We start from the raw sequence: 56027 nt of genomic DNA on the forward strand, positions 1-56027 counted from the left end.
CGGTGCCGCCGCAGCTGCTCGACCTCCTGGAAGGAACCCGGGTCCAGGAGCAGCTCGATCCGCTCCCGCGCCGTCAGCTTGCCCTTGGCGTGCTGCGCCTCGGTCGCCTTCTCGCTGGGGCCCGCCAGCGCCTGCGCACGGATGCCGTGCAGCTCTGCCACCCGGCCGCGGATGTCGGCCGGCCCGGTGTCGACCGGAGCGGAGGCAATCGTCGTTGACATGTGGTCAGGTTCCTTCCTGGAGCACCAAGATCCGTCACTGCCAGCTGCGCGGGGCCCGGTAGGAGTGCGGCCTCCTCCACCACCGGGAGCCGTTGACCGGACGCCCCGCCTCGCTCTCCTGCGCCTCCGCGCACAGCGCGAGCAGTACGACGGTGAGCGCGGCCAGTTCCTCGTCGCTCGCCTGTCCGCGCTCGATGCGCAGCGAAAGTTGTGCTTGGCCCGAATCGCTCATGTCCCCTCCTCCAGCTTTTCGGACACCGTCGAACGAGCCGCTCGAGAACCGCTCCTCCCCGACTTGAGAACCGGCGCAAAAAGGCGTTTATGCCTTATTTCAGGCATGAATTCGGTCCCCGTCACATGTCCTTGGCGCGCACGGACCGCAGCCCGCGGGCAAGAGCCTGGGCGCTCGCGATGGCACCGCCGACCCCCGTCATCACCACGGCCACGGCCGTGGCGTGCTCGGCCGCCCCGCGCCGGGCGATCTCGTAGGCGGCGCTGCCGCCCGGCCCGCAACCACCGAGGACGAGCCGGCGGTCCGGGGCGAGCATCTCGTGCAGCACGGACACCGACACCTCCGCCGGTCCCTCCATGCGCAGGGCCACGATCCGTTCGGGCCCCTGGTGGTCACGGGCGAGGACCTCGTAGGCACCGGTCGGCACACCCGGCACCCCGATCAGGCAGATGACGTCCGACAGCGGTTCCCCGGGGCGCAGCACGGCCAGGGCGAGGCCGCGCGGCGCGGGCGACCGCGGGGCCACCCGGGGCACGTCGGAGCTGCGCAGCGGCTCCAGCACATGGGCGACGGTGCACTGCAGGTCCCGGTGGTCGGGCAGGGAGCGCAGCAGTTGCACGCACTGCGACAGCGTCGCGGACGCGTCCCCGTCCGCCAGGCTCGCGCGGTCGTACAGACCGGTCAGCAGCAGCCCGCCCTCGGGGCTGTGCTGGGCGACGAGGGTGAACGGCAGGCTCGTGTCACCACTGACGCTCTGCGGGACGTCCACCTGGACGCCCTGCTCCCGCAGTTCGGCGAGCAGCGCCTCCGGCAGCTCGGGCCGGCTGTCGAAGACGACGACCGTGTCGGTCAGGTCGGCGTCCTCGCCCCGGCCGCTCCAGGCTCGGACCCGGTCGGCGGACACCCAGGCGTGCGCGATCAGGTCGAACGCGGTGTCGCGCACCTGGTGCAGCAGCTCCACCAAGGGGGCCGCCGGGTCGACGGTGACGGTCATCGGCAGCGGGTTGCCGAGCAGCCCGGGGATGCCCGCGGCGCCCTGCATCGGCACGTCCCGCCCGGACAGATGCACACCGAAGCTGACCGGCACCGGCCCCTCGGCGCCCGACGCCCGGTACAGCAGCAGGGCCCACACCACATGCAGCGCGCTGCTCTCGCCGACACCCCGCATCGCCGCCCAGGACCGCAGCCGCGCGGTCTGCGGGGGCCTGAGGCGCCGTTGCAGCCGGCCGGGGCCGGTGTGCCCGGTGGGGCCGCCGGGGCGGCCGGACCGGACGGCCACGCCGGGGGCCGGCGCGGCCGCGGACCAGAACGCGCGTGCGGTGGTGGCGTCCTGACGGGCCAGCCAGCGGGCGTGGTCGCGGACGTCGGGCCGCCGCTCGCCGCCGGGCAGGGTGCCGCCGCTGACGTAGGCCCGGAGGAACTCGCGCAGCAGGAGATGGACGCCGCGCTCGTCCAGCAGGGCACGGTGGTAGGTCAGCAGCACCCGCACCGGCGCCCGCTCCGGCGGCAGACGGTCCTGCGGCGACCAGTTCTGGGCGAACCAGTCCTGCACCGCCGGCCCCGGCGTCCCCTCCAGCAGGGTCACCCGCAGCAGGCCCGGCCGGTGCAGGTCGAAGCCCCGGGCCCGGTCCCGCTTGACCAGGTCGCCCCAGGTGACGGTGGAGTGCGCATGGTGGACGACCTCGATCTGGGCCCGGTCGTGCAGGACCAGACGCGGTGCGGCCGTCCAGTCGAACGACGCCCGCAGCACGGCCTCGCGCTCGACGAGCGACTGCCAGGCCGTGGCGAAGCGGGACGGGTCCAGCGGCCCGGACCAGTTCCAGAAGAGCTGCTCGACATGGCGGTCCGGCGATCCGGCCGCGGCCGCGAGGATCAGCTCGCGCTGGTGCCCCGTGGCCGGGACGATGCCCTCCACGCCGGGCAGCAGGGCCAGTACGTCGGCCAGCAGCTCGGCGGTGAGCGGCTCGTGTCCGCCGTCGCCCGGCTCGGCCGGGAGGAAGCTGAGGCTGTGCCGTTCGCCGTCGTCGTCGACGGTGACGGAGTACGCGCGGTGCCGTTCGGCGAGCCGGGCCGCCACGTTCTCGGCCCCCGCGGTGCCCAGCGGCCCGCACAGTTCCAGCACGACGGGGGACCGCGGCGCGGTGCCACCCGGCTCGTGGACCACGGCGAGGACGGTGTCCTCGGAAAGGTGATGGCTGCTCATCCGCTGTCCCGGGCACCGAAACCCGCCGCCACGGCGAAGAGGACCGGCTCCCTGCCCCCCTTTTCTGCTCGTTCCCGCTCCTGTTCGGATCGTTTCTGCGCGAGATACGCCGACTGCTGCGGCACACTCGGCACATACGGCCCCGCCGGACCGCGCGCCCCGCACGGCCTCGGCGGCACCCGCTCCCCGTACGGCACCGACGCCCTCGTCGGCCCCGCGGGAAGGCGTCCACGCACCCCCGCCCCGGCCGCCCGCGGGGCGCGCCCGGGCTCGGTGCCCGCGTTCCTCCTCATCGGTCGCCGGGTCTCTGCCACCCCGGAAAGCCCGGTACGCCCGCGGCCGGCGGCCCGGCCTCGGCGAACACGGCGGCGTCGTACGACGGCACCTGCCGGGCGGCCCGCGCCGGCCGGTGGGCGGCGCTCACGAGGTAGCGCCCCTGGACGAGATGGGCGGCGAACGCCCATGCGCGGGCGCCCTCCGAGTCCTCCGCCAGGGTGATGCGCCCCTCGCCGTCGCGACGGAACCCGAACGCGGCGAAGCGGCGCCGCATGCCCTGTCCGAGGGCCTTGGTGTACGCCTCCTTCAGCGTCCACAGCTGCAGCAGCCGCAGGGTGCGCTCGGCCTCGGGCAGCACGGCGAGCGCGGCCGCCTCCTCGGGCGTGCACACATACTCGCCCAGCAGCTCCAAGGGCGCCTGCCGGCCGACGGGTTCGGCGTCCACCCCGATGGGGCCCGTGCCGCTGACACCGACCACGATCAGCTCGTCGGTGTGCGCCAGACTCAGCTCGAGCTCCTCGCCGAGCCCGCGCAGATGGGGCCGCCCGCCGGGCTTGTAGGCGAGGTCGAGGGCGTCGGGAGGCACCTGCAGCACCGCCCCGGCCGTGTACTTCATGACCGCGCGGGAGACGGCGAAGCGCAGCCGCCCGGCGCTGGCACGGGTCTGGCGGTAACGCGGCCAGTCGTGCCCGAGCAGCGCACGCAGCCGCGGGTCGAGCAGAGTGACGGTGAGCCACTCGCCCCAGGTCGTGTGCACCACGGCGACCCCGGTGGACTCGACCGCGTCGGACACCGGCTCCCAGGGCCCCTCGGGACCGGCGAGGTGCAGCGGCGACGGCAGCGGCGGTGCGAGGTCCACCGGGCCGCTCACGGCCCGGTGCCCTTGTCCGTCGCGGTCCTCGGGCCCGTTCACCACAGCGACTTCGTGGCGTACACGTCGCAGTCGACGTCGCGTCGGCCGCGCTCGGCCAGCTCCGCCCAGACGTCCTCGCGCGGATCGGCCGGCACGGGCGGCCGCGGGACGCCGAGCCGTTCGGTGAGGCGGACGAGCGCGAGCAGGGCCCAGTCCGGGCTGCTGAGGAAGGTGGTGTGGTCGGCCGCCCGGCGGACGCCGAGCACGGCGGCGGCCAGCAGCACATGGGCCTGACGGTCCGCCAGCGCCCGGGCGGCGGGGTCCTCCGGCGAGGCGTCGGCGGCCTGCAGACAGGGCAGGCGCAGGGTGCGCCGCTCGGTGCGCAGCCGCCGGGCGGCGCGGGCGAGCGTGCCGTCCTCCCCCTCGGCCGGCCTGGCCGCCGCCGCGGTGGCCAGGGTGTCGGCCAGCACATGGTGGCAGCCGGTGCCCTCGGGCAGGAGGCCGGCCGGCACGGCCGGGTCGCCGATCCTGAACAGCGCGGTGGCGTCCGCCGCGGGCTCCCCGTTCCCGGCGAGCTCGGGCAGGGCGGCGACGAGCCGGGCCCGGCAGGCGGCCGGGTCGGGCCACTGCCCGCCGGCGGCGAGGTCGGCCCTCAGCTTGGCGAGCGAGCGCTGCTCGAGGCTGCCGGGCGCGAACCCGGTCTCGTTCAGGACGAGTTCGAGGTCGTTGTGGACGTCGGCCACCAGCTGCGGGACGACATATCCGACCACGGCGGTGAGCAGGGCGGTGGCCTCGGCGGGCAGGACCAGGGAGCGCAGCGCGACGGTCGTCAGGCTCTCGCAGGCCAGCAGGTCGGCGAAGTCACCGGCGAGCGTGCCGTGCCACTGCCGGGCGGCGGGTTCGTGACGGCCGAGTTCGTCGACGACGCGGGCGGCGGTGCGCAGCACGGTGCCCGTCGCCGCGATCAGCGCCGTCGGCCCGAGCAGGGCGGCCAGTTCGGCCGGCCGGCCGGGCGCCGGGCGGGTGCCGTCGGCCGCGGCGAGCAGCGGGCGGGTGCCCCAGGCGTGGCCGAGGGCCAGGTCCCGGCGGAAGAGCGGGCGCAGCACCCGTACCAGCTGGTCGGCACCGGTGTAGTGGCCGCCGGCGGCGCGGGGCAGGAACTCGGCGCGCAGGTCGGCCGGGGACGGCGGGCCCTCGGTGCCCTCCACGGCGCTCAGCGCGGGAAGGCCGTAGCGGTTGGCGGGATCGGCGGGATCGCCGAGCTGTGCCTCGAGCCGTACGGCGCGCAGCGCCACCTCCACCGGCGGCGGCAGTTCGGCGTAGGACGCCCTGCGCCGCTCGCGGGCCGGTCGTGGCTCCGCGCCGGCGGTGTCGGTGTTCTCCCCGGTCGGAGCCGGTCGGGTGAGGGCCATCGCGGGCCTCCTCATCGCAGACGGCGGACGGCGCTCTCCGCGTGCCACTTGGCCAGGCCCAGCGCTTCGGTGCTCGCGCGGCCCAGCCACTCGCGCACATACCGGCGGGCGTCCGCAAGGGTGGCTTCCTCGCCCAGGACCGGGGCCACGGCCTCTTCCCTGAGCAGAACGTGGTGGGTGCAGCCGACCCGCACCCCGGACTCTTCGGGCAGCAGGTACCACTCACCGGCGTGCGCCGCGATCAGTTCGGGCGTGACCGTCTCCTTGAAGACGATCCGCCCGGCGTGCGGGAAGCACAGGCGGACGGCCTCGACGGTGACGGTCTCGCCGGTCTCCTCGGCACAGGTGTCCATGGCGGCGAGCTGCACGCCCGGCTGGTCCTCGGTGACGCTGGTCCACTCGACGTGCGGGACGGTCTCGGCCCAGTTCTCGATCCGGTAGAGGAAGTCGTAGACGAGCTCGAAGGGACCGTCCACCAGCACGCTGTCCTCGAAGGACAGCAGCAGTTCGTCGAGTTTCTCCCAGTGCTCGGCCATCTCCCGGACCCCGTCCAGCTGGGCCCGGAGTTCGGCCTCGGGATCGTGCGCGGTGGACCGGTAGGGTCCGGCCGGCGGCAGGTCGTGCCTCAGGGTGACCAGGGAGCTCTCGTCGTCCTGGGCCTGCACGGTCCAGGCGCCGGTGGTGGGCGCGTCCGGCCAGAAGGTGTCCTGCTGCTCGAACTCGATGGACCGCGACTGCGGTTTGAGCACCCGTCGGGTGCGTGAGGAACGGACGTGGTCGGCCGTCACGTCCCACATGCGCAGATGCTCGGTGACCCCGTCGAAGTCCATCCGCTCGACGTGGACGTGGGAGGAGAGGAACACCGGCCAGCGCACGGCGTCGGCGAGCATGCCGTAGACGACACCGGCGGGGGCGGCGACGGAGATGGTGTGCTGGGCCGAGTGCCCTCGTTCGGACGGCATGCCGATCCCCCCTCCTCCGTGTGTCCTCAAAACTGCGTCGTGCGCCTAGAGCGGTGCTCGAACAAAGACGGAGGTGGCGCTCAGGTCGCACTCGGCCGGCCGGGCCCGGTGACGCCGGGTCAGCCGATGGCCGTGAGCCGTCCGGACCCGGAGGCGGGCGGTACGACGCCCTCCGGCCCGGCCATGAGGATGGAGCGCTGCAGCTTGCCCAGTGCGGGCGACGGCTCGAGACCCAGGGTGCGCACCAGGGTGGCGCGCAGCCGCTGGTAGGCGTCCAGCGCCTCGCCGCGGCGCCCGGAGCGGTACAGGGCCAGCATGTACTGGCCGCACAGGCTCTCGTGGGTGGGGTACCGGCTGACGAGCACGGTCAGTTCGGCCAGCAGCTCACGGTGCCGGCCGAGCCGCAGGTCGGCCTCGATGCGCTGGTCCAGCGCGCACAGCCGGCTCTCCTCAAGCCGTTTGGTCTGCGTCTCCAGATGCGTTCCGGCGTGCACGTCGGCGAGGGCGGGGCCGGTCCACAGCGCGAGCGCCTCGCGCAGCCGCTGGGCGGCGCCGGGGTAGTCCTCGGCGTCCATGGCCCGGTATCCCATGCCGGCCAGCCGCTCGAACTCCCGGACGTCGCTGGTGCCTCCGCCGCTCTTGAGCAGATAGCCGCCGGGCACGGTCAGCAGGACGTCCTTGGCCGAACGGCTCTCTTCCGCGTCCCCGCTCTCCAGGGCTACGGTGATCAGCTCGCGCAACTGCAGGATGTAGGTCTGCAGCGTGGGGCGGGCACTGCGGGGCGGCTTGGCGCCCCAGAGCTCCTCGCTCAGTGTGTCCACGTGCACGACCTGGTCGGCGCCGAGTGCGAGCAGAGCTAACACCTGGCGCGGTTTGGGTGCCGTCGGGGTGATCGAGACGCCCTTCTCGCGTACGGCGAGTGTGCCGAGTATGTCGATGTCCACGCCGTCTCCCCGTCGCTGCTGGCTGCCTTAGAGCGGTTCCCTAGCAACCCGAGTAAAAAACAGCACGGGCGGTATGTCAATACCGTACCGGCCTCCCTGCTTACCCTCTATCCGTACGCGAGACCCGCTCAAGACGGTAGGGATCTTCCCTGCTTACTTGGACAAATAGGGCACAAAAACCGAACAAGTAGGTCATTTACGCCTGAGTTTGACTGGACCATTACCGAACTATGTGCGCGGTTTTTGTTAAGGCCCCTGTTCACTCGGAGTCGGCCTCACCCATTGGCTTGACCAAAATCTTCTGGGGCGAGGCCGCCAGACGCGGCAGGATGAACGACCAGAACCGGGCCACCCGCTCCCTGGACAGCCACTCGCCGTCCACTTCACCGAGCGCCTCGAAGCCCACGGTCGCCGCGACCACGGCCGCCGCCGCGTCCTCGGGCGCGACGTCGGCCGCCAGCTCCCCCGCGTCCTGCGCCTGGACGACGAGATCGTGGACCCAGGCGCACCACCACTGGGGCACCCCCGCCCCGCTGTTGCGCGACGGGTCGGTGCCCAGCTTGAAGCCCGCCCTGACGACGGGGTCGGTGGCCACGGCGGCGAGCAGCCGGCAGGTGGCGTTCACGAGCGACTGCAAGAGGGTGTCGGCCGAGGACAGGCAGCGTTCGGCCATCTTCTCGATGGAGTCCGCCGCGGCTCCCTCCACCTCCCTGGCCAGCGCGTCCTTACTGGGGAAGTGGAAGTGCAGGGCCCCGGTGCTCACTCCCGCGCGTTTGCTGATCACGGGCAGGGTGGCCAGCGCGTACCCCTCGTCGGCGAAGACCTCGGCCGCTGCGAGGATGAGGGCCTGGCGCGTACGAGCCGCGCGCACCTGCTTGACCATCGGTGTCCTCCTGGGGCTGGAGCGGAACACGGAGTGCATCAGTCCGCTTCCCTCAGGGGCGTGCGGCGTTCCGTTTCAGGACATTAGCAAACCGCATGATTGGTAGGTTTGCTAGGGTGGGAGTTGTACAACACTTGCGCGGGCTTGGTAGTCACACACCGTCAGACACCCTGCTCGTGCGGTGTGGAGCCGTCGGTGATGTTGCGTGCGAGCGGACCAAGGTCCGCCTCACAGCCGACTCACAAAAGAGCACGTACGGTTTGCTACCCCGTCCGGATGGGCCTCATGGCGCGATCCGCACGCCCGGGTCGATCCGTCGAACGGATTCCGCATCGCCAGCGGGAACCTTCACGCTCGGCACAGCAAACCAGACGTCAGGTTTGTTGATGGGCCGAAACCCCCCGCAGACGCGCCGGGTGCCGCGGTCTGCGGGCGCGGCAGCCGACGCTGCGTCAGGCCTCGGAAGCCGCGAGCGCGGCCTGTCGGACACGCTCGGCTTCCTTAATGACCCGGGCGCCTCGGTCGGGCGCGGTGTCCAGCCGGATCAGTGCCGCGGGTGTGGCGATGGCCGGCAGCATGTGGTTGTACAGGACAGAGACCCGATCGCTGAGGTCCGCCCAGTTGGAGTTCGCCTCGGAGAACATCTGGGTCCCCAGCCATGACCCGAGGAAGCATTCAGCCGTCTCCTGGGGGACGACGTGGGGCAGTACTTCGCCCCGCTCCTTGGCATCGGTCAGCAGCTTGGTCGACAGTTCGATCCAGGCCGGCCATGCACTGCCGAACAGGGTGCGGCCCTGCATGTCGCCAGAGAGGCGTATGCCCGCCAGCAGGATGACGTCCTTGGGGATCTGATGGGCCAGCGTCATGCCGATGTCCACCCACTCCTGGAGCTTCAGCTCGCGCGGCACCCAGTAGTCGTTGTCGATCTGGGCTCCGATCACACCGCGCGCCAGAGCATCCTTGGAGTCGAAGTGGAAGTACAGGGCGCCCTTCGTCACTCCGGCCCGTTCGAGGATCTCCGCGATGGTCGCCGCCGCGTACCCGCGTTCGGCGAAGACCGCGGCTGCGGCCTCGATAACAGCACGACGGGTCCGTACTGCACGTTCTTGCTGTGCCACGCGACCCTCCTCCATTGAAAACAAAACCGAACATGACGTACGTTACCCCACTTCGACCGCGCTTACCCGGGGGTGGACGGGAAGGAATCCCATGATGGCCGGGAGTCGTTGGGCGACGCATGTGACGGGCGGGGCCTGTGGGGCCGGGCAGCCGCCGCCCGTCACTTTCCTCCCAGTGTTCACCAGGCGGTGCGGCCTCCATCCACGGGAAGTGTCGCGCCGGTGACGAAGCTCGCCTTGTCACTGCACAGCCACGCGGCGGTCTCCGCCACTTCCTCCGGCTCCGCGGCCCGCCCCTGCGGCGCGGACCGATAGGCCTTCTCGGCCGCCGCGGGCGACACGGCGAACCACTCGTCGATCATCTCCGAGCGGGTCAGGCCGGGGGCGATGGTGTTCACCCGTATCCCGTGCGCCGCGTACTCCACGGCTGCGGCCTTGGTGAGCCCGATCACCGCGTGCTTGGAGGCGATGTAGGGGGCGGCTGTCGACGAGGCGACCAGCCCGCCCACGCTGCTGGTGTTCACGATCGCCCCTCCCCCGCCCTCCACCATGACCGTGATCTCGTGGCGCATGCAGTTCCACACGCCGCGCACGTTCGTCTCCATGACCAGTTCGTACGCCTCGTCCTCGAGGAGGTGCAGGGGCACCTTCTCCACCCCGACACCGGCGTTGTTGAACGCGGCGTCCAGGCGGCCGTAGTGCTCGACCGTGTGCTGCACGGCGCGCCGGACCTCGTCGCCGCGGCGCACGTCCATGGCGTGAAAGCTCGCCTCGGCACCCGTGCGGCGCAGTTGGGCCACGACGTCCTTCAGCCGGTCCTCGCGCCGGGCCGTCAGGACGACGACGGCTCCCTGCCGCGCGAACACGCGTGCCGCAGCGGCTCCGATGCCACTGCTGGCGCCGGTGATGAGGACGACCTTGCCCGCCAGTGGTGCAGTCTCCGCCCCGGTCACGACCGCACCTGGGCCGCTCTGGCAGCGAGGTGCGCCGGGGTCCGGTCGCCGTGCCGCCACACGGTGCGCTCGGCGGCCTCGGCATCGAGGGCGCAGAGCATCGTCTCGTCGATCTCGGACAACTCCTGCACCAGGTACCGGACGCCGGCCCGCTGCATGAGCTCCCGCTGGAATCCGTGTACGAAGGGGCTGGGGTGTCCGATGAAGGGCACGTCCAGTTCCCTGGCCCGCTCGGCCACGGAGGCCGCGTCGTCGATGAAGAGCGCCTGGTGGGGGGCGAGCGAGAAGAAGTCCCGGGTGATCTCGCGGATGCCGGGCCGAAAGGCGTTGGTGCAGATGTAGCGGGGCTCGCTGAAGTACGTGGCCCACGGCCCGAGGTGACGCTCGAAGTGGCTCTCGTCCAATCCGCCGTAGCACACGAGGTCCAGGCCAAGCGGACGCAGCCGCTCCAGGAGGGCGACCGCTCCGTCGAGCAGCCGTACCGGCTGGTCACGAAGGTAGCGCTCGCGTTCCGCGAAGTAGGCGCCGAGCACCTCCTGTGGAGGGGCGGTGATGCCGGTGACCTTCACGAACACCTCGGCGGCGGCAAGTTGTGGCTGGGAGAGCAGGGCCCGCTCGAGTTCAGGCGTGTACTCGACTCCGTGGCGGGCGACGAGCCGGTGGATGACCGGGCTGAAGGTGTCGTTGAGCAGGACGCCGTCGATGTTGACGGCGGCCAGGCGGAGCGTGCTCAGTGCGGGGTGTGACACGGGGAGACCTCCCTGTGGTCGCGGGACGGGCAGCGCTCATGAACGGGGTGTCAGCAGCACCGGAAGTTCCGTGTGGCCGCTGGAGATGAAGGACTCGAACAGCCCCAGCTCGCGGGGATCGGCGGCCAGTTCGAGGTGCGGGAACCGCTCGAAGAGGGCGGGCAGTGCGATCGTCGCCTCGCTCATGGCCAGGGGGCGGCCAAGGCAGTGGTGGACGCCGTGGCCGAAGGACAGGTGCTCGTGGCGCGTGGGGCGGGTGGCGTCGAAGGTGTCAGCGTCGGGACCGTGCGCGCCGGGGTCGCCGCCGGCGGCAACGAGCGACAGAAGGATCGGCTCCCCCGCGGGGATCACGGTGCCGTCGAGGTCGAGGTCCTCGACGGCGAACCGGAGCGGGATGTTGGCCACCGGCGCCTGGGACCGCAGCGTCTCGTGGACCACCGCCTCCCAGGTGACGATCCCTTCCCGCACCAGCCGGAGCTGCTCGGGATGGCTGAGCAGGGCGCAGATGGCGTGGTCGAGGAGGTTGACGGTCGTCTCGTGTCCCGCCCCGATGATCAGCAGAAGGGTGTCTATGAGTTCCTTCTCCGTCAGTCCGTCCCCATCCTCGTCGCGCATGGCGATCAGGGCGCTGGTGAGGTCGGTGCCCGGGTGGACGCGCTTGCGCCCGACGAGGTCGTTCATCAGTCCGTACAACTCGGTCTGATTCTTCTGGGCCGTCTCCGGAGTCGTGGTGGTGGTGAACAGCACGTCCGTGACCCGGTGGAGGTCGTCGCGCTCACGGTCGTCCAGGCCGAGCATCTCCGAGATCACGCGGATGGGCAACTCGTAGGCGAACTCCTTGCGGATGTCGACAGGTTGGGCGGGGGGCAGGCCTTCCAGCCGGGTCAGCAGCTCGGCGGTGATCTCGACAATGCGCGGTCTGAGGTCCACCGTGCGCCGGGCGGTGAAGGCGCCGGCGACCAGCTTGCGCAGCCTGGTGTGCTCCTCGCCATAGGCGGTGAGCATGCTGCGCACCGACACCCACATGGCCAGCGGCCACGAGTCGTCGACCTCGTCGTTGATCCACGCGGGCCAGTGGCGGTAGGCGTCCTTGGACACCCGCGGGTCGGCCAGCACCTGCTTGATCAGGTCGCCCCGGTTCACCGACCAGGCCAGCACGCCGCCCGGCAGGGCGACTTGGACGACGGCGCCGAGTTGCCTCAGCCGGGCCGCCTCGCCGTGCAGGTCCTGGCCGGAGGGGTCGAGCACAACGGGAACGGACGGATTCTGCACTTGCTGCCTCCAAAGTGGCGATCAAGCGTGGAGATAAAGAAAACCGCTGAACAGGTTTTTTACTGGCCGCTCTAGTCGATCGCGCAGCGGCCGGACGTACCGATTTGTTCTTCAATACACTGAACGTCGCTTAGATCAGGCTCGGTTGATACAGGATCAAACCGCCCGAAACGGAATCCTCGATTCAAGCGCTCTTCGGACACTTGACCAATCCTTTACCTGGCTGGCAATATAAGAAAACCGGTAGGTCCGTATCTTATTAGCTGTCGTCGAACGAAGTTTCAAGACGGGGGGTCTCCGATGGGTCTGCCCACCAGCCAGAGCACAGTCGAACTGCCCGTACTGCCCCGACTGACCACGACGGTCCCCAGGGAGTACGTTCACCGCGCAAGCCTCGCGGAGGTCTTCCTCACGGGCTGCACAACCCACGACGACCTGCGGTTCTCCCTCACCGGTCAGTGGCCCCGGGCGCACACGCTCTTCACGAGCCCCGACGGGAGCAGTCACGATCCCCTGCTCACCGCAGAGACGTTTCGGCAGGCCGGCATGTTCCTCGCCCACGCGGAGCTCGGCGTACCGCTCCACCACCGCTTCATACTGGGGAACCTCAACTACACGACGGCCCTGCAGAACCTGCGGATCGCGCTCAGCCCAACGGACTTCGACCTCGAGGCCAGGTGCACGGAGGTCGCCTGGCGCAGGAGCACGGCCAGTTGGCTCCAGCTGGAGCTGTCCGTCCGGCGGCAGGGCAACGTGGTGGCGCACGGCTCGGGAAGCTTCTACGTGATCCAGCAGGGCGTCTACAAGCGGCTGCGCGCAGCCCGTCGGCCGTGGTCGGGCCCCGCCTTCGACATCCGGGTGGACCGCGACCCGCTCCCGCCGGCGACCGTGGGCCGCACCTCCACGGCCGATGTGGTGCTGTCGGCCACCGACTCGCCCACCAGCTGGCTGCTCACGCCGAGGCTCGACCACCCGATCCTCTTCGACCACGCCGACGACCACCTGCCCGGCATGGTCCTGCTGGAGGGCGCACGGCAGGCGGCCTCCGCCCTGGTGACGCCCCGGACGATGACCCCGGCGAGCGCGTCCACCTCGTTCCGTCGCTACGTCGAACTCGACCGGCCCTGCTGGATCGACATCACGCGGGTGTCCCCCGAGAGCGGCGGGGTGATGACTGTGGAGGTCACCGGCCGTCAGGACGACGAGACGGTGTTCACCTCGACGATCAGCGGGCCGGTCGGATGAGGGTGACAGCCACGGCATCGTCACGCCCACTCCCCCGCCTGCGAGACCCCGGAGACCGCCGCGCCGCGCGCGAACCCGGCCCTTCCGTGCACGAGAAACTCATGGGCGGGCCTCCCCCTGCGTGGCCTGCGTTTGAGTGACGTGCAGCGGACTGCAAGTCCGCTGCACGTGCACATTAGCGTGCAGCGGTCCCATCCAATAGAGGATTAATACCGGAAGGTCTGTTGTTAACGTGGGTGTCGCCAGGCGAGTTGCGCCAAACGCAACCGGCCGGCCGGGATCGACCGCACCCCCGCGCAGACCGGAGCCGGCGGGTACGAGGGCGTGGCCCGGCTCCCCGCAGGGGCCGGCGGCCGCCGTACCTGATGCGCCGTGACAGCGGCCGCCGTGCGGACCACGCCCCTGCCGCGGCCGACCACGACGCCTATTACGGCGTAATGGCCCCGCCCGGGACGGCTCTGTCGGCACACCCGCCCTACAGCGGCAGCGTCAGCCCTCGCTCCCGCACCTCCGGTGAGGTCGGTCCGCCCTCCGAACGCTCCGTCTTGCGCCCCTTCTTGCCCGGTGCCAGCGTGCGCGGGTCCACGGCCTCGGCCGGCGCCCCGGTCGCGTACAGCCCGTCGGGGACGGCGTCCCTGTCGTGCGGCAGCAGCCAGAACACCCGGCGGCGGAAAGTGCCCGAGGACCGTGACGGCTTGGCGCTGGGACCGAGCAGGGCGTAGCCGACCATACGTCCGTCGCGGTGGTAGGCGGGCCTGCCCTTGCGGGTGGGCAACCGGTCCAGGCTCTGGCGTACGTAGTCCAGTTCGGTGACGTCCTCGAGCCAGACGAAGTCGACCTCGTGGATGATCTCGTCCTCTCCTATGAGGGCGCTCATGCTGTCTCCTCGTCGGCGACCAGTCCGATGCCCGGGTAGTACTTGCGCTGGTTGGACAGGATCATCTCCTTCGGAGACGCCAGTCCCACCACCTCTCGGACCCGCGCCGCGAAGGCCCGGGACGATATCGCCGGAGCCCCCTCATTTTGACACCACGTCTTGTAGGCCGCGTAGAGCTGAGCCTGCTCCGCCCTCAGATCCGGCCCCAGACAGCACTCCTCCGACAGGAACCGCCCGGTGTGGTCCTCGGTCTCCGCGTACGCCGTGGTGGCGATGCGCACCCGCTCCGGGCCGGTGAGGTCCTTCTCGCCCCGCAGATAGCGGCGGGCGCCCAGGATCAGCCAGTTGAGGATGCCCGGCCCCTCCTCGGTGACCAGGACGTCCGCCAGGTTGTCGATCTTGCGGTCGTCGGACACGACCCGCTCGAACGGGATCAGCCGCATCCGGCGCCAGAACGCGAAACCGCCGGTGCCCACCTCGGGCCGGTGGTTGCCGAGCAGCCAGAGCTTGTGGGTGGGCTGGAAGCTGAAGAAGTCCTGCCGCATCCGGCGTGCCTTGATCCGGTCGCCGCCGGTCAGCAGCTTCACCCGCGCCTCGTCAAACCGGTCCCCGGGCTTGACCTCGCTGCACACGATGACCCGCCGCCCGTGCAGCTCGGCCAGGTCGGTCGGATGCCCCTCGTACGGCCGGGCCATCAGGAACCCGGGCGGCGCGGCGTCCGCGTAGTCGCCGACGAGCTTCATCAGCACGTCCAGGAGCACCGACTTGCCGTTCTTGCCGGAGCCGAACAGGAACGGCATCACCTGGCCGCCGACGTCCCCGGTGATGGAGTAGCCCAGCAGCAGATGCAGGAAGTCGATCATTTCCGCGCCCTCGGGCCCGTCGCCGAAGGTGTCGGTGAGGAACCGGTCCCAGCGCGGGGTCGGCATCGCCTGCGGGCCCGCGGTGGTGGAGCGGGAGTGGAAGTCCTTGTCCGGGTCGGGCGTACGGATCAGACCGGTGCGCAGGTCGACGACGCCGGCCGGGGTGCACAGCGCGTAGGGGTCGGCGTCCAGCCGGGCGGCGTTGAGCACCATGCCCGGCGCGGACTTGGCCTGGGTGAGCATCGCGTTCATGCCGCTGGTGCTCAGCGCGCGCCTGCGGTGCTGCTGCAGCGCGGAGGCACTGTAGGCGCCGCGCGGGTCGTCGGTCGCCAAGGACTCGGCCAGGTCTCCCGCAGCCCACATCACCGTGTCGTCCTCGTCGATCTGCCAGCGGGTGCTGTCCCAGCGGTACCAGCCGAGCCCGGGCACGTGCCGGTAGTCGTTGGAGTACAGCTTGACGAACAGTTTGGCATTGCCGCGGTCGCTGAGGGTGTCCGGCAGCAGCCCGTCGGCGGTGGCCTCCCCGTTCCCGCCCCCGCCCGCGCCAGGCCGCTGCTCGACGGCCTGCCTGGGCACCTGCGTGGCGGGCTGGGCGAGGATCTGCGCGGCGACCGCCTGGGCGTCGAAGAGCGCGTTGTCGTCGGCGGTCACGCGCGGCCTCCCGGCGACAGCGGCCGCTGCCGACCCGCGCTCAGACCGGAACGGATGATGGCGCGGTAGCGCCGCTGCTGCCCCGGCCGGGCATGTTCTGCGGCCTGGTCCAGCACCCGCTCGGCCTCCTCCTCGGTCAAGTGCCCGGCGGCGACCAGTCCCCCGGCGGTGTAGGCGGCCCGGTTGAGCTTCTCGGAGAAGCCCGCGCCTTCGGACACGGCGGCACAGGCGGCCACTTCGGCCAGTACGGCGGTCAGGGCCCGGCCCGCGGCCGTGTGCCCTCCCCCGGCCGCCAGCACGGCCTGCCGGGCCCGCGGCGGCACCGGGCGCGGCACGGGCACGTGCGCGGGCGGCAGATGCCCGGTGCGCTCCAGCTCGCGGGCCAGCCAGCCGGGCAGCGGCGCGGGCTCCCGCACCGGTCCGACGGGCTCGTACACGCCCGCAGCGGTCACGGTGCCCGGGGCGACGATGTACCCGCCGTGCGCCCGTACGTCGACCTGCCAGGCCAGCGAACGGCCCCCGCCCGAACCGGTGGAGCACTGCCAGCGCTGCCCGCCCTGGGCCCGGTACCAGACGTGCAGGCCCCCGGAGGGCGTGCGCACGCGCAGGGTGTTCTCGTCGTCCGCGGGGCTGCGCTCACCGCGCAGGGCGGCCAGTACGCCGATGGTGTGGAAGCCGTTGGCGAGCCCGGTCAGATCGACGCTGGCGGAGATCTCGATGCCCGGCAGCAGCCGGTCCCGCCCGGGCAGCTCCTGGGCGTGCGCGTCGATGTCCACGACGACCAGACTCGCGGGCCCGCACGCGATTCCCACGCCGAAACGCGGGTTGGCTCCCCACCACTGCTCGACCCTCGCGTAGTCGAGGGTGGCGGCGTGGAACCCGTGGCACCAGCGACCGGCGGCCGGGCAGCCGCAGTCCCGGTGGGTGTGCCCGGGCTCGCGGCAGGCCTCGCAGTTGCCCGCGGGGGTCTTGCGCCCCGGCGCCAGCGGGTGGACGGGCCAGCCCCGGCCGACGCACCACCGCGCCGTCGCGAGCGATCTGGCGGCATCGTGCGGCTCGGGCGACGGCTGCCTTGAGTCGCTGCGCGGAACCCGCAGCTCAGCAGGCATCCACATCCCCCATCAGCGACTGAAGCGACTCAACGACTGAGACAGATTAGCGAACCACGAAGACAGAAGGGGACACAGGGAAAACAAAAATCCCTGCGTGTGTCGCCCGGTCGCTCCAGCGACTGAACGCAAATCCTCCAGCGACTCAAGCCACTTCGGTCGCTGTCTCAGTAGCTCAACGAAGCCGCAGGTCAAAGGGTACGCACACCCCAAAACAGCGACTGAAGCGACTCAAGGTCCCTATATATGACGCCCACACGCGCACACGCGCACGCGCGAATGTCTTCATATACCCGGACCTTCGGTCGCTTCAGTCGCTGTTTTACCTCCGACACCCCGTCTGACCAGGCCTTTTATCTCAGCGACTGAAGGCGACTCAAGGGATCCTCAGTCGCTCCCCTTCAGTCGCTGCCCACGCCCCCACCATCCGAGAGCTCCATTCCGGCAGCGACTGAACGCGCGAAGCGACTCAAGCGACCCTGCAGCGAACCTGGACCCGCCACCCCTCCCCCACCGCTCGGACTCCGGGACCCAACCCCGTCCCACAGTCGCTTCGGTCGCTTCGGTAGCTGCTGCTGCCGCCCGGGCTCTGGTCATTGAACGCCCGGCCCGAGCCCGACCCAGAGGTCGTCGCTCTCGTGGATGACGTAGAGCGGATCGGTCCTGGCCTTCCAGTCGACGGGAACGACGTAGTAGTGGCCGCTGCGTTGGATCAGGAGCCGCAGTCCCGTATAGCGGTAGGGCATCCGCAGGTCCTTGCGCGCAAACTTCTCCTCCTGGACCCCGGGCGGGGGCAGGCTCAGCGGCTCGGTGCTGAGGAGCATCACGCTGGGCCAGCTCCGCACATGACTGGCGTGGACCCTGGCGTCCTTCTCACCGAGCTGCAACGCGGTCTCGGTGAGCGCCCAGAACAGGCATACCGCGGCGGCGAAGAAGAGCAGGCCTCGACGGCCCGTTCCCCCTGGCCGGCTGCCCTCGGCGTGGGCGGCCAGGCCCAGCAGGAATCCGACCGCGAGCGTGAGCGGAGCGGCCCATTCGTACGGCTGGATCCGTGACCAGAAGACCAGCAGGACCAGTCCGGCCGCCAGGACCACCGGGTAGAGCCGTGCCACCGGATCCAGGGCCGCGAGAGCCCGTCGAGCAGGCTGCCCGGACAGTGGACGCCGCATCACGTACCAGGGAGCGGTCGCCGCGATCAGCACGAGGACGGCAGCCACGAGAACCGGAGACCGCAGCAGCTTCAGGCTCTGGAGCACCAGCGGAGCGAAGCCGAAGTCGAGGGAGTAGATGGAGAGATGGAAGTAGCCGTAGTACTGACTGCTGTACATCGCTCCCAGATAGAACATCAGCGCGGCGATGACGGATGCCTGCGCAATCACGGTCTTGAGAAGCGCCGTCGGGCTGGCTGGCCGACTCCTGACGCCTGTCCGCCCGAGCTGGGGAGGCAGGTCCTCCGTGGGCTCATTCATGTGCCATCAGAGGGGGGAACCTCGGGAACGACCGGAGGAGAAGGTGGAGGCGAAGGTGGAAGCGAGGGCGTGGCGGACGGGGCGAGGCTGGGACCGTCGTCCTGGTCGCAGTCGGTGCATGTAGGTGGAGGCGGCGGTGACGGGATGACGGTGCCGGCTGCGGACGATGACGCCGGCCTCGGCGAGGGGACGGGGGCGGTGCCGGACAAGGACGGCGATGTCGTCGAAGGCGAAGGCGACGACGACGAAAACGCCGGGGTGCTGGCGGAGGGACTGTTGTCCGGCTTGTGATCGGAGGAACGGCAGCCGACGGCCACGAAAACCCCCGACAGGGCGAGCATGCAGACGACGACCATTCGTCCAGCCTTGCCCGACATGCGCCCTCCTTCGTTGCGTGCGAGAGTAACGCCGTCCAGGCAGCCGAACGGGACACCCGCACAAGGAGCCGTGCCGCGTCATCCGAGCGGCGGACACTGCAGTCGCGGCTCCTATTACGCCGTAATAGGAGCCGCGATGATCATTCCGAGCCCGAACAGCCAGTTGGTCAGGCGTTTGGGATCAAGGTCCCGGCGTGACAGCGCGGCCGCCACGCCGGCCGTCAGGACGATCACCGCACCGGCCCGAGCAGGGCCCAGGCGGCCCGGTCGAGATGGGTCCTACGTGCACATTGGGTGGCAACGGCTGAGCGATCAGCATGCACACCGCCCCCGGTCAAGACGGCCGCCCGCCGAACTCCCAGTCGTGCACCTCGATATCGGCGTACCGCTCCGCGGTCAGGATGGCGCGTGCCGTCACCGGGTCCGGCGCCCGGACCAATGCCGCCGTGCCCAGCCAGGTGGCGCCGTCGTCGGACAGCAGCGGCCCGTAGGCGATCAGCTCGTCCTGACCGGGCGGCACCGCGAGGTCGGCGGCCTGCCCCGTGCCGAGTCCGAGCACCAGGTACTGGTTGCCGCCGGTCCGGCCGCCGGGGAAGTCCCACATGGTGCGCCCCAGCATGTTGCGCCACCGCCGCAGCAGCACATCGCGATAGACGCCTGCCTGATAGTTCGGCTCGTCGAAGGCGAAAGCGCGAGCGGCGGCGGTATCGGGCAGATCGAGAATGTGCACGCTTCCGGTGACGGTGTCGTCGTCGGCGGTGAAGGTCGGCCCCCGGGCGATCATCTCCTTCGCGTACCGGTCCATGTAGGACCAGTGCTCTTCGAGCAGTTCGTCGCGCAACGGCAGGGAGCCGGGCCTGTCGCGGTGATAGCAGAGGAACTCCATGCCCACAGCCTCGCCGCAAGGAGGCGACCGGGTCGAGCGGGTTTCACTGCACCGGCCACCCGACAGCCTCAGGGCTATTACGACGTAATAGCCCCGCCCCCTCCGCTCTCCCCTCCCCCACCCCGCTCCACACCTGAGCGCCCATCCACGCGGACTCAAGTCCCCCCGGCCAGGCTGCTCGCGGAAACGCGGCACACCCGCCCGGCAGCCGGAAGGAAGCCCGCCGATGGCCTCAGCACCGTGGAACTCGACGTTCGAGACCGTCCTTCAGCGCGGCCTGCCCGGTCTGGGCAAGGACAAGGCGCCCGCGGCCGATGAGCCTCTGGAGACGTACGGCCTGGACTCCCTGGCCCTCATCGGTATCGTCAGCGCACTGGAGTCCGCGTTCGGCATCAGTCTCGCCGGCCAGGTCGTCGTCCCCGTCCGCACCCTGACCGCCGGTCAGCTGTGGGGCATCGTCTCCGCGGCGCTCCAGCCCGCCTGGGACACCTCGCGCCCCGCCTCCCGCCGCGCCCCCCAGGGCCCGAGCCCGTGGGCCATCGCCTGACGGTCCCCCACTCCCCCAGCGCTCCACCCCATTACGGCGTAATAGCCGGGGCGTCCTGTTGATCCCGCCCCGGCTATTACGCCGTAATACGTCTCGGTACGACGCCTCATGCACCCTCCGCCCCCCACTGGGTCTGGCCAACTTTCCCTAACTAACGTGTCGGACGCGATTTCGATCATGCGCGTTAGTAAGGTAGGCACCATGAGTTCTCCAGCCACCTCCAGTGACCGCGAGAAGGTCGTTTCCAAGCTGCCGGGTCGGCTCCGGCAGGACCTCAAAGTCAGGGCCGCTCAGCACGGCCTCGAAATCCAGAGCGCCGTAGAGCGGGGCATCACCGCCTGGTGCGGTCTCGCCTCCGCCCTGGAACCCGTCGACACCTCGGGTGCCGACTCCTTCTCCACCTTCCTCCCCCAGGGCCAGTGGGACGAGTTCAAGCGGACGACCACCGACCGCGGGGTGTCCCTCATCCAGGGCCTGGCCCAGTCCGTCAGGCTCTGGCTCGACACCAACCCCGCCCCCGATGTCGTACGCCCGGCCGTCACCCGCCGCATCGTCGTCTGCAACCAGAAGGGCGGTGTCGGCAAGACCGCCATCACCGCCGGTACCGGCGAGGCGATGGCCGAGGACCCCAACAAGCTCCACCCGGTCCGTGTGGCCAAGCAGTTGGTCGCCGCCCTCCGCGCCGTCGAGAACGACGAGCCCGAAGCCATGACCGACGACCCGATGGACGTCGAGAACCTCCCCGGCCTCGGCATGCGCGTCCTCCTGGTCGACTTCGACCCCCAGTGCCACCTCACCAACCAGCTCGGCGCCGCCCCCGTGCCGATGAACGGCGACAGCCTCACCAACCACATGGCGGGCGACCCCAAGGGAGACATCCGCGACCTCGTCGTCTCCATCGACGACGACAACTTCGACGGCCGCCTGCACCTCCTCCCCGGCTGCAACGACGCCTTCCTCCTCGACGTGCGCCTCTCCGCCGTAAGAGCCCGAGAAGCCGCTCTCGAACGGGCCCTGGCCCCCCTGGAAGCCGACTACGACGTCATCCTCATCGACTGCCCGCCCAGCCTCGGCCTCAGCATGGACGCCGCCGCCTACTACGGCCGCCGTCGAGACAACGAGAAGCCGGGTCAGTCCGGTGCCCTCGTCGTCGTCCAGGCCGAGGACAGCTCCGCCGACGCCTACGAACTCCTCACCACTCAGATCGAGGATCTGCGCGCCGACCTCTCCCTCGAAATCGACTACCTGGGCATCGTCGTCAACCTCTACGACGGCCGCCGCGGCTACATCGCCACCTCCTCCCTCCAGGGCTGGGTGGACATAAAGGATCCGCGCGTGGTGGGCCTCGTCGGTGACCTGAAGGAACAAAAAGAAGCAGTCCGCATGAAGCAGCCGTTGTTGTCCTACGCACCCAAGTCCCAGCAGGCCGTCAGCATGCGCGCCCTGGCCCGGGAGATCTCATGACGAAGAAGGCCGAGCAGCTGGGTGCCGGCCGGTTCGGAGCCTCGGCACGACCGGTCAGCGCCCGCCGCGCAGCCGTGGCCGCGGCCACCGGAGTCCCCACGGACGGAGTCGCCCCGCCCACCGAACTCCCTACCCACCGCATCAGCCCGAACCCCGACAACCCCCGCTCGACCCTCGGCGATCTGACCGAGCTCGCGGGCAGCCTGAGCACCCACGGCCAGAAGCAGGCGATCACGGTCATGAACCGCGACACCTACATCAAGGCCAACCCCGAGCGCGAGGCCGACCTCGAGGCCGACACCTATTACGTCGTAATCGACGGCAGCAGCCGTCTGGCCGCGGCCCGCGAAGCAGGCCTGGCCACCGTCAAGGTCATGGTCAGCGACGACCAGGGGAGTACCTCCGAGGAACTCCTCGAGTCGGCCCTGGTCGCCAACATCCACCGCCAGGACCTCGACGAGCTCGACGAGGCGAAGGCCCTCAACCGCCTCCTGGCCATCCACGGCAGCCAGACGGCCCTCGCCAAGCGCCTCCACCGCTCCCAGGGTTGGGTCTCCCAGCGCCTGGCCCTCCTGAGCCTCACCCCCGAACTCCAGTCCCGCATCGGCCACGACCCCATCGACCTCCTGCGCGCGGTCGGCAACAAGCCGGCCGACCAGCAGGAGACGGCCCTGGAGGAACTGAAGGCGGAACGAGCCCGCAAGGAAGCCGAGCGCCCTGCGCAGAAGCCAGGCAAACGCCCGGCAGCCACCCCTCCGGAGTCCAAGCCCGAGGCATCCACTCATTACGACGTAATAGAAGACCCGGCGCCCGAGCCACAACCCGACCTTGAACCCAACCCCAACCCCAGCCCCAGCCCCGAACCCAGTCCCGAACCGGAAACTGCGCCCACAGCCTCCGCCACCACACCCACCGTCGACACGGACCTACTGGTCCCCGAACCCCGCTCCGACTCCTCGATCCCCCCGAAACTCCCCTACGACGACGGCGCCTTCCTCGCCATGCACCTCATCCGCAAGATGACGGACACGGAGTTCGACAAGATGCTCGGCATCCTCAACGAACACCAGCAACAGCGCGCAGCCGCCGACAACTGAACATCACAACGGGGGCCCCTGCCGAACGAAGGCCGGGGCCCCTCGGTCTGCCTATTACGTGGTAATGGCTCACGGGAAGCATGGGGGAGTGGCTGCCCTGATCCGGCGGCCTCGCGTATGGCCGGAATCCGGTGTTGATCACCGGCCCGCATTGTCCCAGGCTGAGGGTCTTGCACAGTCGAGGAACGGGGGTTCCGGTGAAGGTCCTCATCTCCGGCGCGAGCGTTGCCGGTCCGGCGCTGGCCTTTTTCCTGCATCGGGACGGGCATGAGGTGACGGTGGTCGAGCGGGCCCGGTCGCTGCGCGACAGCGGCTACGCGGTCGACTTCCGCGGGGCGGCGTTCGAGGTGCTGGAGGAGATGGGCATCCTCGAGGAGGTCCGCGCGCACGCGACCGGAATGCGCGGCACCGATCTGGTGGACGCGGATGGCAAGCGCACGGGCGAGCTGCCGGCCGAGACGTTCGCCGGGGAGCTGGAGGTGCCCAAGCGGGAGCTGACCCGCATCTTGCACGCACACACGGCGGACGCGGCGCGCTATGTCTTCGACGACTCGATCAACCACATGGAACAGGACGCGCGCGGCGTCCGGGTCGGCTTCGAGCGCGGCGAGCCGGACACGTTCGACCTGGTGATCGGCGCCGACGGCATCTATTCCGTGGTGCGCCGCCTGGTCTTCGGTCCGCACTCCGCGGTGACACGGCACCTTGGACTGTCGGGCGTCGGGTTCAGCACGGCGAACCATCTCGGCCTGGACCATCGAGGCGTGCTCCAGCAGCTGCCCGGCCGGGCCGTGTACCTGTTCAGCTCCGCGGACTCTCACCGGATGTCCGTCAGCCTGTCCTTTGCCAGCGACTCGGCGGAACTGGATCTGCTGGGGCGTGTGGAGCAGGAGCGGATCGTGCGTGATCGGATGGCCGACGCTGGATGGCTGGTACCGCGGCTGCTTGAGGATATGGCTGCCGCTTCGGACTTCTACTTCTCCTCGGCCTGCCAGATAGAGCTGGACCGCTGGTCTGAGGGCCGCGTCGCCCTTGTCGGTGATGCCGGCTACTGCGCTGCACCAACTTCCGGCATGGGCACCTCCCAGGCTCTGATCGGCGCCCGCACCCTCGCCCGCCGCCTCGCGGAAGCGGACGGCGACCACACCAAGGCCTTTGCCGCCTACGAGCAGGAACTGCGCCCGTACGTCACACGGAACCAGGAGATCGGCCGCGAGGGAGCCCTCCGCTTCGGCGCCTAACCGCATGACGCGATTGATGCACCGCTTAAAGGTGTTGCACTGAGAGGTTCTGCCGAACGAAGGCTGGGCCCCTCGCGCCACCTATTACGCCGTAATAGGTGGCACCCCTGGTGTGGACCCTTCACCGGCACGAGCGTCACGTGGCGCGATCCTGGCCGCCATTACGTCGTAATGGATCACCGGCAACATGGGGGAGTAGCAGCTCTCCGCCTGCGTCTCCCTTCCTCTGCCCTCCCGTCGCCAGCCCACCCGGCTCTCCCCCCGGGTCACCCGCGGCCCGTCCCACCCTCCGCGCCGACACGACGCAAACGTGGCTGAGCTGGGGGAGTGGTTGCTGGAGGCACACGCGCGCCTGCCCGTTCGACGCGCCCGCCGTTGTGGCTGACTTTCGCTGGCTGAGGTCCAGAAGGGGTGGCGTAGGTAACGCGACAAGGCAAAGCGGGTATTGCTGCTGTGGGAGGCCCTGGCAGGCTCCCATGAGCCTGCCGCTCAGTGCGCTCCCCTCCCGAACTGCCCGCGTTCCGGAGGAACCTGACGCACTGCCAACAGCGGGCTGCGCAACCGAAGACGGCCTCAGCTCCAAGTAAGAGAGCGTCAGTCGCCCAAACCCACGCTGACCTGCGAGAACGCCACCTCCGACCCAGTTCCTGGGAACTGCCAGGCAGTTCCTGGAACAGCACACACGGTCTGAGGGATCGTGGGCCAACGATCCTGGGAACTGGGTACCACGTTCCTAGGATCGTGGCAGATTGACTTGACGTTCATGAAGGCGGCCCAGAAAACCCCCTTCTACGCCGTTCGGGCGGCACTCGAGATCCGGTCGAGAAGTCCAGCGACACGTCCCTCTGGGCAGGGCTGATCGACTTCTTGCTCATGTACGTTAAGTTCATCAGGTCGGCCTGAAAGCCGCCCTCGTGAACTCTTCAGCAACCAGCCTCGGAGGCCCTGTTGGGAACAGCGCGCAGACTGCTGGACGCTGACACCGGAGAGATCGTCCCCTATGCGCCGTACGCCTTCTCCGGCCGGCACACCCAGGTCGACAAGGCACGGGTGGAGGCGATCACCGAAAGCAGGGCCTTCACTCCCAGCCAGAAGTTCCTCGTCCTGTGGTGGATCGGAGTGTCACCGGAAGGCATGGAGCCCCTCAAGGCCACCGGCGCGGACATCGGCCAGCGGGTCGGCATGTCCACCGATGCCGTGGGGAAGATCAACCGGAAGTTGGCCAAGCACCGCATCCTGATCGTCCGCGGCCGCATCGGAAACTACAACTTCTACCGGATCAGCCCGTACATTGCCTTTCACGGGACTGGGATCGAACAGCGCGAAGCCATCAAGACCTGCAACCCGCCGGACATCCCCGGATTCGACGAGACAACCCCCGCACGGTGGGAGGCAAAGTGAGTAACACCAAGGACATGACCCTCCGCCTGCTGGAACACACCGCCGGCCTGCCCGCCAACCAGCGCCTGATCCTGATGCTCTACGCCGCGCACCCCACGGACCGCGCCGGCACGGTCAGCAAGACGGCCGCCGAGCTGGCCGACGTCCTTGGCATGTCGCCCACCGTCTTCTCCCGCACCCGCCGCCAGATCGTCGAGTCCGGCTGGCTGGAGGAGTCCGAGCGCCTGGGTCACATCCGCTACTACCGCCTGAGCCCCAAGGCCACCGGCGAAGAGGTCGTCGTACCACTGCGCCGCGCAACCTGATGTGCCCCCGTCCTGGTGGACTTACCTGATTGACCTGAAGTTCATCAGCTAAGTCCACCAGGACGCCTCGCATGCACTGCAGTCAATGACAAGCACACATACGAGACCGCCCGGGCCACACCCGGGCCGGGCGCGACTGGAACCAATGGGCCACCCCCGTCCCGCGTTTCCCCGGGTGGCAGGTCTTGGAAGCCGGCCCAAATCCTCCAACCATCACCGCCCCTGGACGCGGGGGAGTGGGCCGGTGGTGCGCCGACGTCAGCCGCCGCCCTCGGTGCGCAGCTGCTCCCCGGCCGCCTGGTAGGCGACGGCGGCGCGGGTGAAGTAGTCGAAGAGGACGTCGAGTTGCTCGGGGGAGTAGCTGCCGAGGATCTCGCCGATCCTCTGCCGGGCGGGGGCCATGACACGATCAAGGTCGGCGGGCTTGCCCGCCGGTTCGACGATGACCTTGCGCCGGTCGTCGGGGGAGGGGACGCGGCGTACGTAGTCGGCTTGCTCCAGGCGGTCGATGAGGCGGGTGGTCGGTCCGGTGGTGAGGCCGGTGCGGGTGCCCAGCTCACCGGGGGTCATGGGGCCGGTCAAATGAAGGATGTTCAGCGCGTACAGGTCGGTGGCGCCGAGCTCGCAGGCTCTGGCGCTGGCGTGGCCGTGGAGCATCACGGCGCTGAGGTAACGGCGGTAGATCTGGCTGGCGTCGGGGCGCCTGGCAGGCGTTGACACGGGCTTCCTCACTCCATAATCTCTTCTTTAAGGAAGAGAAGTCTTCAAAGAAGTATCTTCTTCGAAGAAGATATCACCGGCGCACCGGAGGACCACCATGGCCGCGCACCTGAACCCCGCCACCCCCCTCGACCCGGCCCGCACCGCGGACACCGCGGCCGTCCATGCCCTGCTCGAGCGCAGCTGCGCGGCCTGGGCGAACGGCGACGGCGCCGCGTACGGCGACCAGTTCACGGCGGACGCCACCGATGTCACCTACGTCGGCACCGCGTATCACGGCGGTACGGAGATCGGCCGCGCCCACCAGGCCCTGTTCGGCAGCTTCCTCAAGGGCACCCGGCTGATCGTCGAGATCACCGACCTGCGCTTCTACGGCACCGACACCGCCGTGGTCATCACGCGCGGCGATGTGCGCAAGGGCGACCCGAAAGCCGACGACGACCTGGCCAAGCTCGGCAAGCTCGCCACGTACACGGTCGTCCGCGAGGCCGACGGAGCGTGGCGCATCGCCGCCGTCCAGAAAACGCAGCGCAAGCCGCTGATGGAGGCGGTCTCCTTCCGCTTCCAGCCCGCCACCCGCCCCACCGCGCGCTGAACCCCGAGCTGACCGCCCTGCGCGTCGCCTAGCAGATGGACGCCTAGGCTTTCACCCGGCACCGGCACAACCCAAGGAGCGCGAACGTGTACGACCCCGCACCGGAGCACCCGTACCCCGACGCCCACCGGCCGGACGACGCGCCCGCACCGCACGCTCTGCTCGAGCCCGTACTCGGCTTTCTGGGCACATGGCACGGCCGGGGCCAAGGGGAATACCCCACACTCGAGGGGGACTTCACGTACGCACAGCAGGTCACCTTCAGCCACGACGGCCGCCCTTTCCTCCGTTACGAGGCCCGGGCCTGGCTGCTCGACGCCGACGGCGCACCCCTGCGCCCGGCGGCTCGGGAGAGCGGATGGTGGCGGCTCCAGCCCGACGGCCGGGTGGAGGCGCTGATCACCCAGCCCACCGGCATCGCCGAGATCGCGGTCGGCCGAGCGGCACAGGACACGGTCGATCTCGCCACCCACGAGGTGGCCCTCACACCCACTGCCAAGGAAGTCAACGCCACCCGCCGCCGCTACACCCTGACCGACAACGACACACTCACGTTCGTCCACGACCTCGCGGCGGTCGGCCAACCGCTGCAGCACCATCTCTCGGCAACCCTGCGACGCACGCGGTAGGCCGTACCGTGCCGGCACCTCCTCGCCGAGGGCTGGGCGAGATGTACGCACCCTGTGACATCTTCCGGGCTGCGAGAGTCGGCAGCTCCTGCCTCGTCTCGTCCTGCGCAGCGTTCAGGCGGAGTGTGGGCGGCGGCGGGCCCGGGCCCGTAGGAGAAGCGCCGTACCGGCTGCTGAGGCGAGGAGCAGGCCGCCTCCGGTCCAGGCCACCATCGCGGTGCGGGATGTGCCGGAGGAGTGCGCCGCCGCCTGTGTGGAGCAGGCGCCCGCGCGTGCTGCGGGGGAGATGCGCAGCCGGGCCCACGGTTTGTCAGGGCCGTCCTGGTCGACGTCGTGCCGGTAGACGACGTAGAGGCCGGGCGCGGCGTCGCACTTGAGGGTGGTGGTGGCGGTCAGGACGGCTTTGGCGCCACGCAGGGTGGGCCGGTCGGTGAAGACACGCGAAGTGAGGGTGATGTATCCGTCCTTGCCCTCGTCGTCGTTGTCGGTGATCGTGATGCGGCTGCCGGCCCGGAAGGTCCGTACGTCCCACGGCGACTGGGGCCACGTGTCGGTTGCCGCCCAGCGTTCTTCGCGGTCCGGCGGGGGCATGTTCTTGACCTTGTCGCGGCAGGCGCGGCGTGCGTCCTCGTCAGTCGGCTCGACGTGCACCCGCGCCCATGGGGCCGGACGACCCACCGGGCCCTCGGCGTTGGCTCCGGCCCGGGTAACCGGATAGGTGCCAGGCCGGGTGTCGCAGGCAATGGTGACGGTGGCCGTCAGCAGTGGTGCCACCATGCGCAGCTTCCCGGCCGCGACGAACGCGGGTGAGTCGACGGTGTCGCCGTACGCGGCCTGTCCGTCCGCTGCCTTGACCGCCAGACTGTCGCCGGGATGAACGGACCGGACACTGTGCAGTGGCAGCGTCGGTGTCGGCGGGGAAGCCGAGGCCGGCCCTGCTGTCAGGAGGGGCAGCAGGAGCGGGAGCGCCGCCCATGCGGCTGTACGGAGTCGATCCATCGCCTTGCCCGTCTTGATATTTGACGTTATGTCATGGACTGCTCAGTAGTATGCTGCCGATCTTTGCATCGAACGAATGTGTGATTCTGGAAAGTTCGGGACCGCTTGCCGTTCGGCCTCCTCCAAGATGGAAAGAGACCTCATTGCGTTCCAGACACAGATGGATTCCGGCCCTCGCGCTCGGACTGTGCGCCGGCGTACTCTGCGCCGCTCCGGTTTCGGCCGCGACCGCCGCCCTGCTGCCGCAGGCTTCCGCAGCGCCGACGCCCCCCGCCACCAAGGCCCAGGCGCCGTCGCAGCCACCGGCACCCTCGTCGTCGGCGACCACGGGGGCCGCCGAACCGACCACCTCACCCTCACCCTCGCACGCACCGAACCTCGGTGAGGAGGAGAAGTACTGGACGGCGGACCGCATGGACAACGCCGTCCCGGTCGACTCCATTACGGCTCCGGCCGCCGCCGCACGGCACGGCCTGACCGGTGCGGCCGCCGCGCACCGGCCACCGCCGTCCGGCACGCCCGATCCCGAGCATTTCGGCGGCCACCCGATGGTGGGCACGTTCTTCTTCGACGGCACGCCGCTGGGCGGCAAGAGCACGTACTGCACGGGCAGCGTCGTGCACACGGCCGCCAAGGACATCGTCCTGACCGCCGGACACTGCGGAGTCGGCCTGAACGGCGCCAAGCACCGCATCTTCGTGCCCCAGTACCGCAACGGCGAGTCCGCCGCCGATCAGCCGCACGGCGTCTTCCCGGTCACCCAGGTGTACTTGGACCCGCGCTACAAGAAGAACACCAAAGCGCCCACCTCCGACCTCGACCTGGCCTTCGTATGGGCCGGCGCCAACAGCCGGGGCGAAGTGGAGGACGTCACCGGGGCTCTGACGTTCACGCCCACCACCAGCTACACCCACAAGGTGACTGTCATCGGCTATCCCAGCACTGACAGCGTCAACCCCAAGCATGAGCCGGTCCGTTGCCCCGTCACCACTGCGCAGCTCCCCGGCTTCCGACAGATGCGCATGACCTGCAAGGGCTTCTACGGAGGCGTCTCCGGCGGCCCGTGGATTGAGGACTACGACCCAACCACCGGCACCGGCAAGGTCATCGGCAACACCGGGGGGTACAACGGCGGCGGCAACGACGCCAACGACGACTGGGTGACGTACTCGCCGATCTACGGCGAGGACGCCCAGGATCTGTTCAACGACGCGGCCGCGCACCGACTGGTGGACAGCAAGCCTCCGTACCAGCCGTCGACGGACCCATGGCTGCCCGGCACGGCGCCCACCTGGCAGCACGCCAAGCTGCTGGCCTCCGGCGACTTCCGCCACACCGGCCACAGCGACATGATCGTGGTCTGGACCGACGGCGAGGTCACGCTCTACCCCGGCAACGGACGCGGTGGCTACGACACCGAACGGCAGCTGCTCGCCGCCAACAGCACATGGACCCACGCGGCCACCATCACGGCCGGCGACTTCACCGGCTCCAACCAGTTCGACCTGCTGGTGCGCTGGTCCGACGGCGAGGTCACCCTCTACGGCGACGTCGGCTCCAAGGGCCTGAACCGGGCCGGCACCCAGATGATCAAACCCAACGACACCTGGAAGAACGCCACCCAGATCGCGGCGGGCCGCTTCAACGCCTCCCAGTACGTCACCGATCTGATCGTGCGCTGGGTCGACGGCGAACTGACCCTCTACACCAACGTCAGCGCCGGCACCTTCGGCCAGGAGCACAAGCTCAAGTCCCCCCACGACACCTGGAAGGACGCCACACTTCTCACCAGCGGCGAGTTCTCCGGCAACCAGACGTGGGACCTCATGGTGCGCTGGTCCGACGGCGAGCTCGACAACTACGTCGGCACCACCACGTCGGGTCTCGGCACCGAGCAGCGCATCCTGAACCCCAACAAGCTGTGGACGCACGACGCGGCCATGACGACCGGCGACTACACCGGGAACGGTCGTACCGACGACCTTCTCATCCGCTGGTCCGACGGTGAGACCACCATGTACACCGACACACTCGCCAACCGCCTGGGAACCGAGCACACGCTCGTCGCCCCGACCTCCTGAACCCACCGAACCCACCCGGCCGGCCACGGAACAACCCGTGCGCCGGCCGACGCCGGCCGATGTCCTCGAGGACGCTCCGCCGTCGACCCGGCAACATGGCGAGCGCCTGGACCGAGTGATCGCTGCTGAAGCAACCGGCACCGCCACATGACGCTCCTTCATGGTGACGTGGGGCTGGGTGACCGGCACATGCAAGGCGCGGAACACCTGTCAAAACAGGCATGAAAGCCATGTACCTCAGATCTTGCTCATATGGGTAGGTCTGGTGATCATCGGACTTCTATGATCGAACTGGCCGGCCGCGGGCCCGAGTTGCTTCGCAGGCCGGACCCCTATGCACAAGACCGAAGGATTTCGAGTGTTCAGAACCGGCTCCCGGGCCTCATACCACCGCCACACGCTCCCGTTGCTCGCGGCACTGACCACCGGGGCACTCCTGGCCATGGCCGGTCCAGCGAGTGCCGCGACGGACGAGACGGCAGGTGCGCCACCGTCAGGAGCCCGTGTGGGCATACCTGATTCGGGTTCCGGGCGCGTCGTCGTGGCCGACTCCTCGGGTGCCCGGCTCGGTGTCGGGCTGCCCGGCTCGCCGCAGGCGCAGTCCGAGACGTACCCGGACGGCACAGTGATGTACGCCGAGCCGGCGGCCCCCACGGACGTGGCCGTCCGCGTCTCGGACAGCGGCGCGGTCAGCGCGCTGGTCGTCCTCAAGAATGCCGACGCGCCCAGCGAGTACCGTTTCCCGCTCAACCTCCCCGAAGGCAGCAGCGCGGCAGTCAACGCCAACGGCGGGGTGACCGTCGCCGACAAGGCCGGCCGCCCGGTCGGAGCGTTCGCCGCCCCCTGGGCCTTCGACGCGAACGGTGCGCCGGTCCAGACGAGTTACCGCCTGGAAGGCGGTGAACTCGTCCAGACGATCCAGGCCGACGAGAACACGGCCTTCCCGGTCGTCGCCGACCCTTCCTGGTGGGACAAGGCCAAGGAGATAGGCGAGGGCATGGTCACCGACACCTGGAACTCCATGAAATGCGGAGCCGCGCTCGGGGCCGCCTTCATCCCTGGAGCCAAGGCCTACAAGGTGATCAAGGAAGCCGGGGGGATCAAGAAGATCCTCACGGTCCTGGCCAGCGTGGACACCAAGAAGGGGGCCCTGTCCGCCCTCGGCTCGGGCGGATCCAGCCTGTTCGGCATCAAAGCCATCAAAAAGGCATGCTTCGACGACCTGAAGTAGTCCGTCCGGCAACTCGCTCTTCTACCTGCCGCTGGTCTACTTCCTCGACCGGACGGTCAGCGTGGCCCGGCCGGCAGGCCCCGTCTTCGGCATCGCCACCCTGACGTTCACCGCCGACTGGAAGGGCATCGGAGACAGGCCCTGGTTCGTGCGGGCGATGACACTCGCCATCCTCGCCGTCGCCCTCACGGCGCACTGCTGTCGTAACACCGGACAACCGGTCGCTGCCCGCACTGCCCGGGCAGCGACCGGCTGTGCGGCCGGCAGACGCCGCAGGCGCCCCGGGTTGAGGCTGGAGATTCCAGGGCCTGCCCCTTTGTCCTGCAGCGGTGAGCGGAGCCGTTTCAGCTGTGAAACGGGGCGCGTCCTGGCAGTGATCGCGGCAGGATGCGATCATGGTTCAGCCGTTGGAGGTTCCGCGCTTGGCTGCGGGTGACAGGTTCCTGCTCCGTCCTTGGGAGCTCGGCGATCTGCCTCTCGTGCGGGAGGCATCGAGCGATGACTACATCCCGTTGATCACGACCGTTCCCGCGACGTTCTCGCAGGAGGCGGGCGAAGCCTTCGTCCGACGGCAGTGGGAGCGCGCCTGTGCCGGCAGCGGGTATCCATTTGTCATCGTGCGGATCGAGGACGGGTGCCCGCTCGGAATGGTCGGACTCTGGCTGAAGGACCGGGGCGACGGACGAGCATCGCTGGGGTACTGGCTGGCCGGGTCGGCCCGTGGCCAAGGGATTGCGGCGGAAGCCCTCTCCGCGGTTGCGCGCTGGGCCTTCGATGACCTGCAGATTCCCCGTCTTCAGCTGTATGTCGAGCCGTGGAATGCCGCCTCGGTGCGAACGGCTGAGCGCGTCGGTTTCCGGCGTGAGGGTCTGCTCCGCAGTTGGCAGCAGGTGGGCGAGGAGCGCCGGGACATGTTCATGTATTCCATGCTGGGCACTGACCTGTCCTGACCGGCCGCCGGCTGACCTCGGCTGCGTAGGCGGCGCAGTCTCCGGCGGCGGCTCGCTGCCATGTGACGGCGACGGTGACGCCGGTGCCCGGGGCGCGGGCGAGGACTGCGGCGGGCAGTTCGGTGGCGAGCTGGAACAGGGTGGTCGGGCGTGTCTGTGCGAGCGGGACGCCGAGTTTGCGGAGCCGTTCGCCCACGGCCCAGGCACGGATCGGGCGGCCGGGGCAGTCTGCTGCCTGTGGCCGGCGTCCTACGGCCGGCCCACCGCCATGTAGGTGAAGCCCAGGGTCCGCATATGTCGCGGCTCGAGCAGGTTCCGGCCGTCGAACACCACCGGCCGCCGCATCGTCGTGGCCACGCGTACCCATGGCCGCAGCGTCACAGCCTGAGCCCAGGGAATACCGCACAAGGAACAAGTGGTCTCCGCCAGTACGGAGCAGCGCCAGGCGCTGCCGGCTGCGCAGGGCGACCTTGGACATGGCCATGCGCCTCGAACCTGAGCGGGGTCAGTTCTGGGCGGTGGGCCGGACGACGATCTCGTTGACGTCGACGGTTGCAGGCTGCTCGATGGCGAACGCGATGGCTTGGGCGATCGCCTCGGGCGGGATCGCGATCCGGTCCCGCATCTGCGTAATCTGTGCTCGGACCTGCGGATTCGTTGATGCGGCAGCGAAGTGGGTCTCTACTACGCCGGGCGAGACGGTGGTCACCCGCAGAGAATCACCGGCCTCTTGGCGTAAGCCTTCGCAGATGGCGCGGACCGCGAACTTCGTGCCGGCATAGACCGCCATGGTCGGCACGATGCGAAATGCGGCCGTGGAGGCGATGGTGATGAAGTGGCCCGCGCCCTGGTCCCGGAAGACCGGCAGCGCTGCGCCGATTCCGTGCAGCACGCCCTTCACGTTGACGTCGACCAGCTGGTCCCATTCGTCGACCCGTAGATCGTCCAGAGGCGAGATCGTGCCGGCTCCGGCGCTGCTGACGAGCACGTCGAGCCGGCCGAATTGCTCGCCGGCCAGTGCGACCAGGGCGTGCAGGTCGTCCGGCCGGGTCACGTCCGTGCGGGTCTGCACGGCCGTGCCACCCGAGTTCTCGATCCGCGCCACCAGGTTCGCGAGGCGCTCGGACCGGCGCGCGCCCAGGACGAGCCGCGCGCCTCGCTGGGCAAGCAGCAGTGCGGTCGCCTCGCCGATGCCGCTGCTGGCTCCGGTGATCGCCACGACCTTGCCGTCGATTCCGGACATGTCTTCCTCTGCTTTCTGAATCACCGGTGGCCGGTGACGTACAGGTCATCGGTGAGAGCTGTACCTCCCACTCGGGATCCAGTCTGTGAGGTGTTTAGCCTGGTATCCAGAACGTGTTTATTCTGGAACCAGGGGTGCCATCCACCGTGCAGACGCAGCCGAATCAGCGCCGTGAGCTGGGCGTTTTCCTTCGCAGCCGGAGAGAGCGGATCACCCCTGACCAGGTGGGACTGCCGCACACCGGCCGACGACGGACCCCGGGCCTGCGCCGGGAAGAACTCGCGCTGCTCGCCGGGATCAGCGCCACCTGGTACACGTACCTTGAGCAGGGCCGGGACATCCGCACCTCGGACCAGGTGCTCGACGCCCTCGCCTCGGCGCTGCGACTGGACCGACACGAACGCGGTCATCTCTTCCGGCTCGCCGGTCACGCGCCCGCGGTCGAAATCGAAGAACCCGAGCCTCTCGCCGCCGAGGTGGCAGCCGTCCCGCTCCTGCTCCAGCCGCATCCGGCGTACATCATCGGCGGCAACTACGACGTGCTCAGCCACAACCAGGCGGCCGATGACCTGTTCCCGCGCCTCACCGCGGCGGACGGGCGAGCGAACTTCGCCCATTGGGTGTTCCTCGAACCTGCCGCCCGGGGCGTCCTGGTCGACTGGGAGGCCGAGGCACGTGGCCTGCTCGCCCGGTTGCGGACGCTTGCCGGACGCCACCCGGGGGATCCCCGGTACACCCGGCTGATCGACGAGCTGAACGCGGGCAGCCCTGAAGTGCGTGCCTGGTGGCCGCAGTACGACGTGCAGGCCCGGCATGGCGGACGGAAACGGCTACGGCGCCCGGGACGCGGGATCGTCGACTTCGCTTACACCGCATTCCACCTGGCCGAACAGCCGGAACAGACCCTGGTGATCTACTCCGACGACCGGGAATCGGCTGATTGAGCTTCACCGCAGTCCACCGCTCTCGTGCCTTGACGGACAGCATGAGGAATGTGCGACGTGAGGGCGCCGGCTCCCGCACAGCCGCCCTGACCATGGTCTTCAGTCCCGTCGAGTCCGCCCGGCAGCGGTGATGGGCCGCGATCGCACCACACTCGTAGCTCTGGTCCGCGCCGGAGCACGCTTCGAGAGGGGCGTGCTGATAGAGCGTTCTGAAACGATTGCGGCGTGACAAGCCACCGCAGCACCAGCGCAGCACCCCGCCGACAACTGAGCGAACCCCAGCGGCTGGACCTGGCCGATCCGGTCGCTTTGCGGCACTTGTGGGAACTTCAGCGCGCGGCCTACGCCGTGGAGGCCGAACTCATCGGATTCGACGGCATCCCGCCACTGCACGAAACCCTCCAGGAGCTGCGCGGCTGCACGGAGTCATTCCTCGGAGTCACGGACGAGACCAGCTTGGCCGGAGCCGTGTCCTGGACCCGACTGCACGACGGCACCCTGGATATCTGCCGCCTCGTGGTCCATCCCCGTGCACACCGCCGCGGCATCGCGACAGCGCTGCTCAACAGTCTCGATGCCCTGGAGCCCGCAGCAGTGACCCTGGTCTCCACCGGCACCGCCAACCAGCCCGCCCTCGCCCTTTACCAGGGACGCGGATTCACTCCCAAAAGCGAGCGTCAGATCGCGCCCGGCGTCACAGTCACACTGCTGGAACGAAAGATCGATGTGGCACCTGACGGACTGCCAGTCAACAACTCCTGACAATTACTCCTCGACCAAGCGACCCCCCTTGTTCGGCATCACACACTGGGCAGCGGGCGCCCAGGCAGGAAAGTCGGTCAGCTGAGGTAGCTCGCGCGTCCCTCGTCGTCGAGTTCGAAGGGGCCCTCAGGGATGATGCAGAACTCATTGCCCTCAGGGTCCGCCATTACCAGGAACCCTCCGTCGGCGTACTGCTCCATCCTGCGTCCGCCAAGCGTCTCGACCCGCCGCTGCTCGGCGGCGGGATCGGGTGAGGTCACGTCGAAGTGCATGCGGTTCTTGCCCGACTTGGGTTCGGCGGTCCGCTGGAAGCCCAGACCCAGGTCGTCCTCTCGCCGCAGCCATACGTATGGGCCCATACGGCCCACGATCGGCCTGCCGAGCAGTTCAGACCAGAACACAGCAAGCCGCTCGGGGTCGGTGGCATCGACGATGAGGGCATTGATCCGCACAGGTGAGTCCGCCATACCCTGATCCTCTCAAGGTTGCGCAAAGCACTGCAGCTGACGGCCACGTCGACATCGGCATCGAATCCGAAACCGGGGTTGATCCGCTTTGACCAGGTCATCCACGCTGCGGGTGGACCCTCCGCGCGCGTACGCCTCCATGATGACGGCGTAGAGGGCCTGGTCGACGCGGCGTCGGCGTTCCATCAGCGACGGGAAGAAGCTGCCGGTGCGGACCTTTGGTGACTCCAGCAGCTGATCGAGGCCGAGGCCACCCGCATCAGGTGTGCGCCCAGGGCAGACGCCGCGCACTCCCACGCCTTGATCGGCTGCACCACGAGAAGGGACACGATCCGGGCGAGGCCGGGAACAACGGGGGCCGACTACACCGCGCCGGTGGCGAACAGTTCGAGGTGTCCGCACTTGGGGCAGCGGTACGCCTCTATCTGCCGCCGGGGCCGGCCCATCCGCTTGGCACCCCCGAAAATCCCCCGCTCCAATGCGCCTTCGATCCAGCGCGCGTACCCGCGCGAGTGCTCGCCGGCGTCCTCGATGAAGCCCTCCATCAGACCGACCGTGCCGCAATGGGTGCACGTGTAGTTGTTCATCCCTCGAGTGTAGAAAGCGGTGCGGCCAAGACGGACTCGTAGCCGTCGACTCTGCCCGGTTGGGACGGCGGAGGTCCAGGCCCACGGTCGCCGTGGCGGTTGGGCCGGCGAGGCAGGCGGGGAAACGCCCGGCGAGCGCGGTCTGCTCGGCTGGGTCGATGGTCAGGCGGTAGCGGGTTTTGTCGGCGACCCAGTCGGTCACGTACGTACCGCGCTCGTGGTCGGCGAGGTCCTGACGGGGCGATCATCGCTACGGCCGCCCCCGACCGTTGGATCGGCGAGCCGGTCCGCGCACTGGACCTCAATCCGTGAAGGCCCTGACGGCCGTCCCGCCCCGTGACTTGCAGCGGCGTCCCGCCAGCTTCGGCTGGCGGGACGGGGTGCCAGGCGCTGGTCAGCTGATCCTGGCGACATTCTCCGCCTGGGGACCCTTGGGCCCCTGAGTGACGTCGTACTCGACCTGCTCGCCCTCGTTCAGTTCTTTGAAGCCGGTGCCAGTGATGGCGGAGAAGTGAACGAACACGTCCGGTCCGCCGTCGTCCTGCTGGATAAAGCCGAAACCCTTGTCGGCGTTGAACCACTTCACGCGGCCAGTTGCCATTGCTCTTGATCCTTCTTGATGTCCCACGGCACCGACTCGCGGTACCGACCGCAGCCGTTACAAGGCTCGGCAGTCCAAGTCTCCACCCTCTCCAGGGGCTCCGCCCGCATCACCGGGCCGAGCTCCTACTCCTGTGACTTCGACCGATGGGTGGCCAGGGGCGCTCGGATGCGCCCTGGCCGGCCTCCGTGACGATTCGTGGTTGGCCCCTGTGCCGACCGATAGTTCGTGCTGCTGCGGGGCCGTCGCCGATGGGGTGTCAGCGACGTCGCCAGGCGCCGGATGGCTGTGGCGGCTCGTGTGCCAGCGGGATGGCCGGAGTTCGCTCGCCTCTGCAGCCGGGATCATTGCTGGCGGACGCGAGCCCCGGAAGACAGCGTTCTGTCATTCACAAGGACTGCAAGAAGACGGCGAGGGCGAGCATGTCGATTCGGTGGTAGTCCTGCGGGCGTACGACGATGGTCAGTGAACCGCACACGCCGCGTGCGCGCGAGTGGGCCACGAAGGACAGAAGGATCAGTTTCACCAGGCCGGCCTGGTCCATGTTGTTGATTCGGGCGAGGTCGGAGCCGGTGATGGGCATCGCAACGTGGTCGCGGTGCCCATGGTGGCGTATGGCTTCCCAGAGCAGAGCGAGGCTGCCCCATAGTTGTTCAGTGTCGCAGCTGACGACCAGGTTGTTGTTCATGCGGCCGTAGGCGACACAGAAGTAGTTCCGCTCTGGATTTCTGATGACGGCGACGGTGCCCACGGGGTAGCGCACCCGTTTGCCCTTTCGCTTGGCTGCTTGTGGCTCGGTATGTACTGGAGTGGCGTCCGTGAGTGCTTCCGTCAGACGGGCGTCGAGGGCGGCTACGTCGCCGTTGTAGATCCTGTGTAGAAGTTGGCCCTGGACGCTGCGGGGTGCGACGAGGGATTCGTCGGTGGTGTCGGTGTCGAAGGTGTCCGTGAATCCGATGACGAGATGGCAGGGGTATGTGAACAGGTCACCGATTTCGACGGTGACGGTGACGTCGGGGTGTGTGAATGTGCGGCTGAGGGTCGTGCGGGGGAAAGAGGCGTACGCGGCGAACAGTGCGGCCAGTGCGGTAAGGCCGAGTAGAGCCGGCCACCGGGGAAGGGGGCTGTTCGGCCACAGGGCGAGGACCAGTTGAGCCGCACCCGACAACAGGCCGAAGCAGAAGACCCAGTTGCGTCCCAGCAGGGTGAGGCCGTGCCTGGTGCCGAGCAAGATCCGTATGCGCTGTCTGGCTGCGGCCACAGAGTGCGTCCTTGCGTTAGTCGGCTGGGGGGCGTCGCCGTGCACGCAGACGGTTGGCTTTCGCCGAGTCCGGGGCTTGGAGGCCGGGGTCGTCGTACAGCACATGCGGCAGCTCGACGAGCGCCTCATGGACGTAATCGTGGAAGGCGCTGACGGTTGGCGCGGTGTAGGCCAGAGGCAGGACACCGAAATGGATGTAATGGAGCATCTTGCGGTGTAGTTGCCCAGGACTCAAGACGCTGACCAGGGTTCCGAAGTTGGCGTCCTTGAAGTGTGAGGCCGCTACGAAGCACTCATCGGCGCTGTTGTAGACACCGTCGTCGCCTTTGTACCGGTGGTTCAGGTCGTCGCCATGCACGTGCGCGGCGGGGATGCCGCGGGCGACCAGGTAGGTGGTCCCTGCCGCGCTGAGGCTGATCTTGTCGGGGTGGCCGTGGAACATGTGACGACTGCCAGGCACGTAGAGCTCCACCTCCTGCCCGCTTTCAAGGAACTGGGTGTAAAGCTCGTAGCCGCGATTGAGGCGTGCCTCGAACTCTTCGTTGGGGTGAACTCCCCCCACCAGCGGGTGCTGGGCCGCTACTTCAATCAGGACGCGGGGTGTGCCACTGCGCTCGGTCATCAGCGATTTGGCGCGCTGGAGGCTTTCTTCCCACGCTGTGCGCACGGCGTGGATCGTCTCGTCCGGGACGTTGGCCATGCGCCTATGCCTACCCACCGGCTACAGAACCAGCACTTCTGTCGCGCCGCGTGAGGCAACAACGGCCCAGGTGCGTTCGAAATGACGGACGCAGACGCTCAGCAGAGAGCGGTCTCCGCCGTCCAGGGCCAGGGAAGCGGTCTCCGGAGCGCGGGCGGGAGGCAAGGTCAGTGTCATCCACCCCCAGTGGTCGTCACAGAGGACGAGCGTGGAGCGCAGATGGGTGGTGAAGTAGCCGATCTCTATGGTTCCCGCTGCTGTCAGTGCGTTGGGAGACGATGCCGCGCCAAGGATCTCCCGCAGACGGGTGCGGACAACGGCGATCTCGCTCGAGATGCTGACACCCCGAGGCCCGTACTCCGACTCCGACTCCTCGACATCGGCCAGGAAGCTTCCCGAGGCGTCGGGGAGCAGCACTTTGATGGCCGCGCCGGCCCGCAGGGCCGCGGCGAGGGGCTGCTTGTATATCTCCAACAGCCGAATGGCACTCGTCGACATGATGCGGATGGTGCGGGCCCGCGACAGGTTCTCCGGCATGGCAGGGCCGGCAACCCCATCGACGCTGACCTGCTTGATGCCCAGCTGGGCGCAGGGCTGGACGAGGTCGTCATTGAGGAGACCGAACTGTTCGGGTACCTCGTCGGCTCGTATCCAGCCGACGGCGTCACTCTTCGGTGCTATCTGGTTGAGCGCAGCGGTCACTTCGAAGGCGAGGTCACGGGCATCGGTCCAACTGGCACGGACGAGGTTGGCCTCCACATGACGGATGAACGCTGTCAGCTTGCGACGCTTGGAGCTGTCGGTTTCGACCTTGGCAGCGGGCAGCGAACCAGGGTCTCGATGGATGAAGGCCAGCAACGGCTTCTTGGCCTGGGCCGCATAGCGGTATTCGCTCTCCGTGTAGCTGAGCTTGGTCTCCGGGTGAAGCGATCCGTACTTGCCGGCGATGATCACCACGTAGAAGTCGCACTCGTCGATGAATCGCTTGATCAGCGGCCACGCCCCGTCAGGGCTGGCAGGAAACTGCTCCATGCCCACGGGAATGAACTGATTCTTCAGCAGGGCGTCCGTCAGCACCCGCCGCTCCTCCGCTAAGTCCTCACGGGTGGAGCTGATGAACACCTGATAGCGCTTTTGCATGCGTCCCCCCGACACCAGCCGCGCTCCACTGCCTTCTCACCGGGCGCGGACTGCCACGGTTGTACCCGGTTCATGCCTCCTCCACCATCGAATCCTGAAAGATGCGCATATCAACGCAGGAGGCCGAGTACGGCAGCTTCGCCACCGGACCGACCACGATGATCGCATTGCGAGTGTCCAACGGACCTCGAACCCCCACGTCAGGGACGAGTCGGTGGGACAGCGTGACAACCGCTGTGCTGCCTACCCGGTATGACACACTCCTCCACGCGCATACCCGCCTGCTCCAACCAGCCGGAAAACTCCGCTGGTTGCACCGTAGGCGCATGACAGCATGAAGGGGCGCAGAGAATCACGAGCCGCCACAGCATGCTTTTCCATGCGGTGGCGCATCTGTGAATAGAGCGACCTCGGCCGGCAAACGCAACGCTCGGAGCCGTTGCCCGCCTGTTGTCGCGATCGCGCGACGGCTTGCTCCAATATCTTTTATGTGTGACTCACAAAGTCACACTGGCATCAGTTCTCACGGCGCTTTTTGGTAAAGGCCGCTCAAAGCTTTAACTCGTCCATCGCACGCGCATCAGCAGTTTCGGTTCATCGGGGATACCTGGTGCGCCCCCTGCCGCACCGCCAGCCATAACGGCAAAACGGTGTGCTTCAGTTGAGAACGCCGGCGCCACGACGAAGGCCGTCGTGGCACCGGCGACGGTAAGGACCCTGCCCACTTGGAACCTTGCCCGGATTCAGCAGGCAGGATCCTTTTCCTTCGAGCCACCAAGGGGGCCCACTAATGAAGGTACACACGCGCAATGATCGATACGTGATCGGCGAGCTGGGGGGCGCACACCGGTGATCCCGCAGCGTCCTCCCGTAACGGCCACGGTGAAAATCATGGCTGTGATCATTGCAGTTCTCGTGGGTATCAACATCGCGCTCATCGTCGGCATCATCGGGTCCGCAGTGGGCATCGGACTCCCCGCCGCTCTGGGTTGGGGCGGCGGCGGATTTCTCGGATCCGCACCACTGGTGCTCCGTATCGAGCAGGCATTAGGTCTGCTGTGAGGAAGGTGGTGTGGGACGCACCTGTGTGCGTCCCACACCACCGCTCGCTCGTACGGGCCTCACTCTCCGGGGGCGTTGGCATGCTCCTCTGGTGTGCCCGGTCCACAGCCACCAGCCTCGACACCATCGTCGGCCGCTTCTGGTGCATGGACATCTCGCTCCACGGCGAGTGGCGGTTCTCCAGGCGGGCGTGCGTGGCATCCAGGCGCTCGCACCGCTGCCTCGGGCGTCGGATGACCTCAACGCCGGCCGACCAGGTCACTGGCGGCTCAAGGCGGGCCGGCGTGTGCCGGGCGGAAAGGGGCGCCGCGCCGCGCGGACGCGTACGGCCGCTTGACACTACGTCTCTGACCAGCGGGAATGGTGAGGTTGGGGGTGGACTACCAGGTGTCTAAGCGAGCCGCTGGCCGATGGCTGCCGTCGCAGCCTCCTGATCCTTGCAGCGCCACCACTCGTCGACATTCGCGAAGATGATCAGCGCCGCTGTGCGCAGTTCGGACTCGTCCGCCTCGGCACCGAGCAGGTTTCGGGCATCCTCGTGGAAGTCGAGGCTCAGCAGCCAGCGCTCCGGTCCGCCGTCCGACGGGGTCACCGAGACCTCGACCTCGAGGAAGGTCCGCTCGGCTTCTCGCTCCCCGTCGGACAGCGTCCGCTGGGTCAACCGCACCTGTTCGAGGTGTGTCGGAACGGCGTACGCCGGCTCGTACTCGCGGAGCAGATCGCACAGCCGGTCCCGGATTTCAGGTGTGAAGACCATGTTGTTCCATCAGCAGGCGGGGCGCCTCGGCTCGGCGGACGGAGCGACCACGGAACCGGGTGCGTCTTCCATAGAGTAGGCCGTGATGATGCCTTGCGGATTGATCCTGTGGTCGCGCCCGTACGGGCCGGGATTGTCCAGGACCCCGAAGTACTTGCTGCACGGAGGCATGGCCTCCATGTAGTAGTGCCAGCGCCCCCCGGGGATGTACACCTGCTCGCCGCGCCAGATGGCGTGGCTGATCTTCTTGTCGAAGTCGCTGTTCCAGCGCCCTCGGTGCACGAGGTGCCGGTAGCCCCAGGAGTTACTGCCGCACCGCAGCGGGACGACGAGAGGTCCCCGGTAGTACTTCTTCACGATGTGCGACTGGGACTTATGGGCGCACGGGTCGGCCGCCGAAGCGGAGCCGGCGGATCCGACAACGAGTGAGCCAACGGCCGATAACGTCAAGACACCAGCCGCGGCTCGCCGAGCAAGTCTCATGCTGATCTTCCCCCTGTTCGCATGTGACGCCTCGACAAGTCCCGAACCGGTCAGATTCGGTGGCGAGGCTCGGTCGGACCGATACTTTCGTACAAACGTGCGAACATGCAAGCGAATTGGGGGCAGGTATGAGACATTTGACGCCTGCGGCGAGGACATTGAAGCCGGGGTCCACGAGCTGCCCAAAAGAAGACGGCGGCACGGTAGCTCCTGCCGGTTTCCGGTCGGGGCTGCGCGCGCGTGCGACCGCGCCGGTGCTTCCTGAGAGTCGTTGAACCGGCGGCCCCCCGTCCGAAGACGGACGCACGCGAACGTGTGTGCTCGCCTAGCGCGAACGCCGGTCCCTGTCCCAAGGATTTGCTACCACCCGGGGGAGGCGTCTGTCCGGACACGCATGCACGTCCACGCACAACGCAGCCAGCAAGGCGGGCCCGTGAAAGGTACGCCGAGAAGTACCGCGTCAAGCAACTGGATCACAAGTGGCTGTGTGGCGCCGCGCATTCCGCCCGGGCCGCGCCCTCGGAGTCCTCGTCCAGCCGCCACAGCCGGGGCGTGGGCCCGGCCCGGCGGAGAGACCCGCAAGGCCCTCGCGCGCCTGTGCCCGGCTCGTCGATGCCCCGGCGCCTTGGCGCCCGCCCTTGTCCGACTGCCCCGCCGCTGGGCACCGCAGACCGCGACGATCCGGCCTTCCATCCTCTCTCCCGGAAAAGTTCCGATCCGATGCAACCCGGTGCCGGGCCCGTGCGTATGGGAGGGGATGACTGCACTTCACCTGGGGGATTTCATGTACGTGGACCGTTCGGCCGGTCGGACCGCCGGCCGTCTCGGCGCCGCTGTCGCGGCCTGTATCGCTCTGCTCTCGGCCGTCGGCTGCTCGGCGGACGCGGGTACCGGCGTCCGGACGACCGGCGACGCACCGGATGCCCGGGTATCCGCCGCGGCAGCGCCCACCAGGGCGACGGGCGAGAACAGCGCCGGCACGGGCAAGGCGTCCGGCGTGCGCTCGGCTCCGTCCATGCCGGAGCCTGCCGTGCTCGCGCGGGCGAAGGTGAACATGTCCGACGGGCAGACGGTCGGTGTGGGCATGCCGATATCCGTCACCTTCCCCCAGCGGGTCCCCGCCGCCGAGCGCAGGGCCGTGGAGAGCTGGCTGCGGGTGCAGACCTCGTCCGGCACGAGGGGCGCGTGGAGTTGGGTGCAGGACCGCACTGTTCCGGGCGGGGAGCGTGTCGACTTCCGCCCCAGCACCGCCTACTGGCAGCCGGGCACCAAGATCACTCTGCGTCGCGGCTCGCACGGCACGAGCCACTTCACCATCGGCCGGTCATTGGTCGCCACGGTCGACACGAAGACGCACCTGATGACCGTCGACACCGGCGGGAAGCGGCATCGCATCCCGATCACCGCGGGGAGGCCAGGGCTGGACACCTGGAACGGGACGATGGTGGTGATGGACAAGCAGTCCAGGGTGTTCATGGACTCCCGCACCGTGGGCATGGGCCCGAATGACACGTACCACGACTACTACTACTGGGCCGTGCACCTGACGACGTCCGGGACCTACGTGCATCAGAACCCGCACGCAAACACGGCGGCCGGGCACAGTAACGTCACCCACGGCTGTGTCGGCCTGGCCACCACAACCGCCAAGGGCTTCTACGACCAGGTGCACGTCGGCGACGTCATCACGGTCACCGGAGCGAACAAGGACACCGTCGCCCCCGGCAACGGTTACGGCGACTGGAACCTGACCTGGAGCCAGTGGCTCGCGCGCAGCGCCGCCGGGCAGACCACGACCGCATAATCCCTCGCCGAAACCATGGCAGGACCCCCCATCGCACCGCCGTACACCACGCGCCTCGCGCCGTGAGAGAGAGCACGACAAGGTGACCGAAGACGAGTTCGACCTCTTCTACACGGCTGCCTACCCGCGTCTGGTCGGTCAGCTCTACGCCCTGACGGGCGACTACGCCGAAGCCCAGGACGTGGTTCAGGAGGCGTTCATACGTGCCTGGGACCGGTGTTCGTCCGTCCTGGACGGCGAGCGGGATCCCGAGGCATGGATCCGCACGGTGGCTCACCGCCTGGGGGTGAGCCGCTGGCGCCGCGCGCGCCGCTGGTGGGAGCTGGTCCGCGGCGCGGGCGCGCCGCGGCCGGTGCCCGAACCGAGCACGGACCATGTGGCGCTGGTCGCCGCTCTGCGGCGCCTGCCCGAAGCCCAGCGGACCGCGATCGTGCTGCATCACCTGTGCGATCTGAGCGTGGAGCAGATAGCCGCCGAGACCGGCGCAGCGACCGGCACCATCAAGGCGCGTCTGTCACGCGGCCGTACGGCACTCACCGCTCACCTGGTGAGCGAGGAACCCCACCCGACGGAGGAAGCCTGTGCCTGACCAGCAGCCCCCGCAGCCCCTGACCGAGACGGAGCTCTCCGCCCGGCTCCACCATCTGGCCGCACACAGCAACGCACCGGTCCCGACCACAGGCGCGCAGGTCAGGAACCGGGCGGTACGCCGCCGGCGCGGCCGTCGCGCTGCGCTCTGCACCACCGCTCTGGTGGCAGCGGCCCTGATCACCGTCACCTCCGGCGTCCTCGATTCCCCCGCCAAGCCGGGCGTACCCCCCGCGGCGTCCGCGTCCCGCGCCCCCGCACCCGCCCCGTCCCGGGCGCCCGTTCAGCGGGTGAAGGTCGACCTGGACGCCCACACGATGACCATCGGCAGCAAGAGGTTCCGCATTGCCGCGCCGGCGAGCTTCTGCCCGATCGGCGAGACGGCGGTCACGGTCACCGCCAAGTACCCCAGTGTGCAACTGCGCCCCGGCAAGGTCATCAGTCATTCGGGCATCAGGCGGTGGGCGGTCACCTTCACCGACCGCAGTCACCATCAGCGGCTCCTGATGTTCGGGCTGGATCCCGCCGACCTCGACGCCCTCGGCGCGGACGCCGTCTTCGGCGCCGTCGGCCTCGCGCCCAAGGACGGGAAGGAGGTGTACGACACCATCAGGCCCGGCGCACGTGTGGAGATCAACGGAGGGCGGGCCAAGTACGCGCAGCCTGACTCCGTATGCGTCGACCGTCAGCCGGTCACCGGCGCCCGCTGACGCCAGACCCCCGGCGCGCAGTGCTCGCGTCCGGGCTCGTCGTCCCGTCGATGCTGGTGCGCCCCGGTGAGGGTGCGCGTCACAGCCGTGGCCGTGGCTGCCGTTGCGCAGGCGGCCCGTCCTGGCCGTGAACGAGCGAACTGCTCCGTTGCGACGGCCCGGTGGCCCGGTCGTCCGATCTGCCCCGCATGCGTTCGACCGTCCACGTGCCCGTGCTGGCTGCCTTCCGCCACGGCCGGGCATCCACCCGACTAGAAGCGTGCGTAGCGCACGCATTAGTGCTACGGTGAAGAAGAAGCGTGCGCGGCGCACGCATCTCCTCTGTCTCGCACATCCCCGGAAGGAACGTCTCATGACCCGCACCGGTATCGAAGCCGCCCTCAACGACCTGCTCTTCAACCGTGGCATCACCCTGCAGGAGGCCGCCGACCGCCACTTCACCCCGCAGTACCGTCAGCGCACGGACGGCGAGTGGGCCGATCGCGCCGAGTTCCTCGACCACATCGCCCACCTGCGCGGCATCGTCGCCGACGGCAAGGTCGAGGTTCACGAGGAGTTGTACGACGGCGACAAGTACGCCGACCGGCACACCTGCCACATCACCAAGACGGACGGCACGACCGTGGTCATGGAGGTCTATGTGTTCGCCGACCTCGCCCCCGACGGCCGCTTCTGCCGCATCGAGGAAACCACCCTGATGCTCAAGGGATCCGACGCGGACCGCAACATCGGCAGCGCCCGCTGACCCCCCCCCGCCACAGCGACGCGCAACGACGTCCGAGTCCCGCAGCGGAACTGCCCACACGCGAACGGAAAGACTTCATGATGGGCAGTTCGGCGGACAACGCGCTTGCCGAGTCCTTCAACGCAACCTGCAAGCGGGAGACAGCCTCGGGCACCGCAGCCCGATCGCCTTCGAGACGGCACTCGATACACCATCAACCAAGCCGGCCTTAGCCGCATGAACCCGTGTCCAGGATCAAGAGTCAGGGCGAGTACGGGGCTCACGTACCGGGGGTGTCCCGGACCGCGGCCACCAGTCCGGCCACCAGAGCAGCTCTCTCGAGCATGCGGTCCACCACGAGGTACTCGTCATCGGTGTGCGCCCTGCCGCCGACAGCTCCTGGGCCGTCGAGTGTCGGCACCCCGAGGGCGGCGGTGAAGTCGCCGTCGCTGCGGCCGGCAAATGCTGCCGGGAAACTGACCAGCCGGATAGTGATCAGGCTGTGACCTGTCCGTACTCAGCTCAGCGGCGATGATCACTACGGTTCCACCGTGCCTATGAACGACGACATGCCCGCGGGTCACGACAGCCGAGACGACGACAAGTGGAATGTGGTCCTCAACCACGACTTCGTTCGGGGCGCCACGGTGACGGAAGCCCCCGCCCCCGCGCGGAAGCGGGTGTGGCCGTGGGTTGCCGCCCCGGCGGTCTTGGCGGCGGCAGCGGCATTCCTCGTGCTGAGGCCCACGAGCTCGTCGTCCAACGAAGCTGTCGCGCCTGTGTCGACTGCTTCCGCCCCCACACCCGGCGCCTCCCGGTTGAGCACTGACGCAGCACGGCCGGTGATCCCGCTGACCGAGGCGTTCCCGGCTCATGTGGGAGGCGGTACCGGCGCCTTCACCAAACTGGGCGCGGCCATGATGAAGTCCTGCACCGAGTCCGACTCAGTCGGACCGAACCTGGCCGCCATGATCGCCGAAAGCAAGGGCTGCGTCGGCGAGGAGATCGCGCTCTACAAGGACGCACAAAACAACCAGTTCAATCTGGCCATCTTCACGATGAAGGATCCGCAGGACACGGTGAAGCTGGTGACGCAGCTGACCATGGCCTTCGACGACTACGAGGTGGCCGCGCAAGCCCCACCGCCCGGATCGGGCCTGCGCACCCTGCCGGCCGACAGCGGAATGGTGCAGTCCTTCACGGGGCATGGTCGGGCCATGGTGGTCGGGCTGGCCCAGTGGTCGGACGGCCGGGCCCGCGACTATCAGCAGCTCGTCGACCATCTGGAGCCTCTGCTCAAGAAGGTCTCGGAGAACGTCACTCGCTACGAGAGCGCGCATTGACTCTGAGCTGCACACCACTTGGTCAAGCAATGCTCACACGGCCGGACTCGCGCTGAGATCACCCGGGGCGTGCCGACCGTGCCCGGGTGATCATCAGTGACGTGCAGTACGACTCGCCGGGCCGGTACGACCGCTCCAACCGCTCCCTCAACAAGGAATGGATCGACCTCACCAACACCACCCGCCGGGCGGTGAACCTGGACGGCCGGACCCTGTCCGACGAGGACGGCCGCACCTACACCCTCCGCCACGTCCGCTTGGACGGCCGCGCCGCCGTCCGCGTCCACACCGGCGTCGGCCGCGACAGCCGCACGGGTCGACGGGCCTGGCAGACGTCGGGCCCGTCGACGTTCCCGCCCGCTGCGGCTTCGGTCGGCAACCGGTCGTCTGCGCGGTCCCGTCCGGCGGTCACTCGTGTGGCCCGTCCGATGTGCCTGCCCGTCAGGTGGTCTCGTACGTTCGTGGTGCCCGGCTCTGACAGGACTGCCGGGTTCACGGCCCCGCGCCCGGTTCGCACGCCGCGTGGGGCCGTTCACCGTTCGGCGGGGAGCCGGCGGGCGGCCTGCCGCGGGCGGGCGCGGCAACGGACCGCCAGGGTTGGTTCTGAGGGCCTCACATGTGAGACCTCCGGACACGATGATGCGGGGTGATGTCATACGCCGCGTGGATGCTCGGCCGGCCCTGCCGGCCCCGCCGGACGGGACCCGGCCGGCCGGAATGCGGGACCTGCCATGTCCGGCAAGCCGGTCTGGGCGGCGAGCGGCCGGGACACAACAGTGAAACCGCCGGGACGTGTCTGGTACAACCGGCGCCGCACCCGCGGCGTCATGAGTGTCATACGGCCAATGAGCCGCTCCGCGCAGCAGAAGGGCAACCGCGTTGTCAGCTCCACTCATACTCCGGCGAGTACTCTCCGCCACCGCACTCGCCAGCATCGCGGTGATCGCCACCGGCTGCGGCACGGGCTCGGCCGGCTCCTCCTCCAATGGCACCGCCGCAGCCACGGTTTCCGACGCACCGGCTACTTCGGGCGCACCGGCTACGACGGCGCCTGCCGCGGCGGCTACAGCTCGGGCCAGCGGTACGGGCACCGCCACCAAGGCGCCGACCGCCACCAAGGCGCCGACCGCCAGCAAGGTGCCGGCCGGCACCACGCACAGGGGTACCGCCGCCTGCCCGACCCGCTCTCTGAACGCCAGACCGGGTGTCAGCCAGGGCGCCGCCGGCAGCGTCTACCAGGTGATCGACTTCACCAACATCTCCAACACCACCTGCACCCTGTACGGCTACCCCGGGGTGTCGCTCGCCGGGGGCAGTCCCGTCCGTCAGATCGGCCCGGCCGCCACCCGCAACAGCACCACACCCCCCACGCTGGTGACGCTGGCGCCGGGGGCCACCGGCAACGCGCTGCTACGGATCACCAACGCCGGCAACTACCCCGCGGAGCAGTGCCACCCGACTGCCGCGACATACCTGCAGGTCTATCCGCCGGGTCAGACGACCCCGATCTACGTCGCCTACAGCTCGACCGCCTGCGCCGGGACGGTCGGCATCCTGAGCGTCAGCACGGTGCAGCCAGGCGCGGGGAGCGCGTCGTAGCACGCCGATCCGGAGCCCGAGACCCGGCGGGTGCGCACGACATCACCGTCCTGCTGCGCGCCTCGGAGCCCGGACGGCCGATCACCGGCCTGTCGGAGGCTTCCGGTGGCTCACCCGCACTGGCGGTAAGGGCGCAGATCGTCGAGCTGCTGACCCAGCTGGTCGGCCGGGATCCCAACGCCGGCTGAACCTGCCCGCTTGAACGGCTGTGGCCCCGAACACCTGCGTGTTCGGGGCCACAGCCGTATACGTACTGGACAGGTGGGCCCTCGGTGGACCGAGGCGCGCGACCTGTCAGGACGCTGAAGGTGTGGCCCGGTGCACCCGGGCCACACCTGTGCCCGTCAACTACTGCGAGACCGGTTTCAGGTAGCGGTCCCAGATCTGGGCTTTGTAGTACGGGCCGCAGCCGTCACTGTCGTACTGAGGGCTGTCGAACACGACCCAGTAGGCCAGCTCGCCCTCCTGTGCCGTGGAGTGCCGAACGGGTGCGGGCGGCTGGAAATCGTTGATCACCCCTTGGAACTCGGCCTGCCACGGGCCCGGCCAGGACGGGTCCTGGACCACGGTGACCCTGGTACCCGGCGTCATCGCGCTCGCCGGCCACGAGATGTCCGGGCGGCCGCTGTCGCGGTTTGTCGGCGTCATTGGCTCCGGTCCTTGAACTTGAAATCGGCGGCTTCGCGCGTTCGGGTGTTGTACGCATAGTGGACTTCGACACCGTCCACGGTTTGTTCCATTTTCACCCATCCGTCGGAGGCGGGCCACCGCGGATCCTTCATGGTGATGGGCAGTTCATTGCCGTAGTCGGCATTCTCCATGACCAGGTCCATGGCGCGTTGCTCATTGCCACCGCCCGCCGCGGTCCGCCCGGTCGACTCCGCCTCACGCAGTGCCTGGCCGAGGCCATTGCTGAACCGGCCGATACCGTCGCTGACACCGTAGATGCCGGCGCCCACCAACGCGGTGCTGGTGACGATGGCCGGCGCTCCGGCCAGGCAGCCGATTCCGGTGAGGCACAGTCCGCCGCCCGCCACGTCGCCGCTGGCGCCGACTCCGATGCCCGCGACGCCGACACCTGTCTCGAGCAGACCCGCCCAGATGTCCGGGTTGCTGACAATTGCCTTTCCGTAGTCACCGATCGTGTTGACTGTGTCCTTGAGCCAACCGGGGACCCAGTCACCGTCGTCCTGCTCGGCCTTCTTCTTGCGCCACTCCGCCACGATCTTGCGCCACCTGGCGTCCTGTTCACGCTGCTTGACGACCGCGGTGCGGTAAGCCTCCGCCGCCGCTTGGCCGGCGGCGGTGGCATCCTTGCCTGCGGCCGTGGCCGAAGCGCGTGCCTGCTGGGCCGCCGTCCAGGCCGAGTCGGCCGAACCGCGCGCCGCGGTCGCCGAGTACTGGGCCCGGGAGGCCGAGGTGACCGCCGCCGCTGCAGCGTTCTCGGCGTCCTGCTGGGCCTTGCGGGCCGTCTTCGCCGAGGCGGCCGCATCCTTGGCGGACTGTTCGGCCTGGGTGGCGTAGCCGGCGGCCTGGGTTGCGTGCTTCTTGGCGTCCGCCGCCGACTTCTCGGCCTGCTTCGCGTAACCGGCGGCCTCGGCCGCCGCCTTGGCGGCGGTGGCTGCTGCCTTGCCCGCTTCCGCCGCGTTCTTCTGGGCGGTGGCGGCGACGCCCGCAGCCTGCGAGATGAGCTGCTGGATCTGGGCCTCGTGGGTGGCGGCAAGCTGGTCCCGCCGCTGCGCCTTGTACTGGCCGACGCCGATGAAGGCGTGGAGAAGGCCAGAGGGTCCTTCGAGGGCGATGCGTGCCGCGGCCTTCACCTCCGGTCCGCCACTGTCGGCGAGCTGGGCGGCACGGACGCGTTCGTCCTGGGTACGCGCCTGGGATTCGCCGGTGGTGATGAACTGGCGCAGGGCGTCCGGTGTGTCGGAGTCCAGTGCGGTGCGGCCCGCCTGCTGCTCGATCGGGCCGGCTGCCGCGATCGTCCGGGCGATGTACAGGCGCATGTCCTGTTTCATGGCCGCGTACTGCCCGGTGGCGAGGAACGCGCTCACCGTTGTGGAGTCGCCGTCGAGAGCCTGGGACGCAGCGGCGCGTACGTCGGCGGAGCCGGCTCCTTCCGCCAGTCGTTCGGCGTCCTGACGGTCGTCCTGCCCGATCGCCTCCTGGCGGCCGGTGCGGATGTACGCGGTCACGTCCGCGTCGGAGCCCGCCAGCGCCACCAGTGCCGCGGACTGACTCCACGGACGGCCGGTCCTGGCCGTAGCCAGGGCCACCTTGCGGACTTCGGGAGCGATCTGCGCGGGGTCCGCGCCGGGCTGGGCAGCCCGGTCCGCCAGCTTGTCCGCCTCGGTCTGGAGGTCCTTGGCCTGCTGTACCGCCGCCTGCTGTGCCGCGGTGCGCTGGTCCTCCGCGGCCTTGAGGTCCTTGGCCCGGTCGATGGCCTCGTTGGTACGGGCGGTCAGTTGCTCGGTGGCGATGCGGCTCGTCAGGGCATGGACCTTCTGGGCCGTGGAGACCGCCGCGCCGGCGGCGTCGGCGTCCTTCTTGGCCTCCTTGGCATGCGTGGCAGCCTGCTTGGCGGCGGTCGCCGCCTCCCCGGCGTGGGCCGCCGCTGCGTCGGCCGCCTTGGCCGCGTTCTCGGCGTGCGTGGCCGCGTCGTTCGCGGCGTCACGGGCCTCACCGGCAGCGGAAGCGGCCTCCGTGGCCAGCGACTCGGCGGCGTCGGCGGCACGGCTCGCCTCCCGGGCATGCCGATGCGCGGCTGCCGCGGCACTTGCCGCTTCGCCGGAGTGGGCGCCGGCCTGGTCGGCGTAGGAGTTGGCCTGGTCGGCCGAGTCGGCGGCAGCGTTGGCATTGCTGCCGGCGCTGCTGGCCGACTTGGCGGCGTCGGCAGCCGACGCGGCGGCGGTGTGGGCCGAGTCGGCGGCCGCGGCGGCGGCATGAGCACCCGCTGCGGCGTCCCGGGCCTGCTGGGCCGCCTTGCGTGCGGCGCCTGCCTGGCCGGCGTCGACGGCCGCGTTGGCGGCGGCGTTACGAGCTTGCGTGGCGGCTTCGGCGGCACCGTCCGCGGCCGCGGCGGCGGCCGAGGCGGCATTGGCGGCGACGCGGGCGGCGTTGGTGGCGGCATTGGCGGCTTCGATCGCCGTCTGCGCGGCCGTGGCTGCCTGCTTGGCCGCACTGGCCGCGCGGGCCGCCGCTGCCGCCGCATGCTGGGTGTCCTTCTGGGCCGCCTGTGTCTCGGCAGCGGCCTTCTGGGCCGCTGACTTGGCCAGTTTCGCCGCCGTGACCGCGCGGGCGGAGGCGTCCTTGGCGGCCTGGGTCTGCTGCCCGGCCAGCTTGCCCGCCCGCTTGGCCTGATCGGCGAGCTGCGCGATCGTGGCGTGCTCCTGGTCACGCGAGCGGGCCACGAACTGCCCGACCTGCAGGAACTCATGGATGTCGCCGGCGGTGCCGTTGAGCGCGATCCGGCCGGCAGCCTGGACGTTCGATCCGCCGGCCGAGATGATCTGGGCGACTTCGACCCGCTCGTCCTGCTCCTGGTCGGTGTACTGGTCGTTCTCGAGGAACTTCTTGATGTCGTCGGGTGTGCCGTTGAGCGCCGCTCGCCCGGCCTGCTGGACCTGCGGACCGCCCGCGTCGATGATCTGCGCGACGCGGACTCGCTGGTCCTGCTCCAGTGGCGCCTTCCAGCCGTCCTTCAAGAACGACCGGAGGTCGTCCGGCGTCCCGTCGAGTGCCTTGCGGGCGGCCTCTTGGAGGCTGAGGCCGCCGACGCTGGCGTACTGGGCGACGGCCACCCGCTCGTCCTGGACAGCGATGTCGGGAGCCTGAGCGAGGAAGGTCCTGACATCGTCGTCACGGCCGACGAGAACGGCCTCTGCGGCGGCTCGTATGCCAGGGCCGCCCGTCTCCCACAGGCGCACCACCTTGCCCCGGTCGGTGTCCGGAAGCGCGCTGGCGATGCCGCTTTCCGTCGGTGCGGTTCCGTCGGCCATGGCCTGGGAGGGTGCGGGTCCCAGCAGGCCCAGTACGAGCGCGCTGGGCAGCAGGCCCAGGCACAACACGCGGATCGTGTGCCGTGTCCCTGCCGCCACGCGCCGCGGGCGTCTTGGATGTGTCACTGCGGACTCGATTCGTTTCTTTTTCTCTTGTTGGGGGGTGCGCACCGGCTTGCCCGCGCCACCGGGGTCATTGGTCAGTGACCCCTGCGCGGTGGGGTGCCCGAGGGGCGGCCCGTCGGTTGTCCCGGGGGCCGCCCCTCGGACGCCGTGCCGATATGTGTCAGTTGGCAGGTGCGAGGCGGACCTCGTCGTGCAGGCCCTTGGCGTTCACGGCCGGGTAGAGGCTGACGTGTCCGTCGTTCCAGCGGACGAGGAGGTCGTCGGCCGTGGTGTTGGCGGTGAAGGCGCCGGCGGTGACCACGGTGGCGTCGGCCCAGGCCGACTTGGCGGGCCGGACCTTGATCTCGCCGGGCAGGGCCTTGCCGGTCGTCAGCCCCGGGTAGATGGTGGTCTCGCCGTCCCGCCAGCGCACCAGCAGGTCATCGGTGCTCTTGCCGGTGAAGGAGCCGGTGCTGATCTGGTCGGCGTACGGCCAGGTGGCGTTCTTCGCGACGATCTGCGCCTGCTTCTTCAGCCCGTTCGCCGCCAGGTCGCCGAAGACGGAGACATGGCCGTCCTTCCAGACGACCAGCAGGTCGTCGCGGTCACCTGCGGGGGTGAAGCGGCCGCCCACCAGCAGCTGCGCGTCGTCCTTCCAGGTGTCGTTCTTGGGCGGGGCGAGCTGCTTCTCCCCGTGGAAGCCCTTGGCGTCGACGGTGGCGTACTGGGTCATCTCGCCGTCGATCCACCGCACGACGAGCCCGTCCGTGCCGCCGCCGGCGTGGACGCTGGTGAGCGAGAGTGCCTTGGCCCAGATGCTCTTCGGGGCTGCCAGCCGGTACTCGGCAGCAAAGGGATGCGCGGAGTCGTTTCCTTCGCCGCCCTGGTAGAGGGTGACCTCGCCGTCGTCCCAGCGGACGATCAGGTCCATGTGGCGCCTGCCGCCCGCGGATCCGCCGGTGTAGTAGCCCGCGGTCATCTGCACGGCGTGCTTCCACGGCGCGCCCGCGAAGGCCGTGCTGTAGGCGACCTGCTGGACCCAGGCGGAGAGGTCGTCGACCCGGGCGGACACGGCTCCCGTACGGGTCTCCGCCGGGTCGGTGCCCAGGCAACCACCTTGCCAGGAAAGGCTGTTGACACCGACGATCGCGGTGTGGCCGCCTGTGGTGCTCAGCGCGGGACCACCGGTGTCGCCCTTGCAGATCGCGGCGCCGTCCGACTTCGCCGCCAGATCCACGGTGGTGGTTCCCACACTCTGGACGGTGAACGCGGCCGCGTGCGCCTGGCCGGGCACCCACTCGTCGTGCGTGCGCCCGTATCCAGCGGCCTGGACCTCGTCCCCGGTGCCGGGCGCGGCGCCGGCCACGGGGACGGGGGTGATACCGCTGACCGGCTTGGCCAGCTGGGCCATGACCACGTCACGGTCGGTGCGGGGCACCAGACTCACCACCTGCTGGGCGCTGCCGCCCAGGGTGGCCGTCGTCTTCAGCTTCGGCGCGCCGGGCTCGAGGGTGCCCCCCGGGGTGCCGGTGAAGCAGCTCGCGGCCGTGAGCAGCCACTGCGGGGCGACCAGCGTGGCCGAACAGCCGCGCTGGCCGCCGACATCGAGTCGTGCGGTGGCGGCCGACACCGCTGCAGAGGCCTGCGGGCCCGATATGGCGGTCGCAGGCGTGGCCGTCAGGGCGGCGGTCAGCGACGTAGCGGCGATCAGGCCGCTGGTCCACGCAGTGCGCGGACGGATGCCAGACATGGAGTTCCTCGTTGTGGTGCGAGATCGGGGAAGGCAGAGGCAGATGGGCCGGTCAGCCGGTGACGCGCAGTTCCAGCAGGGTGGTCGGTGAGCCACCGGCGGCCCCCTCACCGACGCTCTGGTAGCCGTTCTTCTCCACGGTCACCGTCTTGGCCGGCGCCGAGGGGTCGGCCTGCGGCCTGAGATCGGCGCTGATCGGGTGATCGGCGGTCTCCAGGGCGAAGACACGCGGCAGTTCGAGGCTGAGGTAGCCGGTCTTCGCGGTGGCCTTGAAGCAGTAGGCGCCCTGGGGGTTGCCGCTGGGTCCCTGCACGGTGAGGACCTTGATCTGCTGGGCCGAGTCGTCGCACGAGGCGAGGGTGATGTGCCCGTCGCCCTTGATCAGTTTGATGCCCTTGTCCCGCTGGATCTGATCCGCGTTCGGGTAAGCGAAGTCCTCCACCGCGGACGGCGGCGTAGCCCCCGCGGTACCGCCCGTCGGCTGCGGGTCGGCGGAGGCGAGCACCGGAGTGCACGCAAGCGCCACGATCGCAGCAACCCCCGCGACGGGGAGCATCCTGCGCATACGAGGAGTCACCCGAATT

55 protein-coding genes and 2 pseudogenes are annotated in these 56027 nt (G+C 69.3%); 23 read left to right on the forward strand and 34 right to left on the reverse strand.

Annotated features, from left to right (window positions below):
- From Q8A52_RS43680 to Q8A52_RS43735, 12 genes are all read right to left on the reverse strand, one after another.
- A partial coding sequence (locus Q8A52_RS43680) for a carboxyl transferase domain-containing protein (RefSeq protein ID WP_316762988.1) occupies nucleotides 1-221 on the reverse strand: 221 nt, incomplete at its 3' end.
- A gap of 34 nt (nucleotides 222-255) precedes the next feature.
- Nucleotides 256-453: an acyl-CoA carboxylase subunit epsilon gene (locus Q8A52_RS43685; RefSeq protein WP_316762989.1), complete on the reverse strand. Its 198-nt coding sequence runs from the start codon at nucleotides 451-453 to the stop codon at nucleotides 256-258.
- Between the two features lie 121 nt (nucleotides 454-574).
- Nucleotides 575-2656, reverse strand: a complete 2082-nt coding sequence (locus tag Q8A52_RS43690; RefSeq protein WP_316762991.1) for a condensation domain-containing protein — start codon at nucleotides 2654-2656, stop codon at nucleotides 575-577.
- Nucleotides 2657-2945: 289 nt separating this feature from the next.
- The gene (locus Q8A52_RS43695; protein ID WP_316762994.1) at nucleotides 2946-3803 is read right to left on the reverse strand and encodes a 4'-phosphopantetheinyl transferase family protein; all 858 of its coding nucleotides are present in this window, start codon (nucleotides 3801-3803) and stop codon (nucleotides 2946-2948) included.
- 38 nt (nucleotides 3804-3841) lie between these two features.
- Nucleotides 3842-5197: a hypothetical protein gene (locus tag Q8A52_RS43700; protein ID WP_316762996.1), complete on the reverse strand. Its 1356-nt coding sequence runs from the start codon at nucleotides 5195-5197 to the stop codon at nucleotides 3842-3844.
- Nucleotides 5198-5208: 11 nt separating this feature from the next.
- Nucleotides 5209-6159 (reverse strand): aromatase/cyclase, encoded by a 951-nt coding sequence (locus Q8A52_RS43705; protein WP_316762999.1) that lies wholly within the window; start codon nucleotides 6157-6159, stop codon nucleotides 5209-5211.
- A gap of 119 nt (nucleotides 6160-6278) precedes the next feature.
- A complete protein-coding gene (locus Q8A52_RS43710; RefSeq protein ID WP_316763002.1) occupies nucleotides 6279-7103 on the reverse strand; it encodes an AfsR/SARP family transcriptional regulator in 825 nt (274 codons plus the stop codon).
- Between the two features lie 259 nt (nucleotides 7104-7362).
- A complete protein-coding gene (locus Q8A52_RS43715; protein ID WP_316763004.1) occupies nucleotides 7363-7986 on the reverse strand; it encodes a ScbR family autoregulator-binding transcription factor in 624 nt (207 codons plus the stop codon).
- Between the two features lie 452 nt (nucleotides 7987-8438).
- Nucleotides 8439-9104, reverse strand: a complete 666-nt coding sequence (locus Q8A52_RS43720; protein ID WP_316763007.1) for a ScbR family autoregulator-binding transcription factor — start codon at nucleotides 9102-9104, stop codon at nucleotides 8439-8441.
- A gap of 179 nt (nucleotides 9105-9283) precedes the next feature.
- Complete coding sequence (locus Q8A52_RS43725) at nucleotides 9284-10057, reverse strand: SDR family NAD(P)-dependent oxidoreductase (RefSeq protein ID WP_316763010.1); 774 nt, start codon at nucleotides 10055-10057, stop codon at nucleotides 9284-9286.
- Nucleotides 10054-10806 carry an HAD family phosphatase gene (locus Q8A52_RS43730; RefSeq protein WP_316763011.1) on the reverse strand — a complete coding sequence of 251 codons (753 nt, stop codon included), beginning with the start codon at nucleotides 10804-10806 and terminating at the stop codon, nucleotides 10054-10056. Before Q8A52_RS43730 ends, Q8A52_RS43725 begins: the two co-directional genes overlap by 4 nt.
- Before the next feature lie 36 nt (nucleotides 10807-10842).
- Nucleotides 10843-12078, reverse strand: a complete 1236-nt coding sequence (locus tag Q8A52_RS43735; RefSeq protein WP_316763014.1) for a cytochrome P450 family protein — start codon at nucleotides 12076-12078, stop codon at nucleotides 10843-10845.
- A 300-nt stretch (nucleotides 12079-12378) separates the two neighbouring features.
- Between Q8A52_RS43735 and Q8A52_RS43740 the strand changes: the two genes are divergently transcribed.
- Nucleotides 12379-13323 carry a ScbA/BarX family gamma-butyrolactone biosynthesis protein gene (locus Q8A52_RS43740; protein WP_316763016.1) on the forward strand — a complete coding sequence of 315 codons (945 nt, stop codon included), beginning with the start codon at nucleotides 12379-12381 and terminating at the stop codon, nucleotides 13321-13323.
- Between the two features lie 475 nt (nucleotides 13324-13798).
- Here Q8A52_RS43740 and Q8A52_RS43745 read toward each other — a convergent pair whose 3' ends face one another.
- From Q8A52_RS43745 to Q8A52_RS43760, 4 genes are all read right to left on the reverse strand, one after another.
- Nucleotides 13799-14200, reverse strand: coding sequence for a DUF6009 family protein (locus tag Q8A52_RS43745; protein WP_316763019.1), 402 nt, complete (start codon nucleotides 14198-14200; stop codon nucleotides 13799-13801).
- Nucleotides 14197-15714: a DNA primase family protein gene (locus Q8A52_RS43750; RefSeq protein ID WP_316763022.1), complete on the reverse strand. Its 1518-nt coding sequence runs from the start codon at nucleotides 15712-15714 to the stop codon at nucleotides 14197-14199. The genes Q8A52_RS43745 and Q8A52_RS43750 overlap by 4 nt, the downstream gene beginning before the upstream one ends.
- Nucleotides 15711-16823, reverse strand: coding sequence for a bifunctional DNA primase/polymerase (locus tag Q8A52_RS43755; protein ID WP_316763025.1), 1113 nt, complete (start codon nucleotides 16821-16823; stop codon nucleotides 15711-15713). Before Q8A52_RS43755 ends, Q8A52_RS43750 begins: the two co-directional genes overlap by 4 nt.
- A gap of 593 nt (nucleotides 16824-17416) precedes the next feature.
- Nucleotides 17417-18202, reverse strand: coding sequence for a hypothetical protein (locus Q8A52_RS43760; RefSeq protein WP_316763028.1), 786 nt, complete (start codon nucleotides 18200-18202; stop codon nucleotides 17417-17419).
- 234 nt (nucleotides 18203-18436) lie between these two features.
- Between Q8A52_RS43760 and Q8A52_RS43765 the strand changes: the two genes are divergently transcribed.
- A complete protein-coding gene (locus Q8A52_RS43765; protein WP_316763031.1) occupies nucleotides 18437-18583 on the forward strand; it encodes a hypothetical protein in 147 nt (48 codons plus the stop codon).
- A gap of 420 nt (nucleotides 18584-19003) precedes the next feature.
- Here the strand turns inward: Q8A52_RS43765 and Q8A52_RS43770 are convergent, their stop codons facing one another.
- A complete protein-coding gene (locus Q8A52_RS43770) occupies nucleotides 19004-19555 on the reverse strand; it encodes a YciI family protein (RefSeq protein WP_316763033.1) in 552 nt (183 codons plus the stop codon).
- A gap of 226 nt (nucleotides 19556-19781) precedes the next feature.
- Here Q8A52_RS43770 and Q8A52_RS43775 point away from each other — a divergent pair, with 226 nt between their 5' ends.
- The 6 genes from Q8A52_RS43775 to Q8A52_RS43800 all read left to right on the forward strand — a co-directional run bounded on the left by Q8A52_RS43775 (nucleotide 19782) and on the right by Q8A52_RS43800 (nucleotide 25610).
- The gene (locus tag Q8A52_RS43775) at nucleotides 19782-20102 is read left to right on the forward strand and encodes an acyl carrier protein (RefSeq protein ID WP_316763034.1); all 321 of its coding nucleotides are present in this window, start codon (nucleotides 19782-19784) and stop codon (nucleotides 20100-20102) included.
- Between the two features lie 201 nt (nucleotides 20103-20303).
- A complete protein-coding gene (locus tag Q8A52_RS43780; protein ID WP_316763037.1) occupies nucleotides 20304-21566 on the forward strand; it encodes an AAA family ATPase in 1263 nt (420 codons plus the stop codon).
- Nucleotides 21563-22663, forward strand: coding sequence for a ParB/RepB/Spo0J family partition protein (locus Q8A52_RS43785; RefSeq protein WP_316763040.1), 1101 nt, complete (start codon nucleotides 21563-21565; stop codon nucleotides 22661-22663). The genes Q8A52_RS43780 and Q8A52_RS43785 overlap by 4 nt, the downstream gene beginning before the upstream one ends.
- Nucleotides 22664-22794: 131 nt before the next feature.
- The gene (locus Q8A52_RS43790) at nucleotides 22795-23904 is read left to right on the forward strand and encodes an FAD-dependent monooxygenase (RefSeq protein ID WP_316763042.1); all 1110 of its coding nucleotides are present in this window, start codon (nucleotides 22795-22797) and stop codon (nucleotides 23902-23904) included.
- Nucleotides 23905-24852: 948 nt separating this feature from the next.
- A complete protein-coding gene (locus Q8A52_RS43795) occupies nucleotides 24853-25305 on the forward strand; it encodes a MarR family transcriptional regulator (RefSeq protein ID WP_316763044.1) in 453 nt (150 codons plus the stop codon).
- A 14-nt stretch (nucleotides 25306-25319) separates the two neighbouring features.
- Entirely contained in the window at nucleotides 25320-25610 is a 291-nt protein-coding gene (locus tag Q8A52_RS43800) for a cyclic nucleotide-binding domain-containing protein (protein WP_263217399.1), read from the forward strand.
- Between the two features lie 258 nt (nucleotides 25611-25868).
- On the opposite strand, the gene Q8A52_RS43805 is transcribed toward Q8A52_RS43800, so the two are convergent.
- The gene (locus Q8A52_RS43805) at nucleotides 25869-26330 is read right to left on the reverse strand and encodes a MarR family winged helix-turn-helix transcriptional regulator (protein WP_316763045.1); all 462 of its coding nucleotides are present in this window, start codon (nucleotides 26328-26330) and stop codon (nucleotides 25869-25871) included.
- A gap of 97 nt (nucleotides 26331-26427) precedes the next feature.
- On the opposite strand from Q8A52_RS43805, the gene Q8A52_RS43810 reads away from it, so the two are divergent.
- The gene (locus Q8A52_RS43810; protein ID WP_316763049.1) at nucleotides 26428-26925 is read left to right on the forward strand and encodes an SgcJ/EcaC family oxidoreductase; all 498 of its coding nucleotides are present in this window, start codon (nucleotides 26428-26430) and stop codon (nucleotides 26923-26925) included.
- 86 nt (nucleotides 26926-27011) lie between these two features.
- Nucleotides 27012-27554: an FABP family protein gene (locus Q8A52_RS43815; protein WP_316763051.1), complete on the forward strand. Its 543-nt coding sequence runs from the start codon at nucleotides 27012-27014 to the stop codon at nucleotides 27552-27554.
- A gap of 114 nt (nucleotides 27555-27668) precedes the next feature.
- On the opposite strand, the gene Q8A52_RS43820 is transcribed toward Q8A52_RS43815, so the two are convergent.
- Nucleotides 27669-28553 carry a hypothetical protein gene (locus tag Q8A52_RS43820; RefSeq protein ID WP_316763054.1) on the reverse strand — a complete coding sequence of 295 codons (885 nt, stop codon included), beginning with the start codon at nucleotides 28551-28553 and terminating at the stop codon, nucleotides 27669-27671.
- 143 nt (nucleotides 28554-28696) lie between these two features.
- Between Q8A52_RS43820 and Q8A52_RS43825 the strand changes: the two genes are divergently transcribed.
- The 3 genes from Q8A52_RS43825 (at nucleotide 28697) to Q8A52_RS43835 (ending at nucleotide 32815) form a co-directional block, all read left to right on the forward strand.
- Nucleotides 28697-30634 (forward strand): trypsin-like serine peptidase, encoded by a 1938-nt coding sequence (locus Q8A52_RS43825; RefSeq protein ID WP_316763056.1) that lies wholly within the window; start codon nucleotides 28697-28699, stop codon nucleotides 30632-30634.
- 505 nt (nucleotides 30635-31139) lie between these two features.
- Nucleotides 31140-31865 (forward strand): hypothetical protein, encoded by a 726-nt coding sequence (locus tag Q8A52_RS43830; protein ID WP_316763059.1) that lies wholly within the window; start codon nucleotides 31140-31142, stop codon nucleotides 31863-31865.
- A 395-nt stretch (nucleotides 31866-32260) separates the two neighbouring features.
- Nucleotides 32261-32815, forward strand: a complete 555-nt coding sequence (locus Q8A52_RS43835; protein ID WP_316763062.1) for a GNAT family N-acetyltransferase — start codon at nucleotides 32261-32263, stop codon at nucleotides 32813-32815.
- A gap of 505 nt (nucleotides 32816-33320) precedes the next feature.
- On the opposite strand, the gene Q8A52_RS43840 is transcribed toward Q8A52_RS43835, so the two are convergent.
- Nucleotides 33321-34058, reverse strand: coding sequence for an SDR family oxidoreductase (locus Q8A52_RS43840; RefSeq protein ID WP_316763064.1), 738 nt, complete (start codon nucleotides 34056-34058; stop codon nucleotides 33321-33323).
- Nucleotides 34059-34204: 146 nt separating this feature from the next.
- On the opposite strand from Q8A52_RS43840, the gene Q8A52_RS43845 reads away from it, so the two are divergent.
- Together Q8A52_RS43845 and Q8A52_RS43850 are read left to right on the forward strand one after the other, a co-directional pair.
- Nucleotides 34205-35002: a helix-turn-helix transcriptional regulator gene (locus Q8A52_RS43845; RefSeq protein ID WP_316763066.1), complete on the forward strand. Its 798-nt coding sequence runs from the start codon at nucleotides 34205-34207 to the stop codon at nucleotides 35000-35002.
- Nucleotides 35003-35227: 225 nt separating this feature from the next.
- Entirely contained in the window at nucleotides 35228-35764 is a 537-nt protein-coding gene (locus Q8A52_RS43850; protein WP_316763069.1) for a GNAT family N-acetyltransferase, read from the forward strand.
- 77 nt (nucleotides 35765-35841) lie between these two features.
- Here the strand turns inward: Q8A52_RS43850 and Q8A52_RS43855 are convergent, their stop codons facing one another.
- The 7 genes and pseudogenes from Q8A52_RS43855 to Q8A52_RS43885 all read right to left on the reverse strand — a co-directional run bounded on the left by Q8A52_RS43855 (nucleotide 35842) and on the right by Q8A52_RS43885 (nucleotide 40520).
- Nucleotides 35842-36231 carry a VOC family protein gene (locus Q8A52_RS43855; protein ID WP_316763072.1) on the reverse strand — a complete coding sequence of 130 codons (390 nt, stop codon included), beginning with the start codon at nucleotides 36229-36231 and terminating at the stop codon, nucleotides 35842-35844.
- 84 nt (nucleotides 36232-36315) lie between these two features.
- Nucleotides 36316-36471, reverse strand: a pseudogene (locus Q8A52_RS43860) (transposase); the annotation flags it as partial.
- Nucleotides 36472-36593: 122 nt separating this feature from the next.
- Entirely contained in the window at nucleotides 36594-36818 is a 225-nt protein-coding gene (locus Q8A52_RS43865; RefSeq protein ID WP_316763074.1) for a hypothetical protein, read from the reverse strand.
- A gap of 394 nt (nucleotides 36819-37212) precedes the next feature.
- Nucleotides 37213-37419: a cold-shock protein gene (locus Q8A52_RS43870; protein WP_316763076.1), complete on the reverse strand. Its 207-nt coding sequence runs from the start codon at nucleotides 37417-37419 to the stop codon at nucleotides 37213-37215.
- 388 nt (nucleotides 37420-37807) lie between these two features.
- On the reverse strand, nucleotides 37808-38680 hold the full coding sequence (locus Q8A52_RS43875; RefSeq protein WP_316763079.1) for a macro domain-containing protein: 873 nt from the start codon (nucleotides 38678-38680) through the stop codon (nucleotides 37808-37810).
- A gap of 16 nt (nucleotides 38681-38696) precedes the next feature.
- The gene (locus Q8A52_RS43880; protein WP_316763081.1) at nucleotides 38697-39380 is read right to left on the reverse strand and encodes a hypothetical protein; all 684 of its coding nucleotides are present in this window, start codon (nucleotides 39378-39380) and stop codon (nucleotides 38697-38699) included.
- A 21-nt stretch (nucleotides 39381-39401) separates the two neighbouring features.
- Nucleotides 39402-40520 carry a DUF4062 domain-containing protein gene (locus tag Q8A52_RS43885; RefSeq protein WP_316763084.1) on the reverse strand — a complete coding sequence of 373 codons (1119 nt, stop codon included), beginning with the start codon at nucleotides 40518-40520 and terminating at the stop codon, nucleotides 39402-39404.
- Between the two features lie 891 nt (nucleotides 40521-41411).
- Between Q8A52_RS43885 and Q8A52_RS43890 the strand changes: the two genes are divergently transcribed.
- A complete protein-coding gene (locus Q8A52_RS43890; protein WP_316763087.1) occupies nucleotides 41412-41582 on the forward strand; it encodes a hypothetical protein in 171 nt (56 codons plus the stop codon).
- Nucleotides 41583-41973: 391 nt separating this feature from the next.
- Here Q8A52_RS43890 and Q8A52_RS43895 read toward each other — a convergent pair whose 3' ends face one another.
- Both Q8A52_RS43895 and Q8A52_RS43900 read right to left on the reverse strand, forming a co-directional pair.
- A complete protein-coding gene (locus Q8A52_RS43895; protein WP_316763090.1) occupies nucleotides 41974-42339 on the reverse strand; it encodes a hypothetical protein in 366 nt (121 codons plus the stop codon).
- Nucleotides 42340-42348: 9 nt separating this feature from the next.
- Nucleotides 42349-42696, reverse strand: a complete 348-nt coding sequence (locus Q8A52_RS43900; protein ID WP_316763091.1) for a hypothetical protein — start codon at nucleotides 42694-42696, stop codon at nucleotides 42349-42351.
- Between the two features lie 883 nt (nucleotides 42697-43579).
- Here Q8A52_RS43900 and Q8A52_RS43905 point away from each other — a divergent pair.
- The 4 genes from Q8A52_RS43905 to Q8A52_RS43920 all read left to right on the forward strand — a co-directional run bounded on the left by Q8A52_RS43905 (nucleotide 43580) and on the right by Q8A52_RS43920 (nucleotide 46669).
- Nucleotides 43580-44626 (forward strand): L,D-transpeptidase, encoded by a 1047-nt coding sequence (locus Q8A52_RS43905; protein WP_316763094.1) that lies wholly within the window; start codon nucleotides 43580-43582, stop codon nucleotides 44624-44626.
- 82 nt (nucleotides 44627-44708) lie between these two features.
- Nucleotides 44709-45215 (forward strand): SigE family RNA polymerase sigma factor, encoded by a 507-nt coding sequence (locus Q8A52_RS43910; RefSeq protein ID WP_316763096.1) that lies wholly within the window; start codon nucleotides 44709-44711, stop codon nucleotides 45213-45215.
- Nucleotides 45208-45924 carry a hypothetical protein gene (locus Q8A52_RS43915; protein ID WP_316763099.1) on the forward strand — a complete coding sequence of 239 codons (717 nt, stop codon included), beginning with the start codon at nucleotides 45208-45210 and terminating at the stop codon, nucleotides 45922-45924. Before Q8A52_RS43910 ends, Q8A52_RS43915 begins: the two co-directional genes overlap by 8 nt.
- Before the next feature lie 352 nt (nucleotides 45925-46276).
- Nucleotides 46277-46669, forward strand: coding sequence for a nuclear transport factor 2 family protein (locus Q8A52_RS43920; RefSeq protein ID WP_316763102.1), 393 nt, complete (start codon nucleotides 46277-46279; stop codon nucleotides 46667-46669).
- Nucleotides 46670-46928: 259 nt separating this feature from the next.
- On the opposite strand, the pseudogene Q8A52_RS43925 reads toward Q8A52_RS43920, so the two are convergent.
- A pseudogene (locus Q8A52_RS43925) lies at nucleotides 46929-47114 on the reverse strand (M20 family peptidase); the annotation flags it as partial.
- 91 nt (nucleotides 47115-47205) lie between these two features.
- On the opposite strand from Q8A52_RS43925, the gene Q8A52_RS43930 reads away from it, so the two are divergent.
- The 3 genes from Q8A52_RS43930 (at nucleotide 47206) to Q8A52_RS43940 (ending at nucleotide 49590) form a co-directional block, all read left to right on the forward strand.
- Entirely contained in the window at nucleotides 47206-47991 is a 786-nt protein-coding gene (locus Q8A52_RS43930; protein ID WP_316763105.1) for a hypothetical protein, read from the forward strand.
- An 86-nt stretch (nucleotides 47992-48077) separates the two neighbouring features.
- Nucleotides 48078-48641 carry a lamin tail domain-containing protein gene (locus Q8A52_RS49335; RefSeq protein ID WP_408649357.1) on the forward strand — a complete coding sequence of 188 codons (564 nt, stop codon included), beginning with the start codon at nucleotides 48078-48080 and terminating at the stop codon, nucleotides 48639-48641.
- A gap of 229 nt (nucleotides 48642-48870) precedes the next feature.
- Entirely contained in the window at nucleotides 48871-49590 is a 720-nt protein-coding gene (locus tag Q8A52_RS43940; protein WP_316763107.1) for a DUF4232 domain-containing protein, read from the forward strand.
- A 348-nt stretch (nucleotides 49591-49938) separates the two neighbouring features.
- On the opposite strand, the gene Q8A52_RS43945 is transcribed toward Q8A52_RS43940, so the two are convergent.
- The 4 genes from Q8A52_RS43945 to Q8A52_RS43960 all read right to left on the reverse strand — a co-directional run bounded on the left by Q8A52_RS43945 (nucleotide 49939) and on the right by Q8A52_RS43960 (nucleotide 56020).
- Nucleotides 49939-50238, reverse strand: coding sequence for a ferrous iron transport protein A (locus Q8A52_RS43945; RefSeq protein ID WP_316763109.1), 300 nt, complete (start codon nucleotides 50236-50238; stop codon nucleotides 49939-49941).
- Nucleotides 50235-53687: an ALF repeat-containing protein gene (locus Q8A52_RS43950; RefSeq protein WP_316763111.1), complete on the reverse strand. Its 3453-nt coding sequence runs from the start codon at nucleotides 53685-53687 to the stop codon at nucleotides 50235-50237. The genes Q8A52_RS43945 and Q8A52_RS43950 overlap by 4 nt, the downstream gene beginning before the upstream one ends.
- A 187-nt stretch (nucleotides 53688-53874) precedes the next feature.
- Nucleotides 53875-55443, reverse strand: coding sequence for a S1 family peptidase (locus Q8A52_RS43955; protein WP_316763113.1), 1569 nt, complete (start codon nucleotides 55441-55443; stop codon nucleotides 53875-53877).
- Nucleotides 55444-55495: 52 nt separating this feature from the next.
- The gene (locus tag Q8A52_RS43960) at nucleotides 55496-56020 is read right to left on the reverse strand and encodes a hypothetical protein (protein ID WP_316763115.1); all 525 of its coding nucleotides are present in this window, start codon (nucleotides 56018-56020) and stop codon (nucleotides 55496-55498) included.
- Nucleotides 56021-56027 lie beyond the last annotated feature (7 nt).

Origin of the sequence: Streptomyces herbicida (assembly GCF_032656585.1) — a bacterium.
Lineage (GTDB): Bacteria > Actinomycetota > Actinomycetes > Streptomycetales > Streptomycetaceae > Streptomyces > Streptomyces herbicida.

What these genes read in the sequence shown, in the direction of transcription:
- Q8A52_RS43810 (WP_316763049.1), top strand. Translation starts at nt 26,428, where the DNA reads ATGGCCGCGCACCTGAACCCCGCCACCCCCCTCGACCCGGCCCGCACC.
- Q8A52_RS43800 (WP_263217399.1), top strand. Translation starts at nt 25,320, where the DNA reads ATGACCCTCCGCCTGCTGGAACACACCGCCGGCCTGCCCGCCAACCAG.
- Q8A52_RS43820 (WP_316763054.1), bottom strand. Translation starts at nt 28,553, where the DNA reads ATGGATCGACTCCGTACAGCCGCATGGGCGGCGCTCCCGCTCCTGCTG.
- Q8A52_RS43890 (WP_316763087.1), top strand. Translation starts at nt 41,412, where the DNA reads ATGGCTGTGATCATTGCAGTTCTCGTGGGTATCAACATCGCGCTCATC.
- Q8A52_RS43785 (WP_316763040.1), top strand. Translation starts at nt 21,563, where the DNA reads ATGACGAAGAAGGCCGAGCAGCTGGGTGCCGGCCGGTTCGGAGCCTCG.
- Q8A52_RS43740 (WP_316763016.1), top strand. Translation starts at nt 12,379, where the DNA reads ATGGGTCTGCCCACCAGCCAGAGCACAGTCGAACTGCCCGTACTGCCC.
- Q8A52_RS43840 (WP_316763064.1), bottom strand. Translation starts at nt 34,058, where the DNA reads ATGTCCGGAATCGACGGCAAGGTCGTGGCGATCACCGGAGCCAGCAGC.
- Q8A52_RS43700 (WP_316762996.1), bottom strand. Translation starts at nt 5,197, where the DNA reads ATGGCCCTCACCCGACCGGCTCCGACCGGGGAGAACACCGACACCGCC.
- Q8A52_RS43775 (WP_316763034.1), top strand. Translation starts at nt 19,782, where the DNA reads ATGGCCTCAGCACCGTGGAACTCGACGTTCGAGACCGTCCTTCAGCGC.
- Q8A52_RS43705 (WP_316762999.1), bottom strand. Translation starts at nt 6,159, where the DNA reads ATGCCGTCCGAACGAGGGCACTCGGCCCAGCACACCATCTCCGTCGCC.
- Q8A52_RS43870 (WP_316763076.1), bottom strand. Translation starts at nt 37,419, where the DNA reads ATGGCAACTGGCCGCGTGAAGTGGTTCAACGCCGACAAGGGTTTCGGC.
- Q8A52_RS43715 (WP_316763004.1), bottom strand. Translation starts at nt 7,986, where the DNA reads ATGGTCAAGCAGGTGCGCGCGGCTCGTACGCGCCAGGCCCTCATCCTC.
- Q8A52_RS43930 (WP_316763105.1), top strand. Translation starts at nt 47,206, where the DNA reads ATGAACGACGACATGCCCGCGGGTCACGACAGCCGAGACGACGACAAG.
- Q8A52_RS43885 (WP_316763084.1), bottom strand. Translation starts at nt 40,520, where the DNA reads ATGCAAAAGCGCTATCAGGTGTTCATCAGCTCCACCCGTGAGGACTTA.
- Q8A52_RS43880 (WP_316763081.1), bottom strand. Translation starts at nt 39,380, where the DNA reads ATGGCCAACGTCCCGGACGAGACGATCCACGCCGTGCGCACAGCGTGG.
- Q8A52_RS43755 (WP_316763025.1), bottom strand. Translation starts at nt 16,823, where the DNA reads ATGCCTGCTGAGCTGCGGGTTCCGCGCAGCGACTCAAGGCAGCCGTCG.
- Q8A52_RS43745 (WP_316763019.1), bottom strand. Translation starts at nt 14,200, where the DNA reads ATGAGCGCCCTCATAGGAGAGGACGAGATCATCCACGAGGTCGACTTC.
- Q8A52_RS43855 (WP_316763072.1), bottom strand. Translation starts at nt 36,231, where the DNA reads ATGGCGGACTCACCTGTGCGGATCAATGCCCTCATCGTCGATGCCACC.
- Q8A52_RS43685 (WP_316762989.1), bottom strand. Translation starts at nt 453, where the DNA reads ATGAGCGATTCGGGCCAAGCACAACTTTCGCTGCGCATCGAGCGCGGA.
- Q8A52_RS43690 (WP_316762991.1), bottom strand. Translation starts at nt 2,656, where the DNA reads ATGAGCAGCCATCACCTTTCCGAGGACACCGTCCTCGCCGTGGTCCAC.
- Q8A52_RS43765 (WP_316763031.1), top strand. Translation starts at nt 18,437, where the DNA reads ATGACGGTGCCGGCTGCGGACGATGACGCCGGCCTCGGCGAGGGGACG.
- Q8A52_RS43780 (WP_316763037.1), top strand. Translation starts at nt 20,304, where the DNA reads ATGAGTTCTCCAGCCACCTCCAGTGACCGCGAGAAGGTCGTTTCCAAG.
- Q8A52_RS43835 (WP_316763062.1), top strand. Translation starts at nt 32,261, where the DNA reads ATGGTTCAGCCGTTGGAGGTTCCGCGCTTGGCTGCGGGTGACAGGTTC.
- Q8A52_RS43905 (WP_316763094.1), top strand. Translation starts at nt 43,580, where the DNA reads ATGACTGCACTTCACCTGGGGGATTTCATGTACGTGGACCGTTCGGCC.
- Q8A52_RS43945 (WP_316763109.1), bottom strand. Translation starts at nt 50,238, where the DNA reads ATGACGCCGACAAACCGCGACAGCGGCCGCCCGGACATCTCGTGGCCG.
- Q8A52_RS43865 (WP_316763074.1), bottom strand. Translation starts at nt 36,818, where the DNA reads ATGAACAACTACACGTGCACCCATTGCGGCACGGTCGGTCTGATGGAG.
- Q8A52_RS43955 (WP_316763113.1), bottom strand. Translation starts at nt 55,443, where the DNA reads ATGTCTGGCATCCGTCCGCGCACTGCGTGGACCAGCGGCCTGATCGCC.
- Q8A52_RS43895 (WP_316763090.1), bottom strand. Translation starts at nt 42,339, where the DNA reads ATGGTCTTCACACCTGAAATCCGGGACCGGCTGTGCGATCTGCTCCGC.
- Q8A52_RS43770 (WP_316763033.1), bottom strand. Translation starts at nt 19,555, where the DNA reads ATGGAGTTCCTCTGCTATCACCGCGACAGGCCCGGCTCCCTGCCGTTG.
- Q8A52_RS43920 (WP_316763102.1), top strand. Translation starts at nt 46,277, where the DNA reads ATGACCCGCACCGGTATCGAAGCCGCCCTCAACGACCTGCTCTTCAAC.